The organism is Leptospira congkakensis (genome assembly GCF_004770265.1).
Taxonomy (GTDB): domain Bacteria; phylum Spirochaetota; class Leptospiria; order Leptospirales; family Leptospiraceae; genus Leptospira_A; species Leptospira_A congkakensis.
In genome coordinates this window covers 115343-173013 of sequence record NZ_RQGQ01000014.1, presented here as the reverse complement: position 1 = coordinate 173013, position 57671 = coordinate 115343, and the positions used below count along the sequence as shown (strand labels likewise).

The 57671-nt window shown below is 40.3% G+C and carries 56 protein-coding genes (2 of these 56 running past the window's edge); 26 read left to right on the top strand and 30 right to left on the bottom strand.

Annotation, left to right across the window (positions count from 1 at the left end; genetic code table 11):
• The 4 genes in view from EHQ70_RS09945 to EHQ70_RS09930 are tightly spaced (at most 4 nt apart) and all read left to right on the top strand, a layout consistent with a single transcriptional unit that may run on beyond the window.
• Positions 1 to 504: the 3' portion of a TetR/AcrR family transcriptional regulator gene (locus EHQ70_RS09945; RefSeq protein ID WP_135585958.1), read on the top strand. The gene continues 135 nt to the left of window position 1, outside the view; the window shows 504 of its 639 coding nt (coding positions 136–639); the start codon falls outside the window, past its left edge; it ends in the stop codon at positions 502 to 504.
• Positions 504 to 1430, top strand: coding sequence for a diacylglycerol/lipid kinase family protein (locus tag EHQ70_RS09940; RefSeq protein WP_135585956.1), 927 nt, complete (start codon positions 504 to 506; stop codon positions 1428 to 1430). Before EHQ70_RS09945 ends, EHQ70_RS09940 begins: the two co-directional genes overlap by 1 nt.
• Positions 1431 to 1434: 4 nt before the next feature.
• Positions 1435 to 3075, top strand: a complete 1641-nt coding sequence (locus EHQ70_RS09935) for a glycerol-3-phosphate dehydrogenase/oxidase (protein ID WP_135585954.1) — start codon at positions 1435 to 1437, stop codon at positions 3073 to 3075.
• Positions 3075 to 3497, top strand: a complete 423-nt coding sequence (locus EHQ70_RS09930) for an acyl-CoA thioesterase (protein ID WP_135585952.1) — start codon at positions 3075 to 3077, stop codon at positions 3495 to 3497. The genes EHQ70_RS09935 and EHQ70_RS09930 overlap by 1 nt, the downstream gene beginning before the upstream one ends.
• Here EHQ70_RS09930 and EHQ70_RS09925 read toward each other — a convergent pair.
• Positions 3490 to 4479 carry a P-loop NTPase family protein gene (locus EHQ70_RS09925; RefSeq protein WP_135585950.1) on the bottom strand — a complete coding sequence of 330 codons (990 nt, stop codon included), beginning with the start codon at positions 4477 to 4479 and terminating at the stop codon, positions 3490 to 3492. The genes EHQ70_RS09930 and EHQ70_RS09925 overlap by 8 nt on opposite strands.
• A 101-nt stretch (positions 4480 to 4580) precedes the next feature.
• A complete protein-coding gene (locus EHQ70_RS09920) occupies positions 4581 to 6599 on the bottom strand; it encodes a protein meaA (RefSeq protein WP_135585948.1) in 2019 nt (672 codons plus the stop codon).
• A gap of 224 nt (positions 6600 to 6823) precedes the next feature.
• On the opposite strand from EHQ70_RS09920, the gene EHQ70_RS09915 reads away from it, so the two are divergent.
• On the top strand, positions 6824 to 8032 hold the full coding sequence (locus tag EHQ70_RS09915) for a hypothetical protein (RefSeq protein WP_244288290.1): 1209 nt from the start codon (positions 6824 to 6826) through the stop codon (positions 8030 to 8032).
• A gap of 16 nt (positions 8033 to 8048) precedes the next feature.
• Here the strand turns inward: EHQ70_RS09915 and EHQ70_RS09910 are convergent, their stop codons facing one another.
• The 3 genes from EHQ70_RS09910 to EHQ70_RS09900 form a co-directional block, all read right to left on the bottom strand.
• Positions 8049 to 8684 carry a lytic transglycosylase domain-containing protein gene (locus EHQ70_RS09910; RefSeq protein WP_135585944.1) on the bottom strand — a complete coding sequence of 212 codons (636 nt, stop codon included), beginning with the start codon at positions 8682 to 8684 and terminating at the stop codon, positions 8049 to 8051.
• A gap of 51 nt (positions 8685 to 8735) precedes the next feature.
• On the bottom strand, positions 8736 to 9119 hold the full coding sequence (locus EHQ70_RS09905; protein ID WP_135585942.1) for a response regulator: 384 nt from the start codon (positions 9117 to 9119) through the stop codon (positions 8736 to 8738).
• Between the two features lie 65 nt (positions 9120 to 9184).
• The gene (locus EHQ70_RS09900) at positions 9185 to 10588 is read right to left on the bottom strand and encodes an aspartate ammonia-lyase (protein ID WP_135585940.1); all 1404 of its coding nucleotides are present in this window, start codon (positions 10586 to 10588) and stop codon (positions 9185 to 9187) included.
• Positions 10589 to 10653: 65 nt separating this feature from the next.
• Here EHQ70_RS09900 and EHQ70_RS09895 point away from each other — a divergent pair, with 65 nt between their 5' ends.
• The 7 genes from EHQ70_RS09895 to EHQ70_RS09865 all read left to right on the top strand — a co-directional run bounded on the left by EHQ70_RS09895 (position 10654) and on the right by EHQ70_RS09865 (position 13955).
• On the top strand, positions 10654 to 11010 hold the full coding sequence (locus EHQ70_RS09895; RefSeq protein WP_208729532.1) for a hypothetical protein: 357 nt from the start codon (positions 10654 to 10656) through the stop codon (positions 11008 to 11010).
• A 37-nt stretch (positions 11011 to 11047) separates the two neighbouring features.
• Positions 11048 to 11728: an SH3 domain-containing protein gene (locus EHQ70_RS09890; RefSeq protein ID WP_135585936.1), complete on the top strand. Its 681-nt coding sequence runs from the start codon at positions 11048 to 11050 to the stop codon at positions 11726 to 11728.
• Positions 11729 to 11820: 92 nt separating this feature from the next.
• Complete coding sequence (locus EHQ70_RS09885) at positions 11821 to 12201, top strand: TIGR04452 family lipoprotein (RefSeq protein WP_135585934.1); 381 nt, start codon at positions 11821 to 11823, stop codon at positions 12199 to 12201.
• 96 nt (positions 12202 to 12297) lie between these two features.
• Positions 12298 to 12750, top strand: a complete 453-nt coding sequence (locus tag EHQ70_RS09880) for a Spy/CpxP family protein refolding chaperone (protein ID WP_135585932.1) — start codon at positions 12298 to 12300, stop codon at positions 12748 to 12750.
• 3 nt (positions 12751 to 12753) lie between these two features.
• Entirely contained in the window at positions 12754 to 13278 is a 525-nt protein-coding gene (locus tag EHQ70_RS09875; RefSeq protein ID WP_135585930.1) for an RNA polymerase sigma factor, read from the top strand.
• Complete coding sequence (locus EHQ70_RS09870; protein ID WP_135585928.1) at positions 13259 to 13522, top strand: hypothetical protein; 264 nt, start codon at positions 13259 to 13261, stop codon at positions 13520 to 13522. The genes EHQ70_RS09875 and EHQ70_RS09870 overlap by 20 nt, the downstream gene beginning before the upstream one ends.
• A gap of 145 nt (positions 13523 to 13667) precedes the next feature.
• The gene (locus EHQ70_RS09865; protein ID WP_135586156.1) at positions 13668 to 13955 is read left to right on the top strand and encodes a hypothetical protein; all 288 of its coding nucleotides are present in this window, start codon (positions 13668 to 13670) and stop codon (positions 13953 to 13955) included.
• Positions 13956 to 13997: 42 nt separating this feature from the next.
• Here EHQ70_RS09865 and EHQ70_RS09860 read toward each other — a convergent pair whose 3' ends face one another.
• From EHQ70_RS09860 to EHQ70_RS09800, 13 genes are all read right to left on the bottom strand, one after another.
• Positions 13998 to 14684 carry a sulfite exporter TauE/SafE family protein gene (locus EHQ70_RS09860; protein WP_135585927.1) on the bottom strand — a complete coding sequence of 229 codons (687 nt, stop codon included), beginning with the start codon at positions 14682 to 14684 and terminating at the stop codon, positions 13998 to 14000.
• Entirely contained in the window at positions 14662 to 14862 is a 201-nt protein-coding gene (locus EHQ70_RS09855; protein WP_135585925.1) for a cbb3-type cytochrome oxidase assembly protein, read from the bottom strand. Before EHQ70_RS09855 ends, EHQ70_RS09860 begins: the two co-directional genes overlap by 23 nt.
• Complete coding sequence (locus EHQ70_RS09850) at positions 14844 to 17306, bottom strand: heavy metal translocating P-type ATPase (protein WP_135585923.1); 2463 nt, start codon at positions 17304 to 17306, stop codon at positions 14844 to 14846. The genes EHQ70_RS09855 and EHQ70_RS09850 overlap by 19 nt, the downstream gene beginning before the upstream one ends.
• Entirely contained in the window at positions 17303 to 17794 is a 492-nt protein-coding gene (locus EHQ70_RS09845) for a FixH family protein (protein WP_244288289.1), read from the bottom strand. Before EHQ70_RS09845 ends, EHQ70_RS09850 begins: the two co-directional genes overlap by 4 nt.
• Positions 17794 to 19113 (bottom strand): cytochrome c oxidase accessory protein CcoG, encoded by a 1320-nt coding sequence (ccoG, locus tag EHQ70_RS09840; RefSeq protein ID WP_135585919.1) that lies wholly within the window; start codon positions 19111 to 19113, stop codon positions 17794 to 17796. The genes EHQ70_RS09845 and ccoG overlap by 1 nt, the downstream gene beginning before the upstream one ends.
• A 2-nt stretch (positions 19114 to 19115) precedes the next feature.
• A complete protein-coding gene (locus tag EHQ70_RS09835) occupies positions 19116 to 19646 on the bottom strand; it encodes a c-type cytochrome (protein WP_135585917.1) in 531 nt (176 codons plus the stop codon).
• Positions 19647 to 19651: 5 nt separating this feature from the next.
• Positions 19652 to 19801 carry a cbb3-type cytochrome c oxidase subunit 3 gene (locus tag EHQ70_RS09830; RefSeq protein WP_135585915.1) on the bottom strand — a complete coding sequence of 50 codons (150 nt, stop codon included), beginning with the start codon at positions 19799 to 19801 and terminating at the stop codon, positions 19652 to 19654.
• A gap of 4 nt (positions 19802 to 19805) precedes the next feature.
• Positions 19806 to 20501, bottom strand: coding sequence for a cytochrome-c oxidase, cbb3-type subunit II (ccoO, locus tag EHQ70_RS09825; protein WP_135585913.1), 696 nt, complete (start codon positions 20499 to 20501; stop codon positions 19806 to 19808).
• On the bottom strand, positions 20501 to 21931 hold the full coding sequence (gene ccoN / locus EHQ70_RS09820) for a cytochrome-c oxidase, cbb3-type subunit I (RefSeq protein WP_135585911.1): 1431 nt from the start codon (positions 21929 to 21931) through the stop codon (positions 20501 to 20503). Before ccoN ends, ccoO begins: the two co-directional genes overlap by 1 nt.
• Positions 21932 to 22123: 192 nt before the next feature.
• The gene (locus tag EHQ70_RS09815) at positions 22124 to 23095 is read right to left on the bottom strand and encodes an LA_0442/LA_0875 N-terminal domain-containing protein (protein ID WP_135585909.1); all 972 of its coding nucleotides are present in this window, start codon (positions 23093 to 23095) and stop codon (positions 22124 to 22126) included.
• Between the two features lie 206 nt (positions 23096 to 23301).
• Positions 23302 to 24744, bottom strand: coding sequence for a glutamate synthase subunit beta (locus tag EHQ70_RS09810; RefSeq protein WP_135585907.1), 1443 nt, complete (start codon positions 24742 to 24744; stop codon positions 23302 to 23304).
• A complete protein-coding gene (gene gltB, locus EHQ70_RS09805; RefSeq protein ID WP_135585905.1) occupies positions 24737 to 29314 on the bottom strand; it encodes a glutamate synthase large subunit in 4578 nt (1525 codons plus the stop codon). Before gltB ends, EHQ70_RS09810 begins: the two co-directional genes overlap by 8 nt.
• 196 nt (positions 29315 to 29510) lie before the next feature.
• Complete coding sequence (locus EHQ70_RS09800) at positions 29511 to 30719, bottom strand: hypothetical protein (RefSeq protein ID WP_135585903.1); 1209 nt, start codon at positions 30717 to 30719, stop codon at positions 29511 to 29513.
• A 51-nt stretch (positions 30720 to 30770) separates the two neighbouring features.
• On the opposite strand from EHQ70_RS09800, the gene EHQ70_RS09795 reads away from it, so the two are divergent.
• Positions 30771 to 31715 (top strand): TPM domain-containing protein, encoded by a 945-nt coding sequence (locus EHQ70_RS09795; RefSeq protein ID WP_135585901.1) that lies wholly within the window; start codon positions 30771 to 30773, stop codon positions 31713 to 31715.
• Between the two features lie 6 nt (positions 31716 to 31721).
• Here EHQ70_RS09795 and EHQ70_RS09790 read toward each other — a convergent pair whose 3' ends face one another.
• From EHQ70_RS09790 to EHQ70_RS09780, 3 genes are read right to left on the bottom strand one after another with little or no spacing between them, the layout of a single operon-like run.
• Positions 31722 to 32258, bottom strand: a complete 537-nt coding sequence (locus EHQ70_RS09790; RefSeq protein WP_135585899.1) for a shikimate kinase — start codon at positions 32256 to 32258, stop codon at positions 31722 to 31724.
• 28 nt (positions 32259 to 32286) lie between these two features.
• Positions 32287 to 33141: an HDOD domain-containing protein gene (locus tag EHQ70_RS09785; RefSeq protein WP_135585897.1), complete on the bottom strand. Its 855-nt coding sequence runs from the start codon at positions 33139 to 33141 to the stop codon at positions 32287 to 32289.
• Positions 33142 to 33147: 6 nt separating this feature from the next.
• The gene (locus EHQ70_RS09780) at positions 33148 to 33651 is read right to left on the bottom strand and encodes a chemotaxis protein CheD (protein ID WP_135585895.1); all 504 of its coding nucleotides are present in this window, start codon (positions 33649 to 33651) and stop codon (positions 33148 to 33150) included.
• A gap of 60 nt (positions 33652 to 33711) precedes the next feature.
• Between EHQ70_RS09780 and EHQ70_RS09775 the strand changes: the two genes are divergently transcribed.
• The 3 genes from EHQ70_RS09775 to EHQ70_RS09765 all read left to right on the top strand — a co-directional run bounded on the left by EHQ70_RS09775 (position 33712) and on the right by EHQ70_RS09765 (position 35874).
• Positions 33712 to 34935, top strand: a complete 1224-nt coding sequence (locus tag EHQ70_RS09775; protein WP_135585893.1) for a TraB/GumN family protein — start codon at positions 33712 to 33714, stop codon at positions 34933 to 34935.
• Between the two features lie 41 nt (positions 34936 to 34976).
• Complete coding sequence (locus EHQ70_RS09770; RefSeq protein WP_135585891.1) at positions 34977 to 35351, top strand: hypothetical protein; 375 nt, start codon at positions 34977 to 34979, stop codon at positions 35349 to 35351.
• A gap of 76 nt (positions 35352 to 35427) precedes the next feature.
• Positions 35428 to 35874 (top strand): four-helix bundle copper-binding protein, encoded by a 447-nt coding sequence (locus tag EHQ70_RS09765; protein ID WP_135585889.1) that lies wholly within the window; start codon positions 35428 to 35430, stop codon positions 35872 to 35874.
• Positions 35875 to 35959: 85 nt separating this feature from the next.
• Here EHQ70_RS09765 and EHQ70_RS09760 read toward each other — a convergent pair whose 3' ends face one another.
• Complete coding sequence (locus EHQ70_RS09760; RefSeq protein WP_135585887.1) at positions 35960 to 36808, bottom strand: esterase/lipase family protein; 849 nt, start codon at positions 36806 to 36808, stop codon at positions 35960 to 35962.
• A gap of 115 nt (positions 36809 to 36923) precedes the next feature.
• On the opposite strand from EHQ70_RS09760, the gene EHQ70_RS09755 reads away from it, so the two are divergent.
• From EHQ70_RS09755 to EHQ70_RS09745, 3 genes are read left to right on the top strand one after another with little or no spacing between them, the layout of a single operon-like run.
• Positions 36924 to 37289, top strand: coding sequence for a hypothetical protein (locus tag EHQ70_RS09755; protein WP_135585885.1), 366 nt, complete (start codon positions 36924 to 36926; stop codon positions 37287 to 37289).
• A gap of 1 nt (position 37290) precedes the next feature.
• Entirely contained in the window at positions 37291 to 38703 is a 1413-nt protein-coding gene (locus EHQ70_RS09750; RefSeq protein ID WP_135585884.1) for a UTP--glucose-1-phosphate uridylyltransferase, read from the top strand.
• On the top strand, positions 38700 to 38957 hold the full coding sequence (locus EHQ70_RS09745) for an LA_0364 family Cys-rich lipoprotein (protein WP_135585882.1): 258 nt from the start codon (positions 38700 to 38702) through the stop codon (positions 38955 to 38957). Before EHQ70_RS09750 ends, EHQ70_RS09745 begins: the two co-directional genes overlap by 4 nt.
• Here EHQ70_RS09745 and EHQ70_RS09740 read toward each other — a convergent pair.
• Complete coding sequence (locus tag EHQ70_RS09740; RefSeq protein WP_135585880.1) at positions 38947 to 39537, bottom strand: TetR/AcrR family transcriptional regulator; 591 nt, start codon at positions 39535 to 39537, stop codon at positions 38947 to 38949. The two genes, EHQ70_RS09745 and EHQ70_RS09740, sit on opposite strands and share 11 nt — an antisense overlap.
• A 102-nt stretch (positions 39538 to 39639) precedes the next feature.
• On the opposite strand from EHQ70_RS09740, the gene EHQ70_RS09735 reads away from it, so the two are divergent.
• Positions 39640 to 40041 (top strand): acyl-CoA thioesterase, encoded by a 402-nt coding sequence (locus tag EHQ70_RS09735; protein ID WP_135585878.1) that lies wholly within the window; start codon positions 39640 to 39642, stop codon positions 40039 to 40041.
• 32 nt (positions 40042 to 40073) lie between these two features.
• Here EHQ70_RS09735 and EHQ70_RS09730 read toward each other — a convergent pair whose 3' ends face one another.
• Genes EHQ70_RS09730 through EHQ70_RS09720 form a run of 3 tightly spaced genes read right to left on the bottom strand, consistent with a single transcriptional unit; the run spans position 40074 to position 43803 of the window.
• The gene (locus EHQ70_RS09730; RefSeq protein WP_135585876.1) at positions 40074 to 42485 is read right to left on the bottom strand and encodes a fibronectin type III domain-containing protein; all 2412 of its coding nucleotides are present in this window, start codon (positions 42483 to 42485) and stop codon (positions 40074 to 40076) included.
• Between the two features lies 1 nt (position 42486).
• Positions 42487 to 43128 carry an energy transducer TonB gene (locus tag EHQ70_RS09725; RefSeq protein ID WP_135585874.1) on the bottom strand — a complete coding sequence of 214 codons (642 nt, stop codon included), beginning with the start codon at positions 43126 to 43128 and terminating at the stop codon, positions 42487 to 42489.
• Between the two features lie 15 nt (positions 43129 to 43143).
• Complete coding sequence (locus EHQ70_RS09720) at positions 43144 to 43803, bottom strand: MotA/TolQ/ExbB proton channel family protein (RefSeq protein WP_135585872.1); 660 nt, start codon at positions 43801 to 43803, stop codon at positions 43144 to 43146.
• Between the two features lie 106 nt (positions 43804 to 43909).
• Here EHQ70_RS09720 and EHQ70_RS09715 point away from each other — a divergent pair, with 106 nt between their 5' ends.
• The 5 genes from EHQ70_RS09715 (at position 43910) to EHQ70_RS09695 (ending at position 51370) form a co-directional block, all read left to right on the top strand.
• Positions 43910 to 45790, top strand: coding sequence for a hypothetical protein (locus EHQ70_RS09715; protein WP_135585870.1), 1881 nt, complete (start codon positions 43910 to 43912; stop codon positions 45788 to 45790).
• 12 nt (positions 45791 to 45802) lie between these two features.
• On the top strand, positions 45803 to 49006 hold the full coding sequence (locus tag EHQ70_RS09710) for an efflux RND transporter permease subunit (protein ID WP_135585868.1): 3204 nt from the start codon (positions 45803 to 45805) through the stop codon (positions 49004 to 49006).
• A 73-nt stretch (positions 49007 to 49079) separates the two neighbouring features.
• Positions 49080 to 49442 carry a PilZ domain-containing protein gene (locus tag EHQ70_RS09705; RefSeq protein ID WP_135585866.1) on the top strand — a complete coding sequence of 121 codons (363 nt, stop codon included), beginning with the start codon at positions 49080 to 49082 and terminating at the stop codon, positions 49440 to 49442.
• A 48-nt stretch (positions 49443 to 49490) separates the two neighbouring features.
• Positions 49491 to 50735 carry a sensor histidine kinase gene (locus EHQ70_RS09700; protein WP_135585864.1) on the top strand — a complete coding sequence of 415 codons (1245 nt, stop codon included), beginning with the start codon at positions 49491 to 49493 and terminating at the stop codon, positions 50733 to 50735.
• On the top strand, positions 50732 to 51370 hold the full coding sequence (locus tag EHQ70_RS09695) for a response regulator transcription factor (protein WP_135585862.1): 639 nt from the start codon (positions 50732 to 50734) through the stop codon (positions 51368 to 51370). The genes EHQ70_RS09700 and EHQ70_RS09695 overlap by 4 nt, the downstream gene beginning before the upstream one ends.
• Before the next feature lie 426 nt (positions 51371 to 51796).
• Here EHQ70_RS09695 and meaB read toward each other — a convergent pair whose 3' ends face one another.
• The 4 genes from meaB to EHQ70_RS09675 form a co-directional block, all read right to left on the bottom strand.
• Entirely contained in the window at positions 51797 to 52912 is a 1116-nt protein-coding gene (meaB, locus tag EHQ70_RS09690; RefSeq protein WP_135585860.1) for a methylmalonyl Co-A mutase-associated GTPase MeaB, read from the bottom strand.
• A 99-nt stretch (positions 52913 to 53011) separates the two neighbouring features.
• Positions 53012 to 55150: a methylmalonyl-CoA mutase gene (gene scpA, locus EHQ70_RS09685; protein ID WP_135585858.1), complete on the bottom strand. Its 2139-nt coding sequence runs from the start codon at positions 55148 to 55150 to the stop codon at positions 53012 to 53014.
• Between the two features lies 1 nt (position 55151).
• Positions 55152 to 56954 (bottom strand): methylmalonyl-CoA mutase family protein, encoded by a 1803-nt coding sequence (locus EHQ70_RS09680; protein ID WP_135585856.1) that lies wholly within the window; start codon positions 56952 to 56954, stop codon positions 55152 to 55154.
• A gap of 1 nt (position 56955) precedes the next feature.
• Positions 56956 to 57264 carry a hypothetical protein gene (locus tag EHQ70_RS09675; RefSeq protein WP_244288287.1) on the bottom strand — a complete coding sequence of 103 codons (309 nt, stop codon included), beginning with the start codon at positions 57262 to 57264 and terminating at the stop codon, positions 56956 to 56958.
• 65 nt (positions 57265 to 57329) lie between these two features.
• Between EHQ70_RS09675 and EHQ70_RS09670 the strand changes: the two genes are divergently transcribed.
• Positions 57330 to 57671, top strand: partial view of a lysoplasmalogenase gene (locus tag EHQ70_RS09670; RefSeq protein WP_135585854.1) — the 5' portion only. The gene runs 327 nt beyond the window's last position; the window shows 342 of its 669 coding nt (coding positions 1–342); it begins with the start codon at positions 57330 to 57332; its stop codon lies beyond the right edge, outside the window.

Here is a 57671-nt window from a genome sequence, read left to right as displayed (position 1 = left end):
GGGAGGGGAACGATCTATCTCCATTTCAAAAGTAAAGATGATTTAATGGCGCGAATTCAGTATGAAGATTATCTTCGTCTTCGTACTCGTTTGGAAAAAGCTTTTGATGAACCATCAGCCATTGAAATGTCTAGGAAAGCAATTAGAGCTTATATCGATCATTGTTTGGGCGATCGTCATATGTACGTCGTTGCTAGGCAATGTGGAGTTAACTTAAACATCAATAATGTTTCTGAAGACATGCGTAAACTTTTAACGGATGAAAGAACAAACCGCCTAACACTTTTAGAAAAAATCTATAAACAGGCAAAACAAGAAAACTTAATTAATTCTCGAGGAACTTATCCCAACGTCGCAGTGGCTTGGGGTATGATTCGCGGTGCTGTGGAAGTGATTCTGGAAGGGCATTTCCAAAATGAAATTAAAAGTGAAAAAGCCTATTTAGAAACAATTGAACATGTATTATTTTATGGGCTGTTTTCTGGAAATAAAGGAGAGACCTGATGAAAAAGATGAAAGTGATTCTAAATCCTGTATCCGGCGGAGGTCTTTCTGCAAAAGTTTGGAAACGGGTGGAACCGGAGTTACAAAAAAAAGGAATCCCTTATGAATTTGAAGCCACAACCAAAGAGAAAGCCGCTCGTGACATTGCCAATGAATCCGTAAAACAAGGGTTTCATTGGATTGTAGGGATTGGAGGTGATGGAACATTTTCTAATATCATCAATGGACTTTTCGAAAACGGGAAATTAATCAATAAAAATGTTATCTTTAGTCCGATTCCTGCAGGAAGAGGAAACGATTTTATTAAAACTGTTAAAGTCCCGAAAAATCCAATCAAAGCACTGGAACAAATTCTGGAAGGCAAAGAAAAAATCATTGATTTGATTGCAGTCACTTACACCAAAGCTGACAAAACAAAGGGTAATTATCTATGTTTGAATTTGGCAGATGTTGGAATGGGTGGTGAAGTTGTTTATAAAGTCAATAAATCAAGGCTTGCTTCCATCATAGGTGGGAAGGGGGTATTTTTATTATATTCGTTCCTTGGTTTATTTACATATACCAACAAAAAGATAACTCTTACACTATCTAAATTTGAAAAAATTACAAATAAATGTAGGCTCGTAGTTTGTGCTAACGGTGAGTATGCAGGTGGGGGGATGTGGTTTGCTCCCAAAGCAAAGTTAGACGATGGGAAAATGGATTTTCTTGCGATCCAAGACGTAACCGTAATGGAAACCCTTCGTAAGTTTGGATATTTGTATCGTGGAAAATTATCTGATGATTCTAAAGTCATCTCCAAACAAATCACAGAGTTAACGGCTGAGTCTGAAGAAGACGTTTTTATCGATGTGGATGGCGAAAATATGGGCCAACTACCTGCTCATTTCAAAGTAATCCCAAATGCTTTACCTATCAAATGTTAATCAAATGAAACAAATTACAAAAAATGAAAGTTCGCGGCTCAAAAATTTAAAAGAAGAATATGATATCATTATCATCGGTGGTGGGATAACAGGAGCCAATGTCCTTTGGGATGCAACCCTCCGCGGATACAATTGTTTACTCGTAGAAAAAAATGACTACGCTTCCGGTACGAGCCAAGCTACTTCTAAACTCATTCATGGTGGACTTAGATACTTAAAGAATTTAGAATTTGGTTTAGTTCGTGAATCACTTTCTGAAAGAAGATACCTGGCTAAAATTTCGCCTCATGCAGTAAGACCTATGGGATTTATCATTCCGATTCGTTCTTGGTTCCAACGTATCCAATTGTTTCTGGGAATGGAACTATACAATGCACTCTCTTTTGATCGGAATGAGGAAATCGATGCCGATGTCCGATTGCCCAGATACCGATGGAATTCATTAGGAGAAACCATTTATAAAGTTTTAGGACTGGATAGAAAATCTCTGAAAGGGAGTTTCCAATACTACGATTATGCCAACCCCAATCCAGAAAAACACACAACAGAATTTATTTTATCCGCAAAGGAGAAGGGTGCTCATGCTTTTAATTATTTAGCCGTCACTACTTTGAAAAAACAAAATAGCGGTGGTTATACGGTTGGGCTAACGGATTCTATTACGGGTAAGAAGGTTTTAGTTTCGACTAAAGTCGTTGTCAATTCGGCTGGGCCTTGGGCAGACGTAATTGAATCCATGACTGGTGTTACTGCGGAAAAAAAACTCGTTCGTTCCAAGGGAATCCATGCGGTAGTCCGAAACATTTGTGGAAATGAATGTGCCGTGTTATCTAAAAGAGATGGTTCGCATCTTTTTGTCATTCCATGGCGTGGTAAAACCATTGTCGGAACAACGGACACTGCCTATGAAGATGATCCAAATGCTTTTAAAGTCAAACAATCTGAACTAGTGGACTTACTCGATGAAGTAAACTTTAGTTTTGGGTTTGCGAAACTCACTTTAAAAGATGTGGATTATTATTATGGTGGCCTTCGTCCACTAGTGGAAGATCCAGGAAGTACGGAAGGAACTTACTCCGCTTCTAGAAAATCCGAAATTTTTCATTATGAAAAAGAAGGATTCCCTGGGTTCTTCTCTGCGTTAGGTGGAAAATATACTACCAGTCGAGCCGTTGCAGAAAGTTTAGTGAATGCAATCGATATTTATTCCAAAGGAATAAAATCTCCTTGTGCTACAAAATTCACTCCACTACTCGGTGGACGATACCAAAGTTTAAAAGAACTTGTGAATGAATTACAATTTAAGTATCCAAAAGTTTCAGGTGAAAAGTTAGAAACATTGGCACGTCGTTATGGTAGTGTCTCTTGGAAAATTCTATCTATAGAAGGAAAAGATTCTTATCGAATTTCGAATGGAGAAATCTATTATGAAGAAGAAGTAGAATCTATGGTCCTCCATGAAGACATTCTTCATCTAGCTGATTTTTATTTTAGAAGGTCTGGAGTTGGTACTGTAGGGATTCTTGATCCTTTAGAACGAACTAGGTTAGATAAAAAAATTGCAAAAACACTAGGTTGGAATTCCGATCGATTGAAAGAAGAATCGAAGTTAGTTGATGAACGATACAAATGGTATGTTGATTAGTGGCTAGAATTTCTATCGATATTCCAGAAAAACAAATTTATTCTACGGATTTAAGTGTTCGAATCTCGGATATTAATTTTGCAGGCCATCTCGCCCACGATGCCATTTTGACCTTAACCCATGAATGCCGAGCCCGGTTTTTCCATTCACATGGATGGACAGAAATCAATGTGGAAGGGAAGGGGATTGTGGTATCGGATGTGGCTATTGTTTATAAATCAGAGGCCTTTTTCCCAGACGATTTAGTGATGCAGCTTTTTGTGGACAATGTGTCCACAAAATCTTTAGAAATGGTATATGTGATCACTCATAAAAATGGTGGGAAGGAAATCGCTCGAGCCAAAACAGCAATCGTTTTCTTTGATTATACGGAAAGAAAACCGTGCCCAATCCCTGATGTTTTTTTGAAAGTTCTTATTTGATTTTTGTTTGGATGAGTGAAACGATTTTACGTTCCTCTTCTTCATACTTTAATTTCTGAATCCCACCCAGTGGATTTCGTTTCACAGCCTGGTTCCATTTCGATGATTCCAATTCTTCCCAAATGGAGATTCCCCATCTTCCATATTCATTGCGAATCCACTGCATGAGTTGAGTGAGAGTTTCTGTATTTTTATCTTTTCGTTTTTGATACTGTAAGATGTATCTTAGTAGTTCTTCTATTCCCTTTCGTTTGGTGACGGATGTTTTAAAGATAGGTGGAAGGGACTGGTCAGGAAGGATATCTTTGATGAATTCCAAAGTCGATTCTAACATATAATAACTAGAATTTGCCAAAGACTCTTCATCACATTTGTTGATGATAAAGGCCTCTGGAACTTCCATGATCCCTGATTTCATAAATTGAACTTGATCACCACCTAAAGGTTGCATCACAAGAAAGGATAAATCGGATATAAGAGAAACTGAAATTTCGTTTTGTCCAATCCCTACTGTTTCGACAAATACATAATCAAAAATTCGTCTTAAGAAACGGATGACATGAAAGGTGTAAGGATTGAGTCCTCCGAGTTCCAGTTGGGACGGTTGAGAGCGGAAATAAAGCCTAGGATCTCTTCTGGGAAGAGTGACTCTCGTTCGATCACCAAGGATGGACCCTCCACTGACATTGGAAGAGGGATCGATGGCAACAATAGCCATTTTTTTGTTTGGAGCAAATTCTAAAAAAAGTTTACATAACTCACCGAGTAACGAGGATTTGCCGGCACCGGGTGTCCCTGTGATCCCAATCGTAAGTCCTTCTTTGGCATCTGGATTCTGAATCGAAAGTTCATGGAATAAAGATTCACGGAATTCTAAATTTTTTTCCGTTTCAATTTTAGAAATAATTTTTGCAATTGGATACTTTTCGCCGAGTACTGCCTCAGAAACCAATTGGGATAATGATTCTTTAGTATCGATCAAGGATGGTTGCCATTAAAATATAAACTAGAGTAGAGGAACTTCCATTGTCGATTCGTAAAAATCCACAATGGAAGGATAAAAGTAGAAACGATTCTTCGTTCTTAAACGAGAGCCGGTTCTACAGAAACGATGTCGATGATTTTTTCCATAATCGACATAAGATCATAGTCTTTCGGAGTGAAGATTTCTCGAATTCCCATTTTTTTGAGTTCATCGAAATCGGATTCAGGAATGATTCCTCCAATCACAACAGGGATTTTTGCCTTGTAGTGAGTCAGTTCATCAAACAACTGTTTTACGATTTCTTTGTGAGAACCAGATAGAATGGAAAGTCCGATTACATTGGCATTTTCTTCCACTGCAGATTGTACAATTTCTTCAGGAGAGAGTCGAATCCCTGAATAAATCACATCAAAACCACTGTGTTTTGCAGAAACAGCAATCATCTCCGCACCATTGGAGTGACCATCAAGTCCTGGTTTCCCCACAACAATTTTTGGTCTATGTCCATTTGCCTTTGTGAAGGCTTCTACTTTTCCACGAACGGTAGAAACTTTATCGTCCGACAAAAAGAGTTTTTGTCCATCAACGCCGGTTGGTGGGTTGTATTCCCCATACACTTCGCGAAGTGCATCGGCCCATTCTCCAGTGGTGACTAGTGCTTTGGCACAAGCAATGGAGAATGGCATTAGGTTTTTTCCGTCTTTAGCAGCTTGTTTTAAGTCTTCTAAAGATTTTTTGGCAACTTCTGCATTACGACGAGATTTTGCTTCTCCAAGAACATTTAATGTTTGTTCTGCGGATTTTGGATCTACTTTGAAAATTCCACCATCAGAGTCAGTCATCAGTGGAGATTTGATTCCGTCAGTCCATTTGTTTTTACCAACGATCACAAGTTCATTGGAATTGATTTTAGAAAGTCTCTCTGTTTGTGATTTCACAAGTTGAGATTTCATATAACCATTTTCAATGGCAACGAGGGCTCCACCCATATCTACGATTTTTTGAATTTCGAGTTTGGCTTCTTCTTTCAGAGCTTTGACTTTGGATTCAATGACTTTGGATCCTTCGAAGATGTCTGGGTATTCCAAAAGGTCTGTTTCATACGCAAGAACTTGTTGCAAACGAAGTGACCATTGTTGATCCCAAGGTCTTGGTAAGGACAATGCTTCGTTCCAAGCAGGAAGTTGGAGGGCACGGCATCTTGCATTTCTAGAAAGTGTCACACCAAGAGACTCGATGAGAATTCTCCATGCGTTGTTCTCCGGTTGTTCTTCCGTAAGTCCAAGTGAGTTTACCTGCACTCCATATCGAAACACTCGGTACTTAGCAGTTTTTACTTTGTAACGTTCTGTCGTGATCTCTTGCCACATTTCAGTGAAGGCGCGCATTTTGCACATCTCTTCTACAAAACGAATTCCGGCGTTCACAAAGAAGGAAATTCGACCCACGCACTGTTCAAATTCGTCATCAGAAAAACAATTTCTTTCTTTGATGGCATCTAACACAGCAATGGCTGTGGCAAGTGCAAACGAAAGTTCTTGAACTGGTGTAGCACCAGCTTCTTGTAAATGGTAAGAACAAATGTTAGATGGATTCCATTTTGGGATATTATGTAAAGAATACTCATACATATCCACGATGATTTTCATGGAATCTTTGGGAGGGTAAATGTAAGTCCCTCTTGCTAAATATTCTTTGATGAGATCGTTTTGAGTGGTTCCGTTTAGTTTTTCTAGAGGAACACCACGTTCTTCTGCAAGGGCAACATATAGCGAAAGTAACCACATAGAAGTTCCATTGATGGTCATGGATGTGTTCATCTCTTCGATCGGGATTTGGTCGAATAAAATGCGAAAGTCTTCCAGTGAATTGATGGGAACTCCCACCTTTCCGATTTCTGGACGTGATACTTCGTGATCGGAACTGTATCCACACTGAGTGGGGAGATCAAAAGCAATGGAAAGCCCTGTTTGGCCTTTAGAAAGGTTCTTTCTGTACAACTCATTGGAGGCTTTTGCATTGGTATGCCCTGCATAAGTCCTAAAAATCCATGGTTTGTCAGGTTTTCCCTGTCCATTCTCGTCCACGAGAAGGTATTCTTTTTTTTCGGCGGACATTCTTTGCCTCGTTTTATAAATTCTATGTATAATTGAAAATCTTCTGGAATATTTTCACCTAAAAATTTATACAGGACTAGGCAATTTGAGCCTTTTCCAAGATGCGAGACCCAAAACCTTTTTCACCACTTCCTTTCTTTTTTAGCATCTTACTCTTAAGTTTGGGCTTTGCTCTGTTCTCTTATTTTAGACCTTTCCCTACAACAGAAACCGAATGGGAGTTTTTGGCTAATATTAAGGCAGCCACGGAAGAGGGGGGACTTGTTTCCACCCGGGAGCCTCTTGCGATCTGGTTTGTGGTGGCATGGAAAAAACTCTTTGGAATGAATTATATTCCATCCTTTCTTGTGTTAGCCGGACTTTTTTATAGCCTCTTCCTCCATTTGTTTATGTTGCTGCTTCGTTCCACAGAGTGGAAACGAAACCATTATCTTTTGGTATATCTGGCAGCCTTTTTACCGTTTTCTTATGGGTTTCCCACTTCGTATTTCACGGAAACACTTTGCCTTGTATTTTTACTGTTAGTGTTTTTAACTTTCCGGTTGGAAAAGATGACAGACCTTCTGATTTTTCCTACATTTACGGCTCTTGCTTTTTTTTCCAGTTTCATCATGTTCTATTTGGGATTTACATTCTTTGTGATTTTCACGGGGATCCGTGGATCTAGAAAAGCTGCCCAAAAAACATCTGTGTTTTATAAAAAGAAAAATGTACCATTTTTGTTTTTATTAGGTTATCTTGGATTTTTTATCCTTTCACTCATTTACTTTTCTTATTCAGATTTTTTTGGACCAAACTCCATTGGGTTTTTATTCAAAACGTGGTACTCATCAGCACTTCTGATTCTTTTGCCACTAGTTGTATTAGGGATCGGACATATCTTATTAAAAACTGAAAAGGAACTGAATACCATCACTGCTTCAGTAGTAGTTGTTTTGTCCATTGCGGCTTCGATTTATTTTATATTCAAAAATTTGAATGCTTCAGACAAAGAACCTTGGGAACTCCAATCCAAAAATCTAACCAAAGCTTTTGGACAGGCTCTTATTTTAAAATCAGATCCTATTTATTTACCTAAAGAGTTTTCTTTTGCTTTTTATTTTCAAACAGGAACTAAAACAAAATACATGCGTGAAGAAACGGTTTCTGATAAATCGTTTTTGTATGTAGACGGAATTTGGAACCAAGACATCCAATTGGTTCAGAAATCTGGGCTTTTTCGAAGGAATTCGAGAGCATTTGCGATTGTCCCTATCAGCGAAGCGGATGTTCTCATCCAAAGAGCCACTTCCGAAAAAATTAGAAACGAAAAGAATTTGAACTTTATTGTTAAAAAAGTAGATGAGGCATGGGAAGGAACTCCCATCAAACGCCCATTTGATTTCTACACTGCAGGATTACAGAAAAAATTTGGTTATTTAACTTTCTATTAAGAACTGTTAAAAATTTTTACGAACTAAAATCTTTATAGTATCGTTTGACTTTGTTTACGTACTTTTGTGTTTCTTCGTAAGGAGGAATGCCTTTGTATCGTTTCACTGCTCCAGGGCCAGCATTGTAAGCAGCGATTGCTTTTTCGGGGTCTTTGAATTCTTTCATAAGCCCTTTTAAAAATTTCACTCCACCACCAATATTTTCTTCCGGATTGAAGGGATCATTCACTCCTAAAGATTCTGCAGTTTCTGGCATTAGCTGCATAAGGCCCATAGCTCCTTTCGGAGAGACTGCCTTTGGTTTGAATCCTGATTCCGCTTTGACCATTGCCTTTACTAGGTTAGGATCCATCCCTTGGGATTTGGCGATGGATTCAATGGTTTCTAAAATACCAGTTGGTTTTGTTTTTGTATCAATCTGTTTGGACAAGGGAAATTTGGATCCAACTTCTTCGGGGAAGGGGAGAGAGATTCCCTCTGCTTTTGCATTTGTGGCAGTTGCGGGAAGGACTTCTTGTGTTTTTGACCGATTCCATTCCTTTTCTAAAACATCAGGAAAGGACACCAGGGCTTTCGGATTTTCTGAAAGTTTGGATAGGGATTCCATCCGATTCAAAACAGAGGATACAGAAGGGATGTCCGTTAGTCTCACAACTTCAAGATCGGTCAGAAATGGGAAAACTAAAGAAAAAAATATGTCTCATTAGCCCAAGGAGGGGTTGATGGACTGTAAATCTCTGAGGGAAAGTGGTTTCACAAGATACCCTTTCACATTTTGAAATTCCGCAGAACGAGCTTTGTCTGTCGGGTCAATGGAAGAGGTTAGGATGTAGATCGGGAGTTTTGCATACTTTGGGTGTTTGCTAAGGATTTCTAAAAATGCCCAACCGTCCATAATCGGCATATTCAAGTCCAAAAAGACCATATCAGGATCGGCGGAACCGGAAAGAAGTGCATTCCAAGCATCTTCCCCATTATGGAAACCCTGGATCTCTTCCGCGAAGGAAAATTTCTCCATTAAAGTTTTGATGAGAAATGTTGTAATCATATCATCTTCAACTAGGTAAACCATACTTAATTGTTTCATAATTTACGAATTGATCCGAGCGTATTTTCCTTTTAAATGAAAAGAAATCAAGAAATAATCTATCCTCAAAGTGTATGTGGTGATGTGAGAATTGTGGGACTTAGGATTTCCTTTAATTTTTTTTCTTCTAATAAACCAAGTTCGAGCACTATCGATTCGACGGATCGGTTTTCGAGTAGGGCCTTCTTTGCGACAAGGGTAGCATTTTCATATCCGATATAAGGATTAAGAGCGGTCGCAAGGCCTGCTGATGTTTTGACTCTGGCCTCCAATAGTTCTTTATTGGCAGTAATTCCATCGATACAATTGATTCTTAGCGTTTTACAACCAGCCGTTAGGTGCTCTATACTTTTGAAAAGGCTATGAGCAATGATAGGTTCAAAAGCATTGAGTTGTAATTGCCCGGCTTCCGATGCCATAGTGATGGTAATGTCGTTACCGATCACTTCATAAGCGATTTGGTTCACCACTTCTGGAATGATCGGATTTACTTTCCCGGGCATAATGGAGGAACCTGCGGCTTTCGCAGGAAGATTGATTTCGTTAAATCCACCTTGGGGTCCACTAGAAAGGAGTCGTAAATCGTTACAAACTTTAGAAAGTTTTGTGGCGATTCGTTTGAGAACACCAGATAACTGGACAAAGGCGCCAGTGTCCTGTGTGGCTTCAATTAAATTGGGTGCCGCTTCTAAACTAAGACCTGTGTCGTTTGCTAAAATATCTGTTACAATTTGTGAATACCGAATGTCGGTATTGATCCCTGTACCAATGGCAGTAGCCCCTAAATTAATTTCTCCAATGAGAGAGGTGGCTTCTTTTAGTCTACTGATATCCTCACCTAACATTACATCGTAAGTGGAAAATTCTTGTCCCAAGGTCATAGGAACGGCATCTTGCAATTGGGTTCGGCCAATCTTTAAAATATCTTTGAATTCTTCCGATTTTTTGCGGTAAGCAAGTTGGAGTTCTTCCATAGCCGCTAATAGTCCTTTAATGGCAAAAACTGCAGCGACTTTGAGTGATGTTGGGTAAACATCATTTGTACTTTGTGACATGTTTACATCATTTAACGGATGCAGGTGGTTGTAGTCACCTTTGACAAATCCCTTCATTTCTAGGGCAATGTTTGTGATCACTTCATTTGCATTCATATTGGTGGAAGTCCCGGCTCCACCTTGGATCACATCCACCACAAACTCGGAGTGAAATTCACCCGCGAGGATTCGGTCACAGGCGTCAGTGATCATTCTCGTTTTTTCTTTGGAAAGTAAGCCCAATTGTAAATTGGCTTTGGCGGAGGCCCGTTTGATATAGGCGAGGGCTCGCACTAGGTCGGGGTAGGTTCCAATGGTTTTTCCGGTAATTGGATAGTTTTCCAAGGCCCTAAGGGTGTGGATCCCCCAATAAACATCCGCGGGGAGATCTCGTTCCCCTAAAAGGTCGTGTTCTCTACGCATCGTTTGGTTCATAAATTTCTAATTTCTCTAGGATAGGACGAAAGATACTCGACCAAATCCAAAAGAAAAGAAGATTTATGCTGTCGATGTCTAAAATCAATTTTTCAGTTTTCATTTTCGGTTCTCTTATTTGCCTTTCTTCAGTTTTGGGAAAAGAAAAACAGGCGAATGTTGTATCTTGCAAACAGAAGGAAGAAACGGTAAAAACCATTTTCCAATTGTTACCAGAATCGGAAAGGTCTTGTGTCGATATTGCCAAACTTGTATTGACAGAAGAAGATGAAGATGGCGAAAAATTGGACAAAGAATATGCCGATCTCTTTTTGAAAGTCTGCGAACTCAAACGGAAAAAACTTTCTTTAGAAGAAATTCGGGAAAATCTTGGGATCGCAAAACAATGCGCAATTGCAGTGAATGTAACGAAAAAGAATTGATTCTTTAGGTGTACAGAGTATTCTTTTGGCAAGTTTTATGCTGAAATACACAATACTTCTTTTTTCCTTTCTTTTACCCGCCGTAATATTGCCTTGTGACCCTTTCTCTCCGAAAACCTTAGCGCCTATCGACCATTCAGCGAAAGACAAAAGTTTTAACGAATTCAAAATCAAGTTTCAAAAAATTCTAAAAACCAAAGATCGCAAAGCTTTAGAAGAGGTGATCGATAAAGACATTCATTATTCCTTTGGTGCGGAAGCCGGTAAAAAAGATTTTTTAAAATCATTCCAACTAACAGACAAACCATCCACTTCCAATTTTTGGGAATTGATGGAAGAAGTTGTGAGATTAGGTTTTCGTCAAAACAAAGAAGGCCAAATGGTGGCTCCTTATTTTTTTGAAATTTTCCCTGGTGATTACGATCCCTTCACTTATTATCTGGTCATTGGGAAAAATGTAAATGTAAGAGAAGATGCCTCAAAAGAATCCAAGTCCATCACTCAACTCAGTTACCAAATTGTTCGGTCAGAAGCGGATGATTTGGATGGAAGGCGTCTCGAAAAAGAAAGTAATTGTAATTGGAAAAAGATTTGTACGCCGCAAGGGAAATCCGGTTATGTATGTGATCGATTTTTACGTAGTCCTCTTGACTACAGAGCTTTTTTCGAAAAAAAGAAAAACAATTGGTTTCTCACAACCTTCATTGTGGGCGATTGATCTCTGTTAAATCAAAATTTAGAATAGTTTTTTCTTGAAAGGCTAGTATGGATGATTTAGATTTGGTGAAACCATTATCCAAGGAAACATTTATGTTAAAAAAATTACTTTTTGTTGCTTTAGCGTTTTCGCTAACTAACTGTTTGATCTTAAATCCAGCGGGTGCAACGCTTGATCGTGAAAAAGGTTCAGTAGTGGCTTCACGAATTACCGATGCAGCCATTCAAACGGATCTTATTAATTCTACAGTTTTAGTTGGAAGACCTAGCGTTTCTATTCTTAGTTTGCTTGCTGGTGATATTGCAAACATTGATTCTGCAAAATACTATGTGAAAGCAGATGTGGATCAGTGTGTTTCTGAAATTCAGGGGTTCAAGGGATTTTTGCTTGGCGCAACAATCACCAATATCATTTCTTGCCAAGATTTGAAAACAGATGGTTTTATCACGGGAGATCCGTTCCCTAGTTTCTAATTCATTTTTTTTTAATCCCTGCCTCTTTTTTTCTGAGGTAGGGAACTCTCCCTCCATCTTCCGGGTCATATTCACCAAACAAACAAGGAAGGTTTTATGATCTCTCTCAAACAAGTTTTAAAAATTACAACAACCGTTGGTTTAGTATCGGTAATGGCATTTGCTTTTGGAAATTGCCGTGGCCATAAAGATTTCGAAAAACGCATTGAATGGGTTGCTTCTAAACTTACATCTAAACTAGATTTAGATGATGCTCAAAAAGCTAAATTAGAAACCATCAAAGCCGAACTCATTGCCAAACACAAAGAATCAAAACCAAAACATGAATCTTGGGCAAAAGAAATGGCGACACAAATTCGTGGTGAAAAAATCGATACTAAGTTATTGGATAAAATGGGTGCTGATAGAGAAACTCGTCATCAAGAAATGCGTAAGTTCTTTCAATCCAAACTCGTAGAATTCCATGCGGTGTTAAAACCAGAACAAAGGGAAAAATTTGCTGACTTAGTGGAACGTTTCGCAAGCCGCCACCAACCACCGGAAGAGTAAACAATGCCTGAGTTTGACTTCGAATCAGTAGTCAAAGAAACCAAATACTTGGTTTTAAAAACGGTCGGTGATACCCTCATCGACCGTTTTGATGATGCGACAGAGGATGTGGTTCAGGAAGTTTATTTCCGAGCCTTTAAATCTTTGGAGAAGGGTGGTTTTGATGGAAGATCCAAAATTTCCACTTGGATTTATACCATTGCTCGTAACGAAGCCCTTCGTATGAATGAAAAACGATTGAAGGAAGAAGAAAAGGCAAAAAGATATTTAGTAAAAAATAAGGTTCAACTTTCTGGAGTGCGAGACGAAGCACATTGGGAAAAGGAAGAATGGATTGAGTCCATGCTTGGACAAATCCCTGAGGTGTATCGCCAGACGTTACGATTGTATTTGGCTGGTAACACCATGGAAGAAATTGCAAAGGAACTTTCTGTCCAGCAAGGCACAGTAAAGTCACGTTTGTTCCGAACCAAAGAATGGGTTCGAAAACATATACCAGGAGGAAAAAATGAGTTCCAAGAATCCTAAAAAATGGGAACAACTTTTGAATGATTCTGATTTCGAATTACGTTTGGTACGATCTACCAAAGCAAGGGTTCGGACAGAAAGGACAAAACGAAGGGTTTATGCGGGAGTGGTCACATCTGCTTTGGTCTTTTCCCTACTTTTTGTGAATGAATTTGTCATCGAACCTCGTGAACTTACAACTAACGTTCATTATTTGGTAGATGAACTAAGTTCAGAATCAATTGTGAGTTTGAGTATGGATTGACATTTATCAATGATAAATGTCATGAATTACAATTGGAGTCATTATGTAAAAAGGACGTGATTTTACTTTTCTTGTAGTCATACTAAAGATCGGAAGTGAAAGTATGAACGCCTGCATCCTCTATCTAAACAAAAAACGAATTGAAATGATTAAATTCGAATCAGATCAAATGTGGTCTAGAGCTTGGGATAAACCAATAGAATCGGATGTCTGGGATTTTGAAGACATCACAAACACACTACAGTCACCTAATGAAGTCATTTTAGTTGGTGAATCAGATTTAAATACACAATATAGAAAATGGTTAATCAACCATGATAGAAACTTAGCAAAAAAACTAATTGCTGTGATTGGAAATAACAACGAAAACAAAATCAACCAAGACCTTGTGAGTCACTTCAAAGAAAAATATTTCAGAGGAAGAGGATTCTAAGTTACAAAAATCTATTTTGTTCTAACTAAAATCGTTAGTTGATTAAAGCAGGTGGTCACAAGATTCTCCATGTGCATGGAAAAACAATCGGTAGAGTAAAAAACTAAGAGAAGTTAAAATCATAATCGTTCCAAAGGCTGGAATCCATTTTGTAGGAATTCGATTTCTCCATTTGGAAACAATCCAACCAAGTCCCGTTAAGGCCGGCACTGTTCCTAAATAAAAGAAAAACATCACAAGACCACCGTTTAGTAGTGTCCCTGTCGCAAAAGAGGCTGCATACGCCGGATATAGCACTCCACAAGGGAGTAGAGCGCTTACTATTCCAATTCCAAACCCAAGGCCATTTTTACTAAATCGAGAACGGATGGTTTCCAGAAACTTTCGGATTCCTTGTGGTAAAGAACCAAAAGAAGATGTGGATTTGATAGAATAAGTGCGGATGGCAAAGATGATAAGAAATAAAAAGGTGAGAACTCCTGCTACCCCCCTTACGGCACTTAAATCTCCAAGAGCATTGGCTCCTTTTCCAAGAAATCCTAATACCATTCCAAGGAAAGTATAGGATAAAACTCTTCCTAAGTGGTAGAGAAAAATAGGTAAGTTTTTTCCTTTATCCGTTTGTAAGAGAGAAACAAAGGGTCCACACATTACAAGGCAATGGAAACTACTGATAAATCCATACAGAAGTATGGAGCCAAAGAAGCTAAGATTTGCTAGTTGGTCCATCAGGTGAATTTGGTTTGTTCTGGTTGCTACTTTGTGGATATTCCTCTTCGAAGAACATTCTATATTTGGGAGATTCTATGTCTTCAAATTGCCCTTTGCGAAAGGCAGTAATAAAGACATAAAGAAAAAAAGCGGCAATACACATTGCCATTGGTATTGTTAAGTAGAGGGCTTCCATTGTGGGATCCTATATCTAATAGAAAGAGAATTCAATAGCACTGTCAAGCTAGAACATGCCATAAACACGGCACAGATCACAGGCAACATAAGTCCAAACATGGCAAGTGGTAACATGATCGAGTTATAACAAAAGGAGATGATGATATTTTGTAAAATCACTTCTCTTGTTTTTTTGGCAGAAAGCAAAGAATGCACGAGTCCGTTTAAATTTCCAGATGTCAAAACTACATCTGATTTTTCCAAAGACAGGTCTTCCGCTTCTGTATGGGAGATAGATACATTTGCCTGTGCTAGAGACAAACTATCATTGATTCCATCACCCACCATGATGACAACATTTCCTTTCCCTTGTGCGGCACTGATCAGGTTTCTTTTGTCTTCTGGAGAAAGGTCGGAAGAATATCTTTCAATACCGAGAGATTCCGCGATATACTTTACTGCAGGGAAACGATCTCCAGAAAGGATGGAAATGTTTGGCACAAAATGTTTGAGTAAGGAAACAAAAGACTGCGCACCGGGTCTAATTTCATCTGCGAGTAGAAAACTACCTAAATAGATTCCGTTAACTGCTAGTAAAATTAAAGATCCTTCACCTTCTGGAAAACTTCCCAAAGGAACATGTTCTGATTCCAGTAAAGATTGATTTCCTATGAGAACAGTAAGTTTATGGGAATCGATTTCTAAATTCGCTTTCACCCCTTTCCCTGGAACGTTTTCTAAATTACTAATTTGGATTTCTTTTGCTCTTTCTTTCACAGAATTCATTGGTTCTAAAAATTTCACCAGCGATTTTGCTAAGGGATGGTTTACCTCTTTTTCAATTCGATAAACAAGCGGTAGGTGGTCATCTGAAACAGATACTTGTCGAACTAAAAATTTACCCTCAGTTAATGTTCCTGTTTTATCTAAAAAAATGGTATTGGCTTTTGCCAGCGCCTCTACAACGGAAGGATTTTTTAACAGAACTCCTTTGTCGGCATTAAGAATATGATTGGTGACAAGAGCAGTCGGAACAGAAATCCCTAGTGCGCAAGGGCAAGCTACAATCAGAACAGAAATAGTAGTCACAAGACTTTGTTCTAAATTTCCGCCAGACACAAAATACCAAACAAAAAAACAAAGAAACGCTAATCCAAAAACAACAGTAATAAAGTAAGATGCGATTCTCTCTGTGAGGATTTGTAGTTTTGGTTTGAGGTGTAAGGCTTCTTCTAACCTCAGTTTCAAAGAGGAGAGAGTGGAAGCATGATAGTCGGAACCGGCTACAATCAAAGCAGGATTGTCCATTGTTAGAGATCCTGCGAGGATTGAGTCTCCCTTTTGTTTTCGAATGGGCAAAGACTCTCCTGTTAAAAAGGATTCGTCTACATAGGTTTGTTCGGAAATTAGGATCGCATCCACGGGAATTCGTTTCCCTGGTGCCACACGAATGGTATCGCCAATTTTGATTTCCGAACTGGGGATGGTATCTTCACCTGCATCTGTAATGCGGACTGAAGTTTCAGGGAGTTTGCAAAGAATAGATTCTAATTTGTCAGAAGCAAACACTCTAGCTTTTTCTTCGAAGTATTTCCCAATCAAAATAAAGAAATAAATCATCGCTACAGAATCAAAATATACTTCACCAACATCGGTGAGTGTTACATAAACGGAATAAAAATAAGCCATGGAGATTCCTAAGAACAAAAGGAAGTCCATAGAAAGGGTCCGGCGCTTGATACTTGTCAAAAATCCAGACATAAAAGGATATCCGGAATAAAGATAAGCAGGAGTTGCAAAAACCCATGAAGCATAATGGAAGAGGCGTTTGATATCCAAATCAATTCCAGAAAAGTATCCGGAATACAAGGCCACACTTAAAATCATAATATTCCCAAAACAAAAACCAGCGACACCGATACGAAGGAGTAGGGTCTTTAATTGTTTGGTTTTTTCTAGAGTGCCTTCTGTAGGTGAAAAAAGTATGGGTTTATAACCAATACTACGGATAAGAGATAGTATCTTTGAGATTTTGATTTTGGAACGATCAAAGCGAATTCTGGCCCGCCCAGAAGCAAAGTTGATTTGAGCGGATAGAATTCCGTCCTCTTCGTTTAGAACCTTTTCATTGATCCAAACGCAAGCAGAACAATGGATGTTAGTGATTTGGACAGATACTTCAGAGTAATCCCCTGATTTACGAACGAACTTTTCATATACAAGTTCGTTTTCAATCTCTGCATCATTACCTTCTATTTTGACAGGATCAAGTTTGGTATTCCCTTTTAAATTATAGTAATAACTCCCACCTAATGAATTGATGATGGAGTAAACCGTTTCACATCCTTCACAACAAAAAACTTTTGTATGATTTTCAATCTTTGCTTCAATCCTCACCAATCGGATTGGATTTCCGCAATGATCACATTCTGTTTTTGTTACTGCAGAAACGGTTTCGTTCATCGAACGGCTATCTGTCCTTCCCTTTCAAAGGATTTACCATCAATATTTGCAACAAGTCGCAAATTCCAAGTTCCCTTTTCTGAAAGAGGGATTTTCCCGCTGAACCCATTTGCGTTTGGTTGCAAATTATAATGTACTGTATTCTTTGTTGTCGCATTTCGTTCTAAATATACGACCATAGACTTGGCATTTGTAATCATTCCGTCTTTTTCTAATTGGATCGAAATTTCTGATTCACCCATTGGGATGAGAGTTTGGTTGTCCCAGTTCGTTTTTATCAGGTAACCTTGTTTCAGAAATTCTTTTTGAATTTCGATAGCTTTTTCATAGTTGAGACCAACTTCGTAATAGTTTTTATCCATTACTGGCTCAAAATGTTTGTAGGTAAGGCGAATGGTGTAAAAAGTGGCAGCCACTAGTGCAGTAAAACTAAATAGAACCACATACATGGCAGTTCTTAAGCTGGGGTGTAATTCTTTAAACATCATTACCTCCTTGGTAATGTTAAGGAGAGTTTTTTCTCCAATCGTTCGCCTGTATCCTCTGTATTGTTTAATACAATGGAACCGGGTAGGTAACCTTCGTTTAATTCTTGTTCTGTGAGAGATTGCGTCTCTAATACCACAGAAATACTTTTAATTTCGCCTGATCCCAATTTGAATTGGTTATTTTCTTCGCCAGAACGGATTAGGATTTCTTTTCCATGCCTTGTATCAAAGGCAGAGAGTTGGAATTCTTTTTCAATTGGTGCAATGTTTTGAATTCGTAGAGCAACAAAGGCTCTTATTTTATTGTCGGGGATTAAAATTGGCGGCATGGATTTGTTCGACGCAGCAATCATCGACATAGGAATCCTTGTGATGAGTTGGATCGCTGCCCCTGTGATCACAACTGTGAGTAAGATCGCATAAATGACAGTTCTTGGTCGTATCCATTTGATTTTATCGCCTGTTTCAATTTGTTTCAGAGAAAAATACCCGATTAATGTTTTTTTGTTTTCTCTAGCCATGATGGAAGTGCAGGCATCCACACATTTTCCGCAAGCCACACAACCAACTTGCAAACCATCGCGGATATCAATTCCAGTAGGGCAAACAACCACACACATATTGCAGGAGATACAATCACCAATTTTGGTTTTTCCATCTCTACGAGGTTCTCCTCGTTTGAAATCATAGGTAACATTCCAAGAATGTTCATCCATAAGGAGGGTTTGGAATCTTGCGTAAGGGCAAGCATAACGACAGAACTGTTCGCGAACAAATCCGATGTCGATAAACATCGATGCGGTGAAAAATGCAGTAAAATAAAAATGCGTTTGTGTAAAAGCAGATAAGTTTATATAATCTGCCAACATTTCATAAGGACTGACAAAGTAACCAATCCAATGAAAGGAAGCGATAAAAGAAACAAGGATCCAGAGAAAATAAACGGTATATTTACCTACAATTGAGGCATCCTTTTTCCCATATTTAGAATCTAAAACAAACCGACCAATTCTATCGAAAAGATCGGTGTAGATTGTTTGAGGACACCCCCATCCGCACCAAACACGGCCAATGACGGAGGTGAAAAAGAAAAGTGAGAGACCCATCGTTAGAAGGAAAAACCATAAGATGAGTCCTTCTTGCGGGATAAAAAGACCACCAAACAAGTGAAACACCCTACGTGGGATGTCCAGCCGAATGAGCGGGCTACCATCTGGTAACACCACCCAAGGAGCTATTAAAAATAAACCTACGAGAAAACTCATAACAAAGTTTCTTCGTGTTCTTACTTTACCTGTTTGTGGTCTTGAAATGATCATCTTTACTTAGCCTTTACCAAACTACTGTTTTTAGTTGCAAGCCATGCCATAACAGCATAAACTTTTTCAGCACCTAAACCTTCCCAAGCAGGCATTCCCCCTCGGTTGAGTTTTTGTCTTTCAGGGCCAATGCCTTTCATGATATTGTTAAACACTTCTTTATCAGTGTTCCCATGTATCCAATCTTTGTCTACAAGACTTGGTCCTACCGCACCTTCTGCAGTTGGTCCGTGGCAAGCGGAACAAATTTGTTTGTAAGTTCCTTCGCCTTCTTTGATCGCAACTGCATCATCTCGATAAGGGTTAGATCCATCTTCTGTGTCCACAACAACTGCTTGTTTGGCAGGGAATTGCGCTTCATGTTCTGCAACTTCTTTCTCAAACGCAACTTCTTGCGGCCATTCAGAATACCAGTGAAAGTATGCAACGTAACCGATGGAAACAATGATACTGATGAGCCAAACTAATTTCCACCAAGTGGGCATGGGGTTGTCGGCTTGGAAGATTCCGTCTACTTCTTTTGGTTCTTTCATTCGTATTAATCCTCCTCAAGCATTCTATACTTGGGTTTCTCCATTTCGTCTTTCGCACGTTTTTTATAAACGTAGTAGGTGATGTAGGAGATTGCGATCACGAGGATCGGCAATCTCAAACTTTTATAAACGAGTAGAATATCTGCATCGTTCATAATTTTACTTCATACCCTTTTGTAACTCAGCTGAATCTCTACCTAGTTTTTGTAGGTATGCAACCAATGCTTCCCCTTCGGTTTTATCCTTTAGAAGTGACGGTGCATTTGCAAAATCTTCTTCTGTGTAAGGAACACCGATGGTTTTAAGAGCTTTCATGTTAGATACAACTTGTTCTACATCAATCGTATGTGATTTTTCGAACAACCATGGGTAAGCTGGCATGATGGAGTTTGGTACACCACCGACAGTTCTTGGGTTGATCAAATGGTTTTTATGCCATTCATCAGAACGCAACATTTGAGATTCATGAGCTAAGTCTGGACCCGTACGTTTTGATCCCCAAAGGAATGGGTGGTCATAAACAAACTCTCCACCTTTAGAATATCCAGTTCTACCGTAAGCTTTAGTTGGATCAAAACGATCTACTTCCCATTTGAATGGTCGAACCATTTGCGTATGGCATCCGATACATCCTTCTTTTTGGTAAGTGTCGCGACCTGCAAGTTCCAAAGCTGAATATGGTTTTACAGTAGAAATTGGAGTTACCGTTTTTGTTAGAAAAAACGGTGGAACAAGTTCAAAAAGTCCACCAATCACAACGGCAATCGTTGTATATAGAGTAAACTTAACTCCCTTTGTGTCCCAATGGTCTGCAATTTCAGAAAACCAATCTAAGAATTTGTTAAATCCTAACATTATGATTTCACTCCTATACGTAAGTCTTGTTCTACAAACCCACTATCTTTGTTTTGAATGGTTTTGATAAAGTTATACACCATAATGATAAATCCTGTTAGATAGAGTGTTCCCCCGATCGCACGGAATAGTCTGAATGGTTTTAAGAACTCAACAATTTCTACCCAGTCTTTATAAACGAGTTCGCCGTTTTCGCCAACTGCTCGCCACATAGATCCTTCAGTAATACCAGATACCCACATGGAGATGATGTAGAGTAGGATACCGAGAGTTCCTATCCAGAAGTGTGTATTAGCAAGTTTTTCGCTATAGAGATTGGCATTCCAAAGTCTTGGCACTAGGTAATATAAAGCTGCGGCAGACATAAATCCAACCCAACCGAGTGTTCCAGCGTGAACGTGACCAATGATCCAGTCAGTGTTGTGTCCAAGAGCAGATACAGCACGAATGGAAAGAAGAGGACCTTCAAACGTTGACATACCGTAAAAAGTGACGGCAGCTAACATCATTTTGAGGGTAGCATCTACTTTAATTTTGTCCTTAGCTTGAGTAAGCGTTAGGAATCCGTTTAACATACCACCCCAAGAAGGCATCCATAACATAATGGAGAATACCATACCAGTTGTTTGTAACCATTCTGGAATTGGAGAGTATAGTAAATGGTGAGGACCAGCCCAAATGTAGATAAAGATTAACGACCAGAAATGTATGATCGAAAGTCTGTGTGAGTAAATGGGTTGTTTGATATGTTTTGGGAGGTAGTAGTACATAAGTCCCAAAAATGGAGTCGTAAGAACAAAGGCTACAGCATTGTGTCCATACCACCATTGGATGTTGGCATCAAACACACCTGCATATACCGAGTAGGATTTTAAGAATCCTGCAGGGATTACAATGTTGTTTACGATAAAAAGAAGTGGAACCGTAACAAAAGAAGCAATGTAGAACCAAATCGCTACATACATTTGTTCTTCTTTTCTTTTGATTACCGTCATCAAATAGTTTGCAAAGAAAATTACATACCATACAACGAGCAACAAGTCGATAGGCCATTCTAATTCGGCATATTCTTTTGATTGGCTGTAACCAAGTGGTAGTGTAATTGCTGCAAGGACAATTGTTAGGTTATACAATGCTAAGTGTATTTTGGAAAGAGTGTCGTTCCACATTCTAGTCCGACACAATCTTTGCACCGTATGGTAGGCTGTGGCGAAGATAACACTCAATGCAAATCCAAAAATGGCAGCATTGGTATGTAGAGGTCGTAACCTTCCGAAGCTCGTCCAAGGTAATTCAAAATTCAGCTGTGGATACACAAGTTGGAAGGCAATAATGACACCAAATGTCATTGATGCAACGCCCCAGACTAACGCTGAAATGATAAACCCTTTTACGATAAAATCGTCATATTGAGTTTTTTCCGTAGCCAATGTTTCTCTCCTTAATCTTTATCAGTTCCGTATATATATAGAACTAATTCCTTTGTATTTAAAAGGACGAAGAAAAGAAAGAAAAACAGATTGGGGTTCGGATTCATGCCCCTTGATATTTGTCAAGGGGCTAATTGAGACTTAGAATTGATCTAAAAAATGAAGTCGGGGAGTCATCTCCCCTAATGGTTGTCAGAAATTATACTCGTATCCGAGTTGTGTACGGTGTTCGATTCCACGATCTCCTGCAATGGCAGTGGGGTGGTAACCAACACGATCCACAGAAGAACGCATAAAGAATTTTTCTTTTCGAGTGTCTTCGTAACTGAGTCCAGAACCTGTCGGGTGGAAGTAATAGGCGTCAAAAATATTCCAGAAATACACGAGTAGGGTAGCGATACCAATGTATTGCATATCTTGGTAATGTTTTTCAACCGATTCTCTTTGGCCTTTGAAGGGACCTAGTTGGCTTGCGACCACTGCTTCCGCTGGAGAAACAGTTGCTGCCGACTGCTGTGAAACCGCTGCACGGAACAAACCATTAGTAGTATAAGGATTTTCTAAATTATTATAATCGCGTTTAGCATTTAAATACATACGGTGTTTGTCGTATGTGAAAAAAAGACCAACTGCAATGATAGTAGGATACACAATTGCCTGAACCTTTCTATCTTGTTTCCATTGGCCCCAACCAGGAAGGACAGCAGATCTCCAAGCGGCACCACCTTTTGTCAGGTTCTTGCGGTCTGCTTCTGCTCGTTTTGCGTCTTCTTCTTTTTTGCGTTTGGCTTCTGCATCAGCGTTAGCATTTTTAGCAGCTAATTCTTTTTCTAATTTTGCAGCATCTTCTTGTTCTTTTTTAAGTCTAGCTGCTTCTTCTTTTTCTCTTTTGATTCTTTCTTTGTCTTCTTCTGCTTTACGAAGTTTGTCTTCCTCTGCAGCTGTTAGGTGGTCTTTGTAAACCACTTTGAGAATGTCAGTTTTACTAAGAACCACAGTGGTTCCGTCTTCTTTACGAATTTTTAGCTTATATTGGTCTTGTTCCACCACCTTACCTTGGAGAGTTCCGCCTTTTTTGAGGAGGATGTTCTCTGCCGATAGGTTGCCCGTGAGGATCACCAAAAGTGTTGCGATTTTAAAATATTGTGTAATAGTAAGTTTCAAGGGTATCTCAAGTGTTGGAATATTATATAACAATCTCTATAGTGTTACTAGCTACGTTTCAATTGATCTCTCCAATGATTTTGGCGATTTGGAAGTTAGGCAAGAATTTTTTTGCTAAAGAGGATTCGAAAGTAAATCCGCATTTGGAAAGAAATTATCCCTGTTATGACAAGGTATGTTCCAAATGCGGTTCTTAAAAAAGAAGTTTAGGTTTCTTGCTCCAAAGTAAGATACTGGTGGACTTGGTCAGCACACTTCCTTCCTTCGGAAATGGCCCAAACAATGAGGGATTGCCCCCGTCTTACGTCTCCACAAGCGTACACTTTCGGTACAGAAGTTGCAAAAGATCCTGATTTTGTTCCAAAATCTGCTTTTACATTCCCACGACCGTCTAGTTCCAAACCTTCTTTTTGCAAATCAGCGATGAGTCCTTCTTTGATGGGGTTTACAAATCCCATAGCAAGAAAAACCAAATCGGCCGGCCATTCAAACTCAGTTCCAGGAATGGGATTGAATTTTCCGTTTTCTTCTTTTACTTCGGATCCGTAGATGGCAGTGACTTCCCCTTTTTCATTGGATTTAAAACCCATAGTGGAAACAGCCCATTTACGACTAACACCTTCTTCATGTGAGGTGGATGTGCGAAGCATTTTTGGATAAAGCGGCCAAGGAGTAGAGGAGTCTCTTTCTTTTGGGGGCTCTGGGAAAAGTTCAATTTGAGTGACAGATTTGGCACCATGTCGATTGGAAGTTCCTACACAATCGGATCCAGTATCTCCACCACCAATGACGATGACATGTTTGTCTTTCGCATTAATGATTTCAATATCGTCACCTGCAACTTGTTTGTTGTTTTTGGACAAAAAGTCCATAGCAAAGTGAACCCCTTTGCTATTTCTTCCTTCTACAGGTAAATCTCTTGGGGATTCAGATCCACAGGCGAGAACTACTGAATCAAAATCAGCTAATAGTTGCTTTGCTGTAATATCGACACCAACATTGACATTGGTTTTGAAAGTAACACCTTCCGCTTCCATTTGTTTGACACGTCGGTCAATATGTCTTTTTTCCATTTTAAAGTCTGGAATTCCGTAACGGAGTAGACCACCAATCCGATCATTTTTTTCAAAGATAGTTACAGTATGACCTGCACGAGCTAACTGTTGTCCTGCGGCAAGACCAGCAGGTCCCGATCCAACTACGGCAACTTTTTTTCCCGATTTAGAACTAGAAGGTTGTGGGATGACCCATCCTTCTTCCCAAGCACGATCAATGATGGTTCTTTCAATGGATTTGATAGAAACCGGTGGTTCGATGATTCCTAAAGTACAGGCCGACTCACAAGGAGCAGGGCATAACCTTCCCGTAAATTCAGGAAAGTTATTTGTTTTGGAAAGGTTTTCCCAAGCTTCTTTCCAGCGACCTCGGTAAACAAAGTCATTAAACTCTGGGATGAGGTTGTCCACAGGACAACCTGTATCACCGTGGCAAAAAGGAATCCCGCAGTCCATACAACGAGCGCCTTGGTCTTTCGCAACAGCTTCAGGGAACGGTTTTTCGAACTCTTTGTAGTTCTTAACTCGTTCCTTCGGTTCAATCTTCTGAAGGTATTCTTTTTTAAATTCTAAAAATCCTGTTGGTTTACCCACGAGCTGTTACCCCCTCTTTGTTCGGTTTTGCAGATGTTGTTTCTTCTGCCATTTTTTCTAGAGCTTTTTTATAATCTCTTGGAATCACTTTGATCATTTGTTTTACAACAGCATCCCAATTGTTCAGAACTTCTTCTGCGCGTTTGGAACCAGTGTAAGTTTTATGATCTTCTACCATCTTTTTTACTTCGGCAATTTCGTTTGCATCAGTTAACGGATCTAAGTCGACCATCTCTTTGTTGATGAGTGATTCTTTGTTTTTCTTTGGATCCCAAAGGTATGCAATTCCACCGGACATACCGGCAGCAAAGTTTCTTCCAATGTCTCCAAGGATGATGACCCGCCCACCAGTCATATATTCACAACCATGGTCTCCTGTTCCTTCTACGATGACATGAGCACCGGAGTTACGAACACAGAATCTTTCCCCTGCAATCCCGTTGACATAAGCATTTCCACTTGTGGCGCCAATGAAACAAGTGTTACCGATGACGATGTTCTCTTCTGCTTTGTAAGGAGCATTTTTTGGAGTTTGGAAGATGAGTTTTCCCCCACATAGTCCTTTCCCTACATAGTCATTTCCTTCCCCAATGAGGCGAAGTGTCATTCCTTTGGTCACAAAAGCACCAAATGACTGTCCTGCGGTTCCAGTGAACTCAATGTCAATGGTGTCTTCGATAAGACCATCCACTCCATATTTTTTTGTCACTTCGTGACTGAGCATGGTTCCTACAGAGCGATTTAAGTTCACAATGGAGGTTTTGATTTTGACCGGTTGTTTGTGGTCAATGGCAGGGAGTGACTTACGAATCAGCTCGTTATCAATCTGTTCATCCAAATGGTGGTTCTGTTCTTTCGCACGATAGAGTCCTGTAGGAAATACAGGAGTTGGTCTATGGAGAACTTTTGTAAAATCAAGTCCGCGAGCTTTCCAATGGTGGTGCGGTCGTTTGAATTTGATTTTTTCCACTTGGCCAATCATTTCTTCGAAAGTTCTGAATCCAAGTTTTGCCATGATTTCACGAACTTCTTCTGCAACAAAGGTCATAAAATTTACAACATACTCTGGTTTGCCGGTAAATTTACTTCTTAAGAATTCATCTTGAGTGGCAACACCAACTGGGCAAGTATTCAAGTGGCATTTACGCATCATGATACAACCCACTGATACGAGGGCCGAAGTGGAAAATCCAAACTCTTCCGCACCGAGTAGGGCTCCTACAACCACATCTTTTCCAGTGAGGAGTTTTCCATCCACAGCGAGATACACTCGGTCACGAAGTCCGTTGGCGACAAGAGTTTGGTGGGTTTCCGAAAGTCCGAGTTCCCAAGGTGTTCCTGCATGGTGAATGGAAGAGATGGGGCTTGCTCCCGTTCCCCCTTCATGTCCAGCAATGAGGATGTGGTCGGCGTGTGCTTTGGCAACACCAGCAGCCACAGTTCCTACCCCAGATTCAGAAACTAGTTTCACAGAAACACGTGATCTTGGGTTGGAGTTCTTTAAATCAAAGATCAGCTGTTTCAAATCTTCGATGGAATAAATATCATGGTGTGGAGGAGGGGAAATCAAAGTTACACCCGGAGTGGAATAACGAAGCCATCCAATGTATTTGTCTACTTTATGGCCTGGAAGTTGTCCACCTTCTCCTGGTTTGGCGCCCTGTGCCATTTTGATTTGGATGTCATCGGCATTGGTGAGGTATTCCATAGTCACACCAAATCTCGCAGAAGCAACCTGTTTGATCGCCGAACGCATGCTATCTCCATTTGGAAGAGTTTTGAATCTTACTGGATCCTCTCCACCTTCCCCTGTATTGGATTTAGCACCAATTCGGTTCATGGCAATGGCAAGAGTTGTATGTGCTTCCCAAGAAATGGAACCATGGCTCATCGCTCCTGTTTGGAAACGTTTGAGAATAGATTTTACTGATTCTACTTCTTCTATCGGGATCGCTTTGGATCCTTCAAAATCAAGTTGGAACAAACTTCTAAGAGTGATAGCTTTTTCGTTTTGGTTATCGATGAGGCTAGAGAACTCTTTAAAAACTTTGTAGTCGTTGTCCTGCGTTGCTTTTTGGAGTTTGTGAACTGTAATCGGAGTATAGAGATGGCTATCTCCATTTTTACGATAGTAGTGCACCCCACCTGGTTCTAGGTTGTTCGGAAAAAAAGTAGAATCGTAAGCCGCTTTGTGACGACGAACCGTTTCTTCTTCTAACATCTCAAGAGAAAGCCCTTCGATTCTAGACTGTGTTCCTGCAAAGTAAGTGTTAACGAGCTCGGAATCAAGTCCTACTGCTTCAAAAATTTGCGCACCACAATACGATTGTAATGTGGAGATTCCCATTTTTGAAAATACTTTGAATAGTCCTTTCCCAATAGATTTGATGTATTTCTTTTTTGCTTCTTTGTATTCAGGAACTTCTGGAAGTAATCCTTGTTGTGAAAGATCGGCGATCGTTTCAAAAGCAAGGTATGGATTGATGGCGTTGGCACCATAACCACATAACAATGCAAAGTGGGCCACTTCTCTTGGTTCCCCTGATTCCAAAACGATCCCTGCACGAGTACGAAGACCTTCACGGATCAAATAGTGGTGAAGTCCTGCTACGGCAAGTAGTGATGGGATGGCAGCTTTTTTCTCACCAACACCATGGTCGGTTAGGATGATGAGAGTCACTCCTTGTTCCCGAACTGCTTTTGCTGCATCAGCACAAACACGATCGAGAGAGTTTCGCATATCATGTTTTTTAGATGGATCAAAAAGGATTTCAAAAGTTTTGGCTTTGAAATGTCCTTCGCTGATTTGTTTGATCTTTTCAAAATCTTCGTTTGTAAGGATTGGATGTTCCAATTCCAAACGATGAGCATGTTCTGGCTCTTCAGAGAGAAGATTTCCTTCCGGTCCAATATAAGTTGTGAGTTCCATCACAAGTTCTTCACGAATAGGATCAATCGGTGGATTGGTTACTTGTGCAAAGTTTTGTTTGAAATAACGGAATAGGGGTTGTGGTTTTTCGCTGAGTACCGCTAGAGCAGAGTCCACACCCATAGAACCAATCGGTTCTTCGCCAGAAACACCCATTGGTTTGATGATGGTAAATACATCTTCATGAGTGTACCCGAAAGCTCTTTGGCGTTCCAAAATGGATTCATGTTGTGGTTGTTTTACGTTTTCAGGGTCTGGTAAAGACCCGAGACGAATCATATTGTCTTCTACCCACTTGCGATAAGGTTGTTGGGTAGCGATTTGTTTTTTGATTTCTTCGTCGTCAAGGATTTGGCCTTTTTCCATATCAATGAGGAGCATACGACCTGGACGAAGTCGATCTTGGATTAAAATTTCTTCTGGCGGAAGGTTAAGTACCCCCGCTTCGGAAGACATGATCACTTCATCGTCTTTTGTGACAACAAATCGAGCAGGACGAAGTCCGTTACGATCCAATGTGGCACCAATGATTCTACCATCAGTAAAAGCAATGGCAGCGGGTCCATCCCAAGGTTCCATAAAGGTTGCATGATATTCGTAGAACGCGCGTCTGTCGGCATCCATAGCCTTGTTTTTTGACCAAGCTTCTGGAATCATCATCATCACTGAATGAGGGAGAGATCTTCCTCCCATCACAAGTAGTTCAAGTACGGTATCAAAAGTAGCCGTATCTGACTGGCCTTCCATAACAATCGGTAACATACGACGAAGTTCATCGCCGTAAAGTGGAGACTGCATTACCATTTGGCGAGCGGCCATCCAGTTCATGTTCCCGCGAAGTGTGTTGATCTCTCCGTTATGTGCAATTTGACGATAAGGATGAGCCAAATCCCAAGTAGGGAAGGTGTTAGTCGAAAATCTTGTATGAGTTAAACAAAATGCAGAAGTTAAATCTGGTGATTTTAAATCTTCATAGAACTTCTTAACTTGGTCACCGAGTAACATCCCTTTGTATACGATGGTTCTGGAAGAAAAACTTGGTACGTAGTATTGGGAACGATCCAGTTTTAGTTCGGCACGAATCCTTCTATCAATCAAACGACGAATGAGAAATAATTTTCTTTCGAAGTCGTCAGAAGTTTTTAGTTTTTTGGATTTTTTGCCAATGAATACTTGTTTGAATACCGGCATGGTTTTGGATGCCACTACTCCCGCATATTCTTTGTTAATGGGGACATCGCGAAATCCTAAAAATTCCTCACCTTCGTCTACAATGATTTTTTCGATTACGTTTTCGATTGCAGTTCTGACTTCCGAATTCTGTGGAAGGAAAAGAAAACCCACAGCATAATCACCTTCTTTGGGAAGAGAGAAGGGCAGATTCTTCCTAAAAAATGCATCGGGGATATTGATCATGATCCCAGCACCGTCACCGGTTTTTGGATCGGCCCCTTCGGCACCCCTGTGTTCTAGGTTACACATGAGGCGAATCCCTTTGTCGACGATGTCGCGGGAACGTTTGCCTTTATAATTTGCGATAAAACCAACACCACAGGAATCTTTGTCCATGGCAGGATCATACATACCTTGGGCCTGTGGGCCGACTGGCGGAAGGATGGGTGGTTGGTTAGATTTTGACATACGTACCCTACTCTAAAGCAATTACTGTACCTTGTTTTTGAATTTGGGTGTACTGTCCAATTATTTTGTTTTCAGCAAAATGATTTATTTTTAGGCAGCGCGAAACAGTCTCAAGTGTTCGTATTCGGTACATTATGCTATTTATTAGATCAATTTGCTTATGTGAAAAACCAGTTTGTATTTAGTCCAAAAAAACTTAGAGTACAAGAAACAAGCGAACTGCAACTTCCATAGGAAGATCGCTTAAATCCCAACGCACCCATTCCGAGGCATTGTAAGCCTCTTTTGTTAACTTTAAGGCATTGCTTAAGTCGGGAGAGTCGCTTTCTAAAGATTCGACCAATGTCATTGCTTTTTCATACGCCATTTTGGTTTGGATGTGTAAGGTTTTCTTTGGCAGCTCCAGATAAGCTATTTTATCAGAGTGAAAAATCCACTCGCCTTCAAGGGTTATGTTTTTGTTTTCTGAGGAGTAAAACTGGAATCCATTTGCTTTGGATTCAATTTTGTATTGGGTATTTGATTTAGGCAAAATCCAAAAGTAATATTGGGAACCAAAAGAAAGATACCCAAATAGAAGGATTAGTACTCCCAAAAGTCGATTGTTGTTCCTATCTTCATGAAAGTTGGCGCATAAGAGCAGCACACCTAGGTGTCCGATGGCAAGAAGGGAAAATGAAAAATACCAATTCGCATTGATGATTTGATGTTTCCATTCCAAGGGGAATTGGGGCGCCTCTATCTTGTTTGGTGGTTGGTTTAGATTTTGTGAGTCAGGTAACAGTTCGGCATTCTCTAGTTTTGATAGCTTGGGGTTCTCATTTTTGGCTGGTAACTCCGGTTTGACGAGGATTTCTTTGAATGGTTTCCCGGTTTCTTTCTCCACAGGAAGGGGAAGGATGCGAAAGAATTTTTTAAACTCTCTGGAAACTAATGAATAACGACTAAATCCTTCTTTGTTATCGTTGTATCTCTTTACGGAAACATCTGCAACAGGTAGCAGTAACCCTGATTGATGATGCAAATAAATGGTATCTGTATATAATATCCCATCTTTTTTCGATTCGGATTCCGATTTAATTTGATAAGAGATGAATTCTTCGATAGGAAAAATGATATCAGGTTCCTTTGAATCTCCGAAACGAATTTGATTTCTTTTTTTATTTATCTCTAGCTGATAAATAAAACCATCTTTCTCTTCATAAGACTGATAACAGAGATAACTGAAAGGAAGAAAACTTATTAGAGTAAACAAAAAACCTAATTTTCTGACATGGGTTCGTTTCCAAATCCAAATTCCGGAAAAGGCAAGGATGGTCCAAAAAACAATTCCAAATAGCAGGACGTAATCGCTGAAAGTTCCCGCTTGTACCAAAATCGAATCTGATAAAAAAGTTGTTTCCACGGCTTAGAAAAAATCTTTGATTTTTCTCGTTTGTCAACTACGCTTGGGCCGATGAAATTTATATTTCCTTTTCTCCGTCCCAGGTTTTTCTTTCTTTTTCTTTTGGGAGTGGTTCCTCTCGAAATTTTTGCCAAAGAGATCCCCGTTTTAGAAAGAAGAGTCACATGGGAGGAGGGAACGATCTCCAAAGCAGATGCAGATATCTGGGAGAGAACTTTAGAAGACCACGAGAAAAAAACTTCAAACCAAATTGCCATTCTCGTTATACATTCGTTAGAAGGTGAGATTTTAGAAGAATATAGTCTAAAAGTTGCGGAAACTTGGAAGTTAGGTCAAAAAAATAAGGACAACGGAGTCCTCGTTTTACTTTCCATCGAAGATAGAAAGGTGCGAATCGAAGTGGGTTACGGCCTCGAAGGAATTCTCACAGATGCCTATTGCAATCGTATCATTCAGAAAAAAATGATTCCCTACTTTAAATCAGATATGTATGCAGACGGGATTACGGCTGGTTTAACAGAAATCCTTACCACTTTGGATACGGGTGTGACTCCAGAAGAACCAAACCTTTGGGAGAAGTTCCAATCATTTCGTGGGATCGGCGCCGAACAAGGTTGGCATTTGTATTTAGTGGGTTTGATTTTTGTTGGAATTATCTTTCTTTTCGCAACCATCTTGGCCTTCCATAAAGAGGATAATAGTGTTTGGGTATTTTTCTTTTTATTAGTTTTTTTCCAGTGGGTGCCTTCGATTTTTTATGGGTTCTATGGTTGGGTTGTATGCAACTTCATTTATGTATTTGGGTTCATTTTTGTCCGGCTAACAAGAGATAAGTTGTCTTTTGTAAAATCTCTATCGGATAAGATTACAAATTCAGTTACATACTCTTCTGGAAGTTCTTCGGGAGGGGGCTTTGGTTCTGGAGGAGGATCATCGGGAGGATTCAGCGGAGGAGGTGGGAGTTTTGGCGGTGGTGGCTCCAGTGGAAGTTGGTAGATTCTTTTATTTAGATTTGATTCCAAGCCAGTCTAAGACTCGTTCGGCGGCTTCTTCTTTGGAAAGTTTCGAAAGATTTAGCTTATAATGAGCTGCTTCTTGGTAAACGGGGATTCTTTTCTCTAAAATGGCGCGGTAAGATGTAACTTTGGAAAGGTCCGGTCTTGTCGAATCTCCTTTCACCTTTTCAATCAGTTCTTCTATCCCTCGTTCTAGATAAACAATCCTTCCGATCTTTCTAAGTAAGTCTAGTTTTCGTTGGCTTGGGATTTCATTTCCGTTTGCATCCAAATCAAATAAAATTCCACCACCACAATCCAGAATGATCCCATCTGCATTTTGTAATTTTTGCAAAATAGAGAATTCTAGTTCCCGGAAAGTTTTCCATCCTGATTTTTCAACAAAATTTGGGATGGGGATGCCACCTGCTTCATACACAGCAATGGAATCTGTCGAAACTACGGGGAAGTCTGTTTGTTTGGAAAGGGAACGAGAGACTTTGGATTTCCCAGCCCCTCTTGCTCCAATAAAGATAATGTTCATAGAAAATGGATTCTTTAAAAAATAAAACTTATACGTTTAACAAATCAGCGAGGCCGGCTTGTAAGTCAGGGATGTGAACAAAGTATGTTTCAATATCAGCTTCCGTAACGCCTGTTTGGCTAAGTGCAAAAGGAGAAATAGGAACAGACTCACCACCAATATCGATTCCAATTCCAGAAACTACGATTAGGATGCTGGCAATATGAACAACAGAAGTTAGGAGTGGATTGTTTTTGGAATCTTCTGGTGTTAGGTAGTTTGCTACAACATCAGTGAGTTCCTGTGGAAAATTCCAACGTTTCAAAAGATTTTCGGATACTTCCATATGGGTATATCCAAAGTATTTTTTTTCTAGAACCGGGAAGGGTTCTTGGTTGTCTTTTAGATCTGTTTTGATTTGCATCATTACTGGACTGAAAAACTGAGCCAGTACGATTTTTCCAACACTACAAAGAAGTCCAGAAGTGAAGGCAAGATCCTTATCAATCTTTAGTTTTTTATGTTGTACAATTTTGCTAGAAAGTTCAGCAACTAGTAAAGAGGAAGTCCAAAGTTGGGCAGCTTCTATTTGGTAACTGTTGAGGTCTTGGGAAAGAATTCCCTTGGCAGCAGTGAGAAGGACAATTTCTTTTACTGTTTTGATTCCAAGAGTCATGAGCGCTTCTTGGACAGTGCGAATGGGTTTGGATGCTCTGTAGTAAGCAGAGTTGGAAAGTTTAATTACGTTTGCTGTGATGGCCGGATCTTTCGAAATTTCCTGTGCAAGGTCAGCAATATTTACATCCGGTTTTTGGAGTTTTTCCAAAACCTTAGAAACAACCGACGAAATTGCTGGCAGTTTATTTACGTCCTGTAATATTTCATCAACCTTTGATTTTAGCATATTCGCCTAACGCACCTTATAAAGGTATTTTTCCATACCAGCTTTTTTTAACAACACACGCCCGTCGTCACAATAAAGGCTGATGGTTCTTCCTTCATTCCCTGCCACATCTTCTACTATGACGGGAATTTTCTTCTCTTCCATAAATTTTTTAACGATTGCGATGTTCTGTTCCCCGATGTTTTGTAAAAATTGGGAATTGATTCCTTTGAACATGGAAGCACCTCCAAACATACGGCAAGAGTACTGACCAATGTTGGATCCTTGTTGTTTCATCATTTCGATGAGGATAGGAAGAGCCGTTTCTCCATATTTATGTGGAAACTTGGTGGCATCCTTTCCCGTAGGATCTTTGGCAAGCATGATGTGAGAAATGGCTCCCACTTTCTGTTCTGGATCATACAAAACGATTCCTATGCATGAACCTAGTGTAGTTCTGAGCACATCTGGATCTTTTCCGACCTTAATGTCGGCAATTCCCACATTGATGATTTTGGATTTTATAGACATTCTACTTGTTTCTAGAGAGTGGAACCGTTACTTAGGTATTATAGATAGTAACCTTTCCTTATGCGTTCAATCAAAAAAACAACTCCTGCCAGAAAATCTACCAAAAAAGGTTTCAAAACAACGGAACCTTATCTCTTCCAAACCATCGGAAAAACGGAAGTCCACATTCTTGGAACAGCACATGTGTCCAAACGAAGTGTAGATGAAGTCGAGAAAATGATCCAAACATTAAAACCCGATGTGATTTGTGTGGAGTTATGTGAGTCACGAATGAAGTCGGTAGAAGATCCCGACTATCTTAAAAAATTAGATATATTCAAAGTATTTAAAGAAAGAAAGATGTGGTTACTTTTATCCAGTCTCATCCTTTCTTCGTTTCAGAAAAAAATCGGAAACAAAGATATCAAACCTGGTGATGAAATGCGTAAGGCAATCACTATGGGTCGCACACTAAAAAAACCGGTAGTGCCAGTTGACAGAGAGATCCAAACCACACTCAAACGGTCTTGGGGGAATGTAGGATTTTTCTCAAAAATGTATCTCTTCAGTGCGTTACTTGCATCACTACTGGTTCGGGAAGATGTATCAGATGATAAAATCGAAGAGATGAAGTCGGATGACATTCTCAAAGACCTATTTTCCCAAATTCCAAAAAAATATGAGTCTGTCAAACATGTGATCATTGATGAAAGAGATGTGTATCTAGCAGAAAAAATTCGCCAGTCAGCAGAAGGGAAGTCGGTAAAAAAAGTTTTAGCGATTGTTGGTGCAGGTCATTTGGCTGGGATCGAAAGAAATATCCAAATTGGGAACGACTTGTCCGCGTTAGATGAAGTTCCCAAACGTAAGTGGTGGGACAATATTAGTATCATTCTATATCCAACTTTTTTTGCGGGCCTCATTGGTTATACTACTTGGAGTCAAGGTGGGGAAGCTGGTATGGATCTGTTTTCAAAACTCATTTATATCAAAGGTGGCCTTGCCGCTCTTGGTGCTCTCATTGCTTGGGCACATCCGATTTCGATTTTACTTGCATTTATCACCGCGCCCATTGGAACTTTTGTTCCGATCTTTAAAGCAGGTTGGGTTAGTGCCCTTTCGGAATCTTATTTGCGGAAACCTTTAGTGGAAGACTTCGAACATATCGCTGAAGATTCTGAATCTTTCGCCGGGTTTTGGAAAAATCGTGTCCTCCATATCTTTCTTGTTTTTTTTCTCCCACAATTTGGATCTACCATTGGAACCTTTATTGTTGCAGGAAAAGGCTTGAAGAATTTATTTTAAGAACTAAGATTAGATTCGTCTAATCACTGTAGCAGAAGAGTATGAAACGAAAGTTTACAATTGGATTCATTCTAATTTTTCTAACCTACCTAGGATGCAAATCATCTGTGTTTGGTTTTTGTACTTCTGCAGAAAAATTTGTGGAACGGGCATCCGTTCCGCCTTGCCACCAAACTTCCGAATCAAAAGAAAGTTCTGCAGATTCCTGTGAATGCCCGATCATTCACGAGGAATTACAATCTGCCAGCGGTCCTGATTTCCCCATTTGGAAACAGATCAAACTTACAGTTTGGAATGGGTTTAGTGTTTTAAAACAACCCCAATTCCTTTCTGGCCCATCCGCAAAGTGGAAGATTCCAGGGTTTATTCATTCTCGTTCCTATTTCCCCACCCAAACTGTCCGACTTCTGATTTGAGATGGCCACACCTATTTTTTAGGTGAAAGGATTTCCATTTCAAAGAATTTTTAAATTTTAACAGAGGTTATACGATATGAATCGCAAAGAATTATTACAAAAAGCAGGAATGGCTGTAGCCGTTTCCGGAATTTTATCCACACTTTCAGCAGAAGACCATGACCACTCTACGATGACAATGCCTGCGGCTGGAAAATCTAAGTATTCCAAAGCTATGATGGCAGCTCTGCACTGCCAACTTTCTGCAGAGGTTTGCCTCAGCCATTGTCTCACAGAACTAGGAAAAGGGGATAAGTCACTCGCGGCTTGTGCCACTAGCACAAGGGAAGTCATTAGTTTATGTGAATCCTTTGTGAAGTTGGCAAGCCAGTCGTCGGCTTATACCAAGAAGTTAGCAAATCTTTGTATTGAGGTTTGTGAAGCTTGTGCTAAGGAATGTGATAAACATGCGGCTCACCATACAGTCTGTAAAGAGTGTCGCGATAGTTGCCTTGCTTGTGTCAAAGAGTTGAAAAAAGTTTAAAGGTCAATTTTACTAAAGGATTGATCTCGAATTCAATCCAACTGTCCGCTGTTTGGCGGGCAGTTGTTTCTTTAAACTATTAGAATTATCTTTTTTTGACCTTTTTTTTGGCTTTTGGTTTTGCCACTGGTTTTGATTTTTGTGTTGGTTTGGCTTTTTTCGCTGCCGATTTCTTTTTTACCGCTATCTGTTTCTGGGTTTTTTTATAAACAGATGGTTCATACTTAGAAAAATCCACCTCAATCTTTTTAGGGACTGCAAATTCAGGATTCGCTTTGGGCGAGGCTTGAAATGATATGCTGTCTTTCGGTGTACCTAAAAATTCTCTGAGTGTTCGAATGTTTTCATTTCTTCTAACTAAGTTATAGTTTCCAGGAATATCAAACCATAGATCACGACCTTGGCCAAACTCTGTACTCTCTTGTGGAGGAAAAGAGAAGTCTTCGATGGCAGAGAGAGGTTGGAAAAGAGGAAAGAAAAGTGCATTTTTGTAATTTGTTTTTACCCAGTCGGATTCGTAACCCCAATAGGATTGTCTTGTGTTTGTAAACCGGTCCGAACCATGAAAAGGAGTTCCTAAGGTAATTAACCTTTTTACTTTTCTTCTGGCTTCATCTGGCAAAATCAGAACAAGAAGTCCACCTGTGTTATGAGCAATCAAAGTCACTTCGTTAGGTGCCGTGAGGATTTGATTGGCAAGGTATTTGACCGCTTCTTCCAAAGAGAGAGGGTCGCGGAGAGTAGAAAGAATTCCGACTTTAAATCCTAAATTATCTAAATTGGATTTAAGTCTTGAATAGTAAGAACGTCCCGCCTGAAACCCAGGCACGATCAATATGTTTTTATCTTTATTATTCTCCACAAACAAATGGCTGGGAAGATAAAATGACAATAACGCCCAAAAACGTTCCAGATATTCTATGAATCGAAACATGAATTAAATGATTCTTTCTGACTCGATTCTTGTCTATGAAAATCAATTCTAGCGGCAGAAGAATTCCTGAATTGACCGATTACCGTACCTACATAGGATTGCCTTTTAGAATCGTATGCGTCATAGTTTCTTATTTATTTTTCTACTAGGATTGTTTCCCGTGATTCTTTTTGCCGAACCGGGGAATTATGAAGCTGCAGCGAAGCTTTTACCCCAGGTTTGGGAAACAAAGTACCCCCTTCCGTATGGAAAACTTACGAAAAAGGATCCATTGAAACAAGGAATCCGGCAAGTGACTCGGAAAAAAGGGAAATATTGGATGTACAATTTTGAAGTTTTTATGCCTAAATATGAAAGGAAAGAGACGGTAGCGGTTCCAAAAGAGGACGGCCGAAATATCCTTGTATTTTTTTTATGGAATCCAGCAGTAACAGAAGAACCAAATCGGATTGAGCTCGGGGAACCACACGAAGGGAAATGATATGGAGAAACAGAAATCCGACCAATTGATTAGAGATACCATGAAGACCGCTGGTCTTTCCGATGCGTTCATCACCGATTTTATAAGTAAGGTAGATGCTGTGAGAAACGGCGAAACAGGGATGGTGAATTGGGAGGAAGTAGGAGATTTAGATCCCAAAACCGATGAAATTTCTTTAGAATCGATCCATTCTTCTTATCCTACAGATCTTAGTTTATTATCCAAATTGGTTGTGATCAAATTGAATGGAGGACTTGGAACCAGTATGGGTCTGGATAAGGCAAAGTCTCTCATCCCAATCAAAGGTTCTATGTCTTTTCTGGCCGTCATGGCAAAACAAATTGAATTCATCCGTTCTGAGTATGGGATTGGTGTTCCTTTGCTTTTTATGGATTCTTATAACACACAAGAAGATTCACAAAAAGAGTTAGAAAAAAACGGATTCAAACAATCCTTACGCACAAGTTTTTTACAAAACAAAGTTCCGAGGTTGGATGCAAAAACTTTTGCCCCCATCCAAAACAAAAATCAAAAAGAAAACTGGTGCCCACCAGGGCATGGTGATATTTATTTTACGATGGTCCAAGAGGGAATTTTGGATGAATTACTTTCTGCGGGGTTTGAAATCGCTTTTCTTTCTAACGGAGACAATTTAGGAGCCACTGTTGATCCGCATATTGTGAGTTATCTTTTGAAAGAAGACATTCATTTCGCAATGGAGATGACTCCAAAAACTCTTGCGGATAAAAAAGGCGGAGCCATTTATCGCAAAACAGTTGGTGGTAAATTCATCCAATACGAACTTTTAGAAACAGCCCAAGTGCCCAAAGAACATGAAAATGAATTCAGTGGACTTGGGAAATTTAGAACTTTTTCAACCAACAATCTTTGGATCAATCTTCGCGCTTTAAAAGAAAGATTCAATCAAGGGAACTTTTCACTTTCTCTCATTGTCAATCCCAAACAAGTGGATGGTATACCAGTCATTCAATTAGAAACGGCAATGGGAAGTGCAGTCGGAAATTTTCCTAAGTTTAAAGGGATCATCATACCGAGAGATAGGTTTGCCCCTGTGAAAAAAACAGAAGATTATCTTGTGCGACGTTCGGATGCTTATATTCTCAATGCTGACTTTTCGCTTACCATGACAAAGGAAAGAAAAGCTTATGGACTTGGTGAAATTTTAGTACAACTAGATGAATCCTATTATAAAAAAATTCATCAGTTTGATTCATTATTTTTAGAATACCCTTCACTTCTTTTTTGTGAAGAGTTGGTTGTGACTGGTGAAGTATTGTTTGATACCCCCATCGCGATTAAGGGAAAAGTAAAAATCCAAAACTTGTCGGGTGGACTAAAAACTATCTCTTCGCTTGGCAGAACAGAATTTGAAAACGAAACCGTCTCTTTATGAAACTAGTTATTGTTTTTAGTTCTTTATTTTTATTTGTCCAATGTGGGTCACCATTTTCATTTCGATCTGCTTGCTATGAACGTAACAAATGTTCAACGATTGAAGGGAGTTGTTTTTTACGTAATGATGCTTTCTATAAAGTTTCGACAAATAGTCCTGAATACAGTGCTCTTGATTTATCGGCGATTGTAGGAAGTTGTTTGGGGTTAGAGAAAACTTGTCGTAAGAACTGCGAAAGTGGAACTATTTTTTAGCTCCAAAATCGAAGACTTGTTTCATTTGAGCTAACATCCGTTTTATATATACTTCATTTAAGGAAATCCTCCAGTTGATAAGGGCTCCTTCGTAAAGATTAATCAAATCCCGCGCCATTTCCATCGGTTCTATTCTTTCTTCCAACAGACCATTTGATTGCCATCTTGCTATATACATTGCAAATAGTGTCTCCCATCGGAAAGCTATTGATTTGAATTCGTCACTAAATGGCTGTTCGCCGACAGGAAATTGACAAGAGAATATTGCAATCGGACAACCTTGGTAGTAGGAACCATCTTCATTCATTTGGATTAGAACCGCTTGGGAAAGTTGAGCGATAAATTCATCAGGGGAATGGGATTCTCTAAGGATTTGGCGGAACCAAATGAGCACATCGGCGCCGTAAGCTTGGATGACTCGAATTCCTAAGTCGCGTTTGGATGGATAGTGGTCATAGAAGGAGGCTTTTGCTGTCCCTGATTCTCGGATGAGTTGGTTGATGCCGGTGTGGTAATATCCTTGTTGGTAGAATCGTTTTTTGGCAATTTCGAGGATGCGGTGCCGCGGGGAGCCTTTCATGGGATTAGAGTGTGGTGGAGGGGGGAGGGATGTCAATGCTTACGAACCGTTCTGTCTGTTTTTTTTGTATACAGACAGAACGGTCTGCCGAAACCTATCCCCATGCCCCACACCACCCAAATCCCCGTCCTCTGGAGCCACATGGACGCCAATGGCCATGTCAACAATGGAGTGTACCAATCCTATTTTGACGAAGCCCGGATCCAAGCCCTAGAAAACGAAGGTTTCTCCATCCAAGAGATGCGGGAAAGAAAGGTAGGTCCGGTTATGTTGAAAGCGGAGTTGTCTTATCACAAACCCCTCCACCATCCTGATATTGTTCGTATTGAAACAGGTTTTCAAGAGATGTCAAAAATCAAAGGGAAGGTCGTTCAAAACATGTTTCGTGTTTCTGATGGAGCTCTTGTTTGCGAAGCAATATTTTCGGCGTTATTTTTTGATTTTGAAAAAAACAGACCTTGGAAACTCCCTGATACATTTTTAGCAAAGTTTAAAGCGGATTAACACAACAAACTCCCTTTGCGGGAGTTCTCGTTTTATTCGCGAATAAAAGAGAGTTGGCTTTTTTCTGGAACCAACACTTTGTCTTCAAACTCACCGGATAAGGATTCATAGTTAGGTGATAGTTTGATCTTCCACTTTCCTTTTTCTTCGAGAAGATCGGAGTCTACGATATTTTTGCCACGGAAGATTTGATTTTCATTCCACTTCATGATGATGTTTCCTTCCACATCTTCTGCTTCAATGGTCAAACGAACGGGTTTCACTTTATTTTTCCCATCCCAATACATTGCAGTCCAAGGACCGATAAACTTCTGTATGGCGGATTCACCAAAGGTTTTTACTTTTTTTATATCAACCACGGTATCTGAAATGACAGAGGTTACTGGTTTGGAAAATAAACTTTCTCCGATCCCTTTGGAAACAGATTGGATGGCAAAAAAATAAAATTGGTTTTTTGTTAAGTTTTGTAATTTAAAATTTGTATCGGTAGTTTCCTTTACAAGGCTCCACTCTGAATCATTTTTTTTACGCATGTAAATTTTATACGATGTTACTTTGGGAATAACATTCCAAGTGAATATAAATTCACTTGTTTTTCGGTTTTCTGAAACATTCAGTTCAGGCGATTTGATTCCTAACGACCTTCCTGCTACGAGAGAGGGAAACCCAATGTCTGGTTCCGAAGGGAGACTAAACAATTCACCTTCAAATTCCGAAGCCACTGCATAAAAAGATTCTTTTTCATAAGAGTGATCATCTTTGAACTGGAGATCGGTTGTTTTTGCAATTTGTTTCCAAGCTCCATTTGTTTTCCGAAAGATATGATAGGAGACAGCGCTTGGGGAACCTTCCCATTGCAAAATGGTAGCCCGTGCATAGAGTCCCTTCGAAGCTGTTAGATTTTTTGGTCTCGGTTTTAAAACTTCGGAAGGATCTAAATGGGCAGAAACATAATAACTTGATTCGCCAATGAGTTGGTTTCTTTCGGGAATGACTTGGTAAATTTCGCTATCACCATTACGGCTGGCTTTTAAATCAATATAGGTAGTTTTTTCTGTTTTGCCTAAAAATCGATAGATCCTCGCTGTTGGATTCCATTTATAAACAGCGTAAGTTGTGGAGATCGGCTGCGGATCCCATTCTAAAAGAATACGATCGTTAGTAGGTGCAACAAATGCATGAAGATTTGTTACTGGCAATATACCTGCTGGTTTTGTTGGATCAACCGCATAACCATCGTTTGAATCAAGGGACGCCTTTGAAAGAAAATTCTCATCTAAACTTGCCACACGGTAATTATAGGCCGTATTTTTTTGAATTCCAAAGTCTTCAAAGAATGCTTGTTTTGATAGTCCAACTAGTTGGTATTTACTGTCGATTTTACGTTTACGATACACTTCGTAGCCGATGGCACGTTTTTCTCTAGACCAACTGATCCGAATCCTATCAGAAAAATCACCCCGAGACGCAAATACTTCTTTTGGCGGGAATAGATTGTGTTCGCCGTATTCTAAAGATTCCAATGCATCATTTAGTTTATTCTGTGTTAGGAGTTCGTTTTCGGTTTCCGAATCGGCTACATACACTGATTTTGTGTATTTGGGAAAGGTTTCATAAGATATCCATAAATAACCTTGGTCACCCCAAGTGGTTCCCCAGGAATTCCAAACCTTAAAAGCTTTCTTTTTATCGTTAAAACCCAAAATCACAAGAGACTGCGCTCCTAAAACTTCTCCTGCACCCGTTTCAAAAACGGCATCGGATTTTGGATCTATAAAATTTTCATAAACCAAATATCCGATCAAAACCGGTCTTTTTTCAGCTAAGGCAAGTTTGATGGTAGTCAGGTCATGTGGTTCGATTCGATAGATTCTTCGAAGCCTTGCCTTTCGTCCTATTTCAACAATATCCGCTTTGGGCCTAGTTCTAAAACTGGAAGAGGACTCGTTCATTTGTTGTAATGATACAGAACCGCGACTTTCTGCAAGCACCAAGGCATCCAACAGAGAAACCGCTTGGTCTTTTCCACTATTTAATTGGTTATAAATAAAGTTAGGGGAGTATAATTGTTTCTGGCCATTCGCGGAAGTAGGCCCTAATGAGGAAAGATTACGGATTCCTTTTTTTTTGGCTTCTAAATAGGAAATTAGTCCGTATCCTACCGTATAACCAACATTATCTTTGTAAGTGCCTTGGTCTGTGGGAATTGGAAACTCGGTAGTAAAATCAAAACTCCCTGGTAAATCGGAAGCCACCATCTCAGATCGATAAGGCGGAATGCTCTGATAAAGTTCAAAAGGATCGGGGATAAGGCCTGGTTTTCTTGCGGAGGATTTGGATTCTGTTTTTCCAGTGATGGGTTTGGATTGAAACCCAATGATCATAAGGGAAACTGCAATAAAAATAGTTCCCATTGCAATTCGATGTTTGGTTTTCCGTAACATATTAATCCTCTTCTAAATCAAAACTGATCGGGAGTCTATGTGCCATCCTCGTTGGTTTTCCTTTGTCGTATCCGGGAGAAAACCTCGCTCTTTGGATGATGCGAATGGCTGCTTCATCAAATCCATAACCTGCTCTTCCTGAAACAACCTTCACACCTTGGAGGGCGCCGTGTTCATCCACTTGCACCATCACAATCACAGTCCTTTGACTGATGTTGGCGGCTTTGGCGGCTTCTGGGAAATAAGCTTTCAAATCAAAATCAATGATGGGAGTAGGTGGTCTATCTCCATTGAAGGAAAATAAATATCCGTCTTTATCGGTTCCATTACCAGAAAGTTGGTTAGGATTCAAATCAGAATTATCTGGTTTTTCTTCCGCATCTTTGTTTGATCCTTCCACCCACTCTTGTTTTTCTACAGGAGCAGGGCTCGAAGTTCCCCCAAGTAGTTCCGGCGGAATTTCTTCAAAAGAAACATCCATATCTTCCATCGAGGTTTCTTGGAAGGCTGCATTACTCGGAAGTGTGAGTATAAAATAAATCAAATAACAAAATACATGCAACCCAACTGAGGCAAAAAGACTAGCTCGAAAAAGTCCAAATCGTCTCAGTTTGTATTGCAAAGATAATGTAAATGACTTCATAACAATATGGTCTTTCTAGTGGTGGATGTTAGGTGTAGAACTAGAAGATTGGTTGTGTTTTCCACTCGTGACAAAACTGGCATGGATTTCTTTGGAAAGGATTTCCAAATGTCCAAGGACTAGTTTCATTTTTCGAGTGAAGTAGTTGTTTGCAATCACCACAGGAATGGCAACGGCTAGACCCGCAGCAGTTGCTAGTAGGGCAGTCGAGATACTACGCATCACCACTTCGGCTCCCGAATTTCCAAGAGTTCCCAGACCATAAAAAGCTTTGATCACACCAAGAACCGTTCCTAAAAGACCGATGAAGGGTGCGTTATTTCCAAGAGTGTTCAAAATAGGAAGTCTTTCTTCCAGACTCAAACGTTCTTTGAGAATTTTTCCTTCCATGAGTTCCATAAGACCTTTATGATTTTCCTTTTCCCGTTCTAAAACGAAATGGATGAACCGAGAATAGGAATTTTCCATGGGGTGGGACTCTAATAATTTCTCAGTGCCTTTTAGATCTCTATGGCGGATGAGAAGAGTGAGTGAATCCAGAAGAGACTCTGATTCTTTGTTAAAATTACGTTTATAAACAATCAACCTTTCGATAAATACGGCAATCGCGAGAATACTCGCAAATAACATAACGAGGAATATGATCTTTTCCCCAAGGTCTACGAAATCTTGCATTTTAGGAACCTTCTAACGGACAGAATTCTTTACCTTGGACAACAATCAAAGAGAAAAATTGCGGAAAAAGAACTTCGGTTGCCTCTCAGTCCACCCTAAAGAAAGAATGATTCCAAAGGTTGGTATGAAGGCAAAAGACATTCTTCCCAGTTTTTTTGGGTTCATTTTTATCGTTTTAGGTGTTTCGTTGGTAGTGTTCTATGCTACGAAATCTTGGGAGACATTTCTCAATCTCTGTCCCAACAAAGATTTTTTATCTTGGGATGAGAATATCCGACTGAACCAAGTCCTCGATCAGTATGTGGATTTTCGTTCAGGGAGTTTCTTCAAAGGGATTTTGCCTTTTTTGGAAAGTCCTACTTGGCCACCCCTCCGCTCTATTCTAACTTTTGTTACGCTCTATTTACCGATAGATGCTTACGAAACTTATCGAGATTCTTTTTTAGGGCTTTTGTTTTTGATTTTAGTATATCCAGCTCTGGTTTATATTGTTTTTCGCATAACAAAGTCATTATTTTGGTCAGGAATCCTATCTGGTTTAATTTTGATTCTCACCATCCAAACGGGAGAGGTTCCGGCATATTCTCTTTCTTCGATGTTGGAAACACAATCTATGTTTTTTCTTTTGTTTTCTGTTTATGCTATCTATCGTTTGTATGATGTAGACAACCGTGAAAAAGAAATTGATTCCACAACAAAGTTGTTAGTCCTATTTTCTTTATTTGGTTTTTATTTTACCAAATATCCTTATGGGATTTTATTTTTTATGGCATGTTTTGCCTATGAACTTTTACGATCTCCCGCTCTTTATAAAGAGGCTTTGTTTTATTTGCTAAAAAATTATGCGAAAGGGATTCGTTTAGTATATTTAGTTTTTGTAGTGCTCATGGTATTTTCCTTACCAGTCCTACGAGTGGTCACAAAAATCAATCTCAACCAAAAAGGGTTCAAACAATTTATGTTTGGAATCACCTTTCTTTTGTTTGTGGATCTTTCTGTGTATTTTTTTCGCAAACGAGATGAGGTCAAAAAAGTATTTCCAAAAACCGCTGTGGTACTTTGGGTTTATGCAATATTTCCGGCTTTCCTTTGGTTATTTATGAATCCGGATCGGGTGAATGCTCTGATCGATGCTCAAATGATTGTAAATGCATACACTCGAAGTTTTTTCTTAACTCTTTGGACAGAACCAGGACTTGATCCTTCTGTGCCAGGAGTATTCGATTTTATTTGGGGATTCCGCACTCTCATTATATTTTCTATTCTTTCCCTTTTTTATTTTGTATTTCGAAGAGGAACCAAATTCCAATCGAAACTGAGAGACCCGCTCCTTGCGGGAACTCTTGTTTTGTTTTTGGAACTTCTGATTTTAGAACTGACTACGGGGAACAAACAACCAAGGCATGTATTACAATTTATTCCTGCCATCGGGCTTGTGAGTTTTCTGTGGATTTTGCGTTTGTATGAGTTAGCTGAGACCAAACTAGAAAAGCTCGTTTCTGTTTCTGTTTTTTTACTCACTTCTGTTTTTGTGTTTTCTAACTCCTTATATTCGCAAGGGATTCTTTCCGGGAATTTTTTTGAAAACAAAATGTTTTGTTACCGTGGGATGAATGCCAGTGATTTCCAACCGGCAAGAGAAATCGCCGAACAGATATCATCTGAGAAAAAATACATTTTGATCAATGCCTTCCATTTTGAGGAAAAATATGGTTCCAAAGGCCGTGTCCTTGCCTCCGATTTCGATCTTGCCATGAAACTGAAGACTTATAAACAGGGAATGGTACGAAACGATAACAAATACCGCTGGAAAGAATGGACAGATTTTGATTCCGTACTTTTATTGAGTGATGTTTGTCCCGATAGTTTTGTAGAAGAAAAATTTGAAAATCGGACAAAAATCTTAAATAGTAAGTCAACGTTGCTCTCTACTTACAGAGAGAGTTCCGGTACTGCTTGTCTCCAAGAATATAAATTGCTCAAATAGAGAAAAAATTTTATGAGTATTGCTTCCTTTTCGATCAAACGTCCCATATTCATTTCCTCGTTAGTCATCATTATGGTGATTACGGGGTTTATCTCTTTGAAACGAATTGGTGTCGATCTTTTCCCTGACATCAACATTCCCTTTGTCGTGGTTTCAACTGTTTATCCGGGTGCAGGCCCGGAAGAAATTGAAACCTCCATTTCCAAACCCTTGGAAGAGGAACTAAGTTCCATCTCCGGTTTGAAACGGATCACATCCAGAAACCAAGAAGGGATCTCGATGGTGTTTGCGGAATTCAATCTCACGACAGACATCAAATATGCAGAACAACAAGTTCGGGATAAAACCGCCCGAGTGAAACCACTCTTTCCTGAATCTTCCAAAGAACCTTTGGTGCAAAGGTTTGATCCATCTGACCAACCCATCATGAGGATTTCCCTTTTTGCGGACTTACCAGAAGGGGAACTTTATGATTTGGCAAAGGAAAAAATCAAAACCAAATTAGAACAGGTCAATAACGTAGGTGCGGTAAAAATCATTGGTGGATCTCGCCGTGAAATTCATATCGAACTTGATCGTAACAAAATCAATTCTTACCAGGTCCCTGCCATTGCTATTGGGAACCAAATCAAAAACTCAGGTGTCAACATCCCTGCCGGAAAGGTGGAAGGTGGCGATAAAGAAACATCTTTTCGAACCGTTGCCAAATACGAATCCTTGTCCCAAATTGAAAACACAGTGGTTTCCTTCGGTGGTGAATTTGGACGAGGAGTTCTTGTTAAGGATTTAGGCCAAGTCAAAGATACTTTACAGGACCGCCAAACAGTCGGTATGTTGTATGCTCCTGTAAAAACAGAAGAACACGAAGAACCATCTGTTATTGGAAAACTTCTTTTTAAATACGAACCTCCCAAAAAAGAAAGAGTACAAAAGAAAGCTCTCTTTCTGGATGTTTACAAACAATCCGGTGCCAATACCGTAGAGGTTGCCGATGGGATTCTTGGAAAAATTGATTCCATCAACGAACAGATCAAAGACTTAAAAGGAGCACCTAAGGTCATTCTCATCCGCGATGGATCCAAATGGATTCGTGCCAATATTGAAGACGTTACCATCGCCATCATTCTCGGGATTTTACTCGCTGTGATTGTTGTGTATCTTTTCCTTGGGAACATCCGTTCGACTCTTATTACGGGTATGGCCTTACCAAACTCAATGTTAGGTGCCTTTATCATTATGTATGCCATGGGTTTTACCATGAACGTAATGACTCTTCTTGCCCTTTCCCTTGCGGTGGGACTCCTTGTGGATGATGCCATTGTGGTCAGGGAAAATATCTTCCGGAAACTAGAAGAAGGGGAATCTGTCATTGTTGCGGCAAGGAAAGGAACAGAAGAGGTAACTCTTGCTGTTATTGGAACTTCCTTAACAGTGATTGCGGTATTCCTTCCGATTGGATTTTTATCAGGGATTGTCGGTCAGTTTTTCAAACAGTTTGGGTTTACCGTTGTTTTTGCGATGATCATCTCTCTATTTGATGGTCTAACTGTGGCACCGATGTTATCTGCTTATTTTGCAGGAAAAACAGACATCCATAAAAAGAAAAACATCGTATTACGTAACTTTGATAAATTCCAAGACTTTCTGGACAGAATGTACGGAATTATCATGAACTTTGCCCTAAAAAAACCATGGGCAGTCATTCTACTTACTTTTCTCACATTAGTTACTAGTATTTTCTCACTTGCATTTGTGAAAAAAACCTTCTTACCAGCAAACGACCAAGGTGAGTTTATGGTGAATGTAGAGATGCCACCAGGAACTTCCTTACAAGGAACTACGGAAGTTGTAGAAGACATTCAAAATGCCATCATCCAATTTGTGCCTGAGATGGATCTTCTCGCAACCGTTGTTGGTAACAGTGATGGAGAATCCAATATTGCTACCATCGGTGTGGCTCTTCTCCCTTCTGAATATAGAAACCGTACGACAGGCGATGTCAAAGACCAGGTTCGTGAATTTTTAAAACAATACCCTCAAGCAAGACCGAAAGTGAACGACTATTCGGCGATTGGTGGTGGGGTTCAATACCCATTTAACTTAAACTTAAAAGGTGAAAATCTAAAAGACCTGGAAGCGTATTCGTTTAAAGTCATGGAAGAATTACGAAAAATTCCTGACCTTACGGACGTGGACACAACTTACCGAACAGGAAAACCAGAATTCCAAGTAGTTCCAAACCGTGCAAAAATGCAAACCGTGGGTGTGGTCGCTGGTGTTATGGGGGCCGAACTTCGTTACCATATTGAAGGTGGGGAAGTGGCTAAGTATTTAGAAAATGGAATCGAGTATGATGTAAGGCTTCGTTTGAAAGAAGACCAACGAAATTTACGAAGATCGTTTTCTGAAACTCGTGTGCCGAACATCCAAAACCGTCTCATTCCACTCAGTGCCATTGCTGAAGGAAAAGAAAGTAGTTCTCCTGCAAGGATCATCAGGGAAGACAGATCCCGAGTGGTTCCAATCAACGCAAACCTAGCACCGGGCGGCGCGATTGCCTCGGCATCTGATGCTGCGACAAAAATTCTGAAAGAGAAACTTCAGCCTCCTCCAGGGATTACCTATTCCTTTGTGGGCCAATCGGAAGATTTTAAGGAACTTTTACAAAACATCATCCTTGCTTTTGGAATGGCTCTTATCTTCATCTATCTAGTGTTAGCTTCTCTATATGAATCCTTTATCACACCGATTACGATTCTATTCGCGATTCCACCGGCCATTTCGGGAGCTTTCTTTGCTCTTGCTTTGACTGGTGAGATGTTAAACCTTTTCAGTATGATTGGACTCATCCTCCTCATGGGACTTGTGGCCAAAAACTCCATCCTTCTTGTCGACCATGCAATGCTTGCCATGAAAGAACATGGAATGACAAGAGATGAAGCCATCTTTGATGCGGGATCAAAAAGGCTCCGTCCCATCTTAATGACATCCCTTGCGATGATTGCAGGAACTTTGCCAATTGCTCTTGGAATTGGAGAGGCTTCTAAATCAAGAACTGCCATGGGGATTGCGATCATTGGGGGGCTTGTCCTTTCCACTCTCATCACTCTCATTGTGGTGCCTGCTGTGTTTGGATACATTGACCGTCTTCGTGAAAAGATAGAGGGAGCTTTCCGTCCTGATTACGAAATTCGACCAGAGGATTTAGAGGGCTAACCTCAAAACTTACTGATTCTAGGGCATAAATTTAAACTTGCCCAAACTTTGAATTCGGCGTTCCCTTGCTTACATGTCCAGCGAACGCCGAATTTACAAACGAATCTCCGAAAAAGTCCATCTCACATACCGAGTGATCCAATCGGGGGCCGTCTCGGCCCAGTTTTTGCCCAAAGATAAGGGAGAAGGTGATTCCCAAGATATTTCTGAGGGAGGACTCCTATTTCGCACCAAAGAACCAATGCCTCTCGGTACTAGATTGGAATTAGAATTAAGATTTCCAGATGTTAAGTACGTTTTGTACCCTAAAGCAAAGGTGGTTCGTTTGGAAGAATTTGGAGAAGGTGCTTTCTACGAAGTAGGTCTTGAATTCAATCAGATGTTTGATGATGATCAAAAATTATTATTAGAACATATTAGTCGATTAGAAGTATAAACCAAATTTTCTCTACCCTTAAAGATCTGGCGATGCGGTAGAACTTATATGTTTCAAAAGTTATCTAGTTTTTTTCGTGGGATCCCTCTCGAACCGATTTCTCTCCTTGCTGTATATTCAGAAATCATCAGTAAACTTTATTTCTTGGGGTTCGCGTATTGTTTGGCTTACATCCAAAGTGTCTATTTGGAATGGAATGCCCCAGACCAAACCAATTGTATTCTTTCTGCCATCCAACTTGTACTCAGTGTCATCTTAGTTTTAACTTCCTTCTTTTTTAGAAGGTTCTTTGGATTTGCCCCTATCATTGTCCGTCTGACTTTTTTTCTTTTGGTTTTGGTGGAAATCGAAACAGGATTTCATGATCCTTCCATTCCTTATTTTGATCCTAGAAATTGGTTAACCATCACGGCCTTACTTGCAACTTCTTCCTTCTTTTATCCAGGTCTTGTTTGGCAGTACATTTTGGAATGGTCGATTGTTCTTTTGATATACATCATTAGGGTATATTTTGCCAACCAAACAGTGATTCCACTCGAAACATGGAGAGAGATGTCTACCATTTTCCCGTTATTTTTAGTGGCTTTCTTTTTAAACCATTGGTGGTTTCGAACCAGATACATTGCCGCTTATCGTGGGATGTTGTTGGAAGAAAAACGACGAACATTTTTCCAAGACATCCACGATAGTTTGGGTTCACAACTGACAGATTTGGTGATACTCACGCAAAAACTGGAAAAAACTCCCAAAGAAATCACAGACATCCAATTACAAAAATTAAAACAACTATCCCAGTCCGCACTCCAGTCTTTGCGTACCCAAGTCCAAGAAGAAGACCAAAGGGAATTATTCCAAGAATCGTTGTTAGACGGTTTGAAGTTATCCATTAAAAAAAGATATAAACTTGCTGGTCGTAACATCAATTTAGAATGGGTGGGTCAAGGTGAAGATCCTATCATCAAAATAGGAGATCCAGAGATGGCACATCATATCCTTCAGATCTTTAAAGAAATCACAACCAATGACTTGCGGTATGGAGAAGGGATCTCCACTTGGAAGATGGAACGAACGTCGGACCATCTCCAATTCCGATTTTCTACAGAATCACAAATCCCGGAGAATCCAGAAAAAAAATCGAAAAACCAGAACCATCAAGAGGAAAACATCTCTATATTGGGTATCGGCGAACGTGGATTATACCAAAGGATCAAAACCTTGGGCGGAGAAATCAAAATCATAGAATCTCCTTATCAAATTGATATGAAACTTCCGTTAGGAGTTTTTGATTTATGAAATCCATTTCTATTGGCATCATTGAGGACAATTTGGATTTTTTACATTCTCTCTGTGGAGTGTTAGAAGAGAATCCATCTCTGCATTTAAAAACTTGGAATTCTGCAGAAGAATTTTGGGCAGAGGACGCGGCTAAAGAATGGGATCTTTTGATTTTAGACATTGGCCTTCCTGGAATGAGTGGGATCGATGTACTCAAAACCTATCACACGACTGAGTCGAGAAAAAGCCTGGTGATTTCTTCCTTACAAACAGATGATGCTATCTTTTCTGCCCTTAGGAACGGGGCTTCCGGTTATATTTGGAAATCAGAATTAGATTCCCTACATGACACCATCCAAACCTTACTCGATGGGGGGAGTGTGATTTCTCCTTCTATCGCCGCAAAAGTTTTGTTAAGTTTTCGTAAACCCCAAACCAATCTAGATTCGGGAGTGGGGGTCGAAGTTCTCACACCCAGAGAAAGACAAATTTTGGAACTGATCGTGGAAGGGGATAGTCCCTACCAAATTGCTTCTCTTTTCGGAACTACCGTGGGTACGGTGCGCCAGCAGATCAAAACGATCTATAAAAAACTCCAGGTCAATACGAGAGTGCAGATGTTGAAAAAGGCCCGCCAGTTCGGCATTTTTTGAATGGGGAGCGGTTTAACATTTATACCATCTGGTAAATGGACAAGTGCCAGATTTTCCAGTATGATTCTAAGATCAACTCACCGAAACACATACAACTGCGAACTGAGTCCATGGATTGGGTCTCTGCCCTTTGGGTCAAACTAAGACTTGTTCTATGGTTCGGTGTGTACTTTGCTCTTGTATTTCTGATGAATTGGGTTTTATAAGGGCTGCCAAAACTGGTTCCCTTTGCGTTGGTTATCTTCTTTCCTTCCCCGTTCGATTTTTATACCATTTGGTAGATAGACAATTCCCTAATCCCCGATAGAATAGATCCTGTATGCCAGTCTTTCCTATTCTTTGATTGGTACTAGCGAACGATTTCCATTTGACAATCTATTTGCTCATGCAAACGCCATCGCGTGTGACCGCCGCGGTGGTGTTTTTTTATTTGTCTGTTAGGTGTTTGATTTCTTTTAGGAGAGTGGATTTTCCGCTCATCAGTTTTTTTTCCGATTCCAGAATGGATTCTTTTTTCCCGGGACGCATAAAAAACTGTTCTAAAACTACTTCTCTCAGAGTTTCTTCAAACCACATCCGAGTTTGATTTTCTCTGTTCTTCGCGTAATACCCGTTTGTTTTTGTGGTAGAGATATAATCTAAAACCAAGTTCCAGATTTCGTCGATTCCTTTTCCCCCAATCCCACTACAAGTGGTGGCTCTAGGTGTCCATTTGGATTCTGGGGCAGGGAAAAGATGGAGGGCTGATTCATATTCCACTCTGGCCCGCATGGCAAAGGGTTCATTTTGTCCATCGGCTTTATTGATGGCGATGAGGTCAGCCATCTCCATAATCCCACGTTTGATTCCTTGGAGTTCATCTCCCGCGCCGGCAAGCATGAGCAACAAAAAAAAGTCCACCATGGAATGGACTTGGGTTTCGGATTGTCCCACACCCACGGTTTCTATGATGATGGTATCAAATCCTGCTGCTTCACAGAGGTACATGGATTCTCTAGTTTTTCTTGCAACACCTCCCAAAGAACCACTGCTAGGTGATGGGCGTATGAAGGCATTTTCAGATTTGGAAAGAATTTCCATTCGAGTTTTGTCACCGAGAATGGAACCTTTCGTTCGTTGGCTACTGGGATCAATAGCAAGGACGGCCAGTTTATGATTTTGTTCTAGAAGATAACTTCCAAAACTTTCGATAAATGTGGACTTACCAACACCAGGCACTCCTGTGATTCCAATTCGGATGGAATTTCCCACCTTTGGCATCACCAGTTCCAAAACGGCTTGGGCTTTGTCATTATGTGCTTCTAAATTACTTTCTACAAGAGTGATGGCTTTGGATAGGTGAGTGCGGTTTCCCGAAAGAATGCCGTTTGCAAGTTCTTCCGCTGAGGTTTCTTTGCGGGTAAGTGTTTTTCTTTGGTCACGAATGTAGGGAGAAATGGCGGGAGCATCGGCGACACCTGGGTTTACGGAAAGTGCCGATTTTGGATTCGCAACTTCCGCATCCTCTTTCTTTTTGCCAATGTCCTCGTTCGGTGTTTCCATATGGTTTGAATTTCTATTGGGGAATCATCCGAAAAAACACCGATTGTTGTTTAGACAAATCGGTGTTTGGTGGAACGGTTTCCCAGTCCTATTTAGAACTTAAGCGGCTCTTCTTTCGCCGAGAAGGATGTTCAGAATTTGTTTGGCAGCTTCTGAGATCACAGTCCCTGGTCCAAAAATCGCTGTGGCCCCTGATTTGTAGAGGAAGTCGTAATCCTGTGCAGGAATTACCCCACCCACAACCACGAGTACATCTTCTGCTCCCAGTTTTTTCAGTTCTTCTATTACTTGTGGGACAAGGGTTTTGTGACCAGCAGCAAGAGAGGAAACTCCCAAAATATGGCAGTCATTCTCTACCACTTGTTTGGCGACTTCTGCTGGTGTTTGGAAAAGTGGCCCGATATCAACGTCAAAGCCCATATCCGCAAAACTAGTGGAGATCACTTTGGCACCACGGTCATGTCCATCTTGGCCCATTTTGGCAACCATGATCCGCGGACGGCGTCCTTCTAATTTAGCAAATTCGTCAGCAAGGTCTCTTGCTTCGATATACCCTTTGTCTTCGGAAATTTCAGAGGAATACACTCCAGAGATGGAACGAATCACAGCTTTGTACCTCCCAAATACTTTTTCCATGGCATAAGAAATTTCACCAAGAGAAGCTCTCTTTCGTGCTGCGTCTACTGCGAGTTCGAGAAGATTCCCTTCACCGGTTTCTGCACATTTAGTAATTGCGTTTAACGCAGCTTCTACGGCAGAACTATCCCGATCTTTTTTCATTTGTTCCAAACGTTTGATTTGGGCAATACGAACGGCAGTATTATCAATGTCTAAAATATCAAGAGGAGCTTCTTTATCCAAACGGAACCGGTTCACTCCTACAATCACATCCTTCCCAGAATCGATACGAGCCTGTTTCCTTGCAGATGCTTCTTCGATCCGCATCTTAGGAATTCCTGTTTCGATGGCTTCCGCCATGCCACCTAACTTTTGTACTTCGGTAATAAGGGCCCAAGCTTTTTGGACTAAATCATTTGTGAGTTTTTCTACATAGAAAGAACCACCCCAAGGGTCGATGACTCGGTGGATATTGGTTTCTTCTTGGAGATAAATTTGTGTATTTCTTGCAATCCTTGCCGAGAAGTCGGTAGGAAGGGCAATGGCTTCATCCAGTGCGTTTGTATGTAAGGACTGTGTATGACCTAGGGCAGCGGCCATCGCTTCGATACAAGTCCTTCCAACGTTGTTGAAGGGGTCTTGTTCGGTGAGAGACCAACCGGAAGTTTGGCAATGAGTTCTGAGCGCGAGTGACTTAGTGGATTTGGGTTGGAATTGTTTGACGATCTTTGCCCAAAGAAGCCTTCCCGCTCGCATCTTCGCGATCTCCATAAAATGGTTCATTCCAATTGCCCAGAAAAAAGATAGGCGAGGAGCAAACTCATCCACGGAAAGCCCAGAAGCAATTCCTGTTTTGATGTATTCCCATCCGTCTGCGAGAGTGTAAGCAAGTTCCAAGTCCGCAGTGGCACCCGCTTCTTGCATATGGTATCCAGAAATAGAAATCGAGTTAAACTTAGGCATGTACTTGGAAGTATAACCAAAGATATCGGCAATGATTTTCATGGAATGTTTTGGTGGGTAAATGTAAGTATTCCGCACCATAAACTCTTTCAAAATATCATTTTGGATGGTACCGGAGAGTTTGTCTTTGGAAACTCCTTGTTCTTCTGCCGCCACAATGTAGAAGGCAAGCACTGGAATGACGGCTCCATTCATGGTCATGGAAACAGACATTTGGTCCAGAGGGATTTGGTCGAAGAGGATCTTCATATCCAAAACCGAATCAATGGCCACACCGGCTTTCCCCACGTCTCCTACCACACGGTCATGATCAGAGTCGTAACCACGGTGGGTGGCAAGGTCAAAGGCAACAGAAAGTCCTTTCTGTCCAGCAGCTAAGTTTCTGCGATAAAAGGCATTGGATTCTTCCGCTGTGGAAAACCCAGCATATTGGCGCACCGTCCAGGGTTTGTTCACATACATAGTGGAATAAGGGCCACGTAGGTAAGGAGGAATTCCGGCAGCATAATTTAGATGTTCCATCCCTTCCAAATCAGCCTTCGCATAACGAGACTGTATGGAAATGCCTTCTGCCGTTTGCCAAAGGGAAATGGATTTTGGATCCGGTTTCCCTGAACTGAAAGAAAGAGGAGTATTTGCAAAATTAGGTTTGTTCATTTTATTTCCCGATCCATTTGGTTTGGGCTTTTTCCATAAATTCTACGATGTTTCGTTTCATATGGATGAAGTCGTCGATCCCGAGTGATTCGGCTTGGGTGATTAGATCTTTTGGATATCCTGCGAGGAGTTTCCAAGAGTTTGGAAGTTGGGATTTCATTTCCGCTGCAAACTCTGGTAAGTAAGTCGCATACTCTTCGTCAGACGAACAGAGGACAACAATTTCGCTCATCAGTTCTTTTGCCTTAGCGACCCCTTCTTTGACAGAAGCAAATCCTAAGTTGTCAGTGATTTCATAACCAAGGCAGCCGAGGAAATTGGAGCTAAATCCAGCGCGTGCTTTTCGCATGGTTAGATCCCCGATGGTGAGTAAAAATATTTTGGGAAGTTTTTTACCAGCTGCTACATGGGCATCCGTGAGATTTCTCCATTTGTCAAATTCGTAGGAAAGTCGAATGGGAACCAAACGAGCGTAAGTGGACTTATTCTCTGTGGTTTTCAGTTTTGAAGTTTCTTGCAAAGAAGATACGAGTTCTGGATGTCTTTCGGAAGGGAGTGGGTACTGGTTCGTTCCGAGTAAAATTTCTTTTTTGGTAGCGAGTGCGTCTCTTTTTTTGTCGGCTCGAGTTCCAATTTCACTTTGGATGAATCCTTTTTTTAAAGCCTCTCCAAACCCTCCGTCTTTTTCCAAAGCCTGGAATTTGGCCCAAGCTGACTCCGCCAATTTTTTAGTGAGGACTTCTAGATAATAAGATCCAGCTGCTGGGTCTTCCACTTTATCAAGGTAAGACTCATAACGGAGTAGGAGTTGTGAATTTCTAGCAATTCTTTTGCCTAACTCTTGTTGTGCGGAGTATTCGGAATCAAATGGCAATACAGAAACAAAATCAGCTCCACCCATTACGGCAGACATAGCCGCTGTGGTTCCGCGTAACATATTGACATAAGGGTCATAGGCTGTGAATTGAAAATTGGATGTCCTTGCTACAATCAGTGCGGGCAGTGATTCCCCAAGGCCTGGTTTGTAAGCATTTAGAATTTCTGACCAAAGGATGCGCGTGGCTCGAAGTTTTGATATTTCAGTGAAGTAGTCAGAACCAATGCCCATCCAAAACCAAATGTTGGAAGCTGCCTCTTCAATTTCTACACCGGCATCAATATGGCGGTTTAGATAATCTACACCCCAGGATAAAGAATAAGCGAGTTCTTGGCCTATGGAGGCACCTGCATCTCTTAAATAATAACTATGGATTCCTACTCCGGCAAACCCTTTGGTTCCCGAAAGAGAAGAGAATGTTTTACCGATTTTGTTTTCTTCGATTCCCAGTTCCCCATCTTTTAAAGCAGATCCATAAGGGTCAAAGTCACCAAGTACGATGTTATGCGAAGAAGTGAGTTTTTTAAGAGAGTCGGAAAAACCGGCAGTTTGATTTCCAAGAGAAACCACTAAAGGAAGATTTCCAGTAAGGTCTGCCAATCTTTCTAAGTCGGCAGAAGAAGTGATTTTTAATCCGGATGATTGTCCGTTCGCAAGTAGAACAGCAGCATCGGCTCCTTTTTTGGAAAGGTTCACAAGTTCGGATTCAGAGGTGATTGTTTCTGTGACATTCCAACCGTTTGTTCGTTTGTAAACTCGGGGGAGGTCTGCGATATCTTCCTTGCGGTAAAAGGGTTCGATTTTGAAACCCTCTTCTGTTTCCCAAGTGACTTTGTCCCAAGGGTTTCCTTTTAAATCTTTGAGGATTTGATTTTTCCAATCCTCAGTCGAAACTTCTGCGAAGTCTGAAAATAAAAATTCGTTCAATTTATTCCTCTACGATTTGGTAATCTTCCATGTATCCTGGAAAGTCGCCTAACCCTCGTGTGAAGGTGAACTTTGCAGGATAAACGACGAGACGTTTCCCTGATTGGATGAAAGTTCCCGACAACAATGTGAAAGGGGAGGCAACGATAAATGCTGCTGTCCCAAGGACGGTACCGGCAAGACCCATGGGGCGAGCTAATATCAAATCGATTAACATTTCGCCACCAGAGGGCACTTCTCTTGCGGACAAACTTTGGCTCCATAAGAGACAGATTAAGAAAAGGATGGACAAGGGTCGTGTTTGTTTCATAGGCTGATCACTCGGGCTTTCATCTGATGAAATCTCGAGAATGATATCCCTGTAAAGTAAGAAATATGGCTAAAGAAATTGTTTTGTTTGTTCTCTATTCTATTGTGCATCTTTTTGCGATCGCTACGATCACAAAACAGGATGTTTTTTATCTCCCATCAAAAATTATCCCGATCCTAATCCTCATAGTAGCACTGTTTCGTTACTTCCCGAGTTTGGAAAAACGTGGTAAATTGGTGGCTGTGGGTCTTGTGTTTTCGCTTTTTGGAGATAGTTTTCTTGCTCTCCCACAAGAAGGATTTTTTGTATTTGGACTTGGATCCTTTCTCATTGCCCAGTTGATTTACTCCTATGCTTTCACATTGGATTCCAAAATCAAACCTCTCCTAGCCATTCCTTTTTTATTG

Bases quoted from the DNA above. Each gene is read 5' to 3' on its own strand.
- EHQ70_RS09905 (WP_135585942.1), bottom strand. From the start codon at position 9,119: ATGAAACAATTAAGTATGGTTTACCTAGTTGAAGATGATATGATTACA.
- EHQ70_RS09770 (WP_135585891.1), top strand. From the start codon at position 34,977: ATGAAACGAAAGTTTACAATTGGATTCATTCTAATTTTTCTAACCTAC.
- EHQ70_RS09755 (WP_135585885.1), top strand. From the start codon at position 36,924: ATGCGTCATAGTTTCTTATTTATTTTTCTACTAGGATTGTTTCCCGTG.
- EHQ70_RS09780 (WP_135585895.1), bottom strand. From the start codon at position 33,651: ATGTCTATAAAATCCAAAATCATCAATGTGGGAATTGCCGACATTAAG.
- EHQ70_RS09745 (WP_135585882.1), top strand. From the start codon at position 38,700: ATGAAACTAGTTATTGTTTTTAGTTCTTTATTTTTATTTGTCCAATGT.
- EHQ70_RS09890 (WP_135585936.1), top strand. From the start codon at position 11,048: ATGCTGAAATACACAATACTTCTTTTTTCCTTTCTTTTACCCGCCGTA.
- EHQ70_RS09710 (WP_135585868.1), top strand. From the start codon at position 45,803: ATGAGTATTGCTTCCTTTTCGATCAAACGTCCCATATTCATTTCCTCG.
- EHQ70_RS09895 (WP_208729532.1), top strand. From the start codon at position 10,654: ATGCTGTCGATGTCTAAAATCAATTTTTCAGTTTTCATTTTCGGTTCT.
- EHQ70_RS09870 (WP_135585928.1), top strand. From the start codon at position 13,259: ATGAGTTCCAAGAATCCTAAAAAATGGGAACAACTTTTGAATGATTCT.
- EHQ70_RS09865 (WP_135586156.1), top strand. From the start codon at position 13,668: ATGATTAAATTCGAATCAGATCAAATGTGGTCTAGAGCTTGGGATAAA.
- EHQ70_RS09935 (WP_135585954.1), top strand. From the start codon at position 1,435: ATGAAACAAATTACAAAAAATGAAAGTTCGCGGCTCAAAAATTTAAAA.
- EHQ70_RS09795 (WP_135585901.1), top strand. From the start codon at position 30,771: ATGAAATTTATATTTCCTTTTCTCCGTCCCAGGTTTTTCTTTCTTTTT.
- scpA (WP_135585858.1), bottom strand. From the start codon at position 55,150: ATGAACAAACCTAATTTTGCAAATACTCCTCTTTCTTTCAGTTCAGGG.
- EHQ70_RS09720 (WP_135585872.1), bottom strand. From the start codon at position 43,803: ATGCAAGATTTCGTAGACCTTGGGGAAAAGATCATATTCCTCGTTATG.
- EHQ70_RS09850 (WP_135585923.1), bottom strand. From the start codon at position 17,306: ATGAACGAAACCGTTTCTGCAGTAACAAAAACAGAATGTGATCATTGC.
- meaB (WP_135585860.1), bottom strand. From the start codon at position 52,912: ATGGAAACACCGAACGAGGACATTGGCAAAAAGAAAGAGGATGCGGAA.
- EHQ70_RS09695 (WP_135585862.1), top strand. From the start codon at position 50,732: ATGAAATCCATTTCTATTGGCATCATTGAGGACAATTTGGATTTTTTA.
- EHQ70_RS09760 (WP_135585887.1), bottom strand. From the start codon at position 36,808: ATGTTTCGATTCATAGAATATCTGGAACGTTTTTGGGCGTTATTGTCA.
- EHQ70_RS09775 (WP_135585893.1), top strand. From the start codon at position 33,712: ATGCGTTCAATCAAAAAAACAACTCCTGCCAGAAAATCTACCAAAAAA.
- EHQ70_RS09750 (WP_135585884.1), top strand. From the start codon at position 37,291: ATGGAGAAACAGAAATCCGACCAATTGATTAGAGATACCATGAAGACC.
- EHQ70_RS09940 (WP_135585956.1), top strand. From the start codon at position 504: ATGAAAAAGATGAAAGTGATTCTAAATCCTGTATCCGGCGGAGGTCTT.
- EHQ70_RS09830 (WP_135585915.1), bottom strand. From the start codon at position 19,801: ATGAACGATGCAGATATTCTACTCGTTTATAAAAGTTTGAGATTGCCG.
- EHQ70_RS09790 (WP_135585899.1), bottom strand. From the start codon at position 32,258: ATGAACATTATCTTTATTGGAGCAAGAGGGGCTGGGAAATCCAAAGTC.
- EHQ70_RS09675 (WP_244288287.1), bottom strand. From the start codon at position 57,264: ATGAAACAAACACGACCCTTGTCCATCCTTTTCTTAATCTGTCTCTTA.
- EHQ70_RS09705 (WP_135585866.1), top strand. From the start codon at position 49,080: ATGTCCAGCGAACGCCGAATTTACAAACGAATCTCCGAAAAAGTCCAT.
- ccoG (WP_135585919.1), bottom strand. From the start codon at position 19,113: ATGATCATTTCAAGACCACAAACAGGTAAAGTAAGAACACGAAGAAAC.
- EHQ70_RS09920 (WP_135585948.1), bottom strand. From the start codon at position 6,599: ATGTCCGCCGAAAAAAAAGAATACCTTCTCGTGGACGAGAATGGACAG.
- EHQ70_RS09740 (WP_135585880.1), bottom strand. From the start codon at position 39,537: ATGAAAGGCTCCCCGCGGCACCGCATCCTCGAAATTGCCAAAAAACGA.
- EHQ70_RS09725 (WP_135585874.1), bottom strand. From the start codon at position 43,128: ATGAAGTCATTTACATTATCTTTGCAATACAAACTGAGACGATTTGGA.
- EHQ70_RS09735 (WP_135585878.1), top strand. From the start codon at position 39,640: ATGCCCCACACCACCCAAATCCCCGTCCTCTGGAGCCACATGGACGCC.
- ccoO (WP_135585913.1), bottom strand. From the start codon at position 20,501: ATGTTAGGATTTAACAAATTCTTAGATTGGTTTTCTGAAATTGCAGAC.
- EHQ70_RS09730 (WP_135585876.1), bottom strand. From the start codon at position 42,485: ATGTTACGGAAAACCAAACATCGAATTGCAATGGGAACTATTTTTATT.
- EHQ70_RS09785 (WP_135585897.1), bottom strand. From the start codon at position 33,141: ATGCTAAAATCAAAGGTTGATGAAATATTACAGGACGTAAATAAACTG.
- gltB (WP_135585905.1), bottom strand. From the start codon at position 29,314: ATGTCAAAATCTAACCAACCACCCATCCTTCCGCCAGTCGGCCCACAG.
- EHQ70_RS09885 (WP_135585934.1), top strand. From the start codon at position 11,821: ATGTTAAAAAAATTACTTTTTGTTGCTTTAGCGTTTTCGCTAACTAAC.
- EHQ70_RS09855 (WP_135585925.1), bottom strand. From the start codon at position 14,862: ATGGAAGCCCTCTACTTAACAATACCAATGGCAATGTGTATTGCCGCT.
- EHQ70_RS09875 (WP_135585930.1), top strand. From the start codon at position 12,754: ATGCCTGAGTTTGACTTCGAATCAGTAGTCAAAGAAACCAAATACTTG.
- EHQ70_RS09835 (WP_135585917.1), bottom strand. From the start codon at position 19,646: ATGAAAGAACCAAAAGAAGTAGACGGAATCTTCCAAGCCGACAACCCC.
- EHQ70_RS09700 (WP_135585864.1), top strand. From the start codon at position 49,491: ATGTTTCAAAAGTTATCTAGTTTTTTTCGTGGGATCCCTCTCGAACCG.
- EHQ70_RS09845 (WP_244288289.1), bottom strand. From the start codon at position 17,794: ATGATGTTTAAAGAATTACACCCCAGCTTAAGAACTGCCATGTATGTG.
- EHQ70_RS09715 (WP_135585870.1), top strand. From the start codon at position 43,910: ATGATTCCAAAGGTTGGTATGAAGGCAAAAGACATTCTTCCCAGTTTT.
- EHQ70_RS09900 (WP_135585940.1), bottom strand. From the start codon at position 10,588: ATGAACCAAACGATGCGTAGAGAACACGACCTTTTAGGGGAACGAGAT.
- EHQ70_RS09880 (WP_135585932.1), top strand. From the start codon at position 12,298: ATGATCTCTCTCAAACAAGTTTTAAAAATTACAACAACCGTTGGTTTA.
- EHQ70_RS09765 (WP_135585889.1), top strand. From the start codon at position 35,428: ATGAATCGCAAAGAATTATTACAAAAAGCAGGAATGGCTGTAGCCGTT.
- EHQ70_RS09860 (WP_135585927.1), bottom strand. From the start codon at position 14,684: ATGGACCAACTAGCAAATCTTAGCTTCTTTGGCTCCATACTTCTGTAT.